Below are 55734 nucleotides of genomic sequence, written 5' to 3' on the forward strand. Positions count from 1 at the left end.
GGCTGGGGCTGGGGTGGTTGGGGCCTTGGTGTCGGGCTTGGCGTCGCGACCGGGATGGCAATCGAGGCCTCGCCTTATGGGTATGGCGGGTATGGATATGCGCCGGGTTATGCCCCTGGCTATTACGCCGAGCCTTCTTATTCGGACGTGCCGCCTTACACCTGGGGGTACTGATCAGAAAAAAGCCGCTGGAGAGAGTCTCCGGCGGCTTTTTCGTATTCTGCGGGTTTGAGTCCGGTCAGTCCCTGACGAAATCCTTCGCATGATAGCCCTGTGCGAAAAGATGCGCGCGCAGGCTGGCGAAGTTGATTTGGGTGGGAATGATGCGGCGGACATTCGGTTTGGCATGGAAGGCCAGACCGAGGCCCGCGTTGGCGAGCATGGGGATGTCGTTGGCGCCGTCGCCGGTTGTCAGGGCTGCGCGAAGCTGCACGCCGCGCTCTGAGGTCAGGCGTTCGAGATGATCGCGCTTGGCGTCGGGGCCGAGGATCGGGCCAGCGAGACGGCCAGTGATTTTGCCGTCCTCGATTTCCAGTTCATTGCCGTAGTTTTCGTCGAATCCGCAAAGCTCGGCCACGCGTTGGGTGAACCATGTGAAGCCGCCAGAGACGAGAGCCGTCCGGCCATTATGCTTGCGCATGGTCTGCACGAGTTCCCGGGCCCCTTCCGTCAGGGTGACGGATTTCCAGACCTGCTCGAGAACCGAAGCCGGTTTTCCGGCCAGAAGGGCCACGCGCTGTTCGAGCGCGGTTTCGAAATCCAGCTCGCCGTTCATGGAGGCGCGGGTGATGGCCGCGACATCTTCCCCGCAGCCCAGAAGGTCCGCCAGTTCGTCCAGGGTTTCGCCCGTGACAATGGTGCTGTCCATGTCCGCGACGAGGACAGCCCGGCGGCGACCGCGTGTTTTGAGAAGCAGCGCATCGACACGATAGGGCGCGAGCGTTGCGCGGATCGTGGCGATGTTGGCCGAACCGGGGCGCGGCGGCGGGCAGGGAATATCCACCGCTTCGCCCGGAGACAGGACGATCGGCGCGTTGCCCTTGACGAGCGCGCGGGCCATGTCGATGGCCTCGGGTTTGAGGGGGCCGGATTTCCGGTCAGCGATAAGGGTCAGGACGGCAGGAAGGGACATGAGATCTCGTAACGGTCCGGCACGTGTGGCAGGAGGGGAGAATGAACGCCCCGAAGACAACAAAAACTGCGATCATTGTGGCCGGACCGACGTGCTCCGGCAAGTCAGCACTGGCGCTCGATCTTGCGCGACGCTTTGACGGTACGGTTATCAACGCGGATTCCATGCAGGTTTACCGTGATCTGCGGATTCTGACGGCCCGGCCTGACGACGCGGATGAGGCGCTCGTGCCGCACCGGCTTTACGGGGTTCTGGATGCGGCTGTGCCGGGCAGTGTGGCCTGGTGGCGGTCAGAAGCCTTGCGGGAAATAAACGAGGCGTGGGCCGTGGGGCGCATGCCGATCCTGTGTGGTGGGACGGGGATGTATCTGCGGGCGCTGACGGATGGTCTGGTGGAGGTGCCGGACCCCGGAGACGCTGCGCGGACCGAAGCGCGGGGGCTGGCCGAAGAGATCGGGCCGGAGGCGCTGCATGCGCGTCTGATGCAGGTTGATCCTGAAACGGCGTCTGGTCTGCGTCCGAACGATACGCAGCGGATTTCGCGGGCCTGGGAGGTTTGGGCTGGGACGGGGCATGGGCTGGCCTGGTGGCGGTCGCAGCCGGGTCTGCCGCCGGCTTCCTGCCGGTTTGTGTCTGTGCAACTTGACCCTGAGCGGGAGGGGTTGCGCCGGGCGATCGATTTCAGATTCGGGCAGATGCTGGAGGCGGGGGCTCTGGAGGAAGTGTCCCGTCTGCTGGAGAGAGGGCTTGATCCGGTTCTACCTGCCATGCGTGCTCATGGCGTGCCTGAACTGGCCTCCGTTCTGCGGGAGGAGGAAATGCTTGAGGACGCGCGGAAATCCGCGGTCCTTGCGATTGGGCGCTATACGCGGCGGCAGGCGACGTGGTTTCGGCATCATGCGTTGGGAAAAGAGGGAGATGCGATGATTTTGTTGCGTAGATATACCAATTTCACGCAAGATTCAGAAAGTCAGTATGAAAAAATAGAGAACTTTATATCGGAACGAGTTGACGCCGCCGCGTTGTCGTCCTAAATCCCGCCGCTCATACCTTGGGAGGAAACGGTGACGGCTGCTGAAAGAGACGCAGGAACAGGCAACGAGGCGCTGAATGGCGCGGAAGTGCTTCTGCGCGTTCTCGATGAAGAGGGTGTGGAGGTCATATTCGGATATCCGGGTGGGGCTGTCCTTCCGATTTACGATGCTCTTTTCAAGCAGGACCGAATTCGACACATTCTTGTGCGTCACGAGCAGGCCGCCGTTCATGCGGCAGAAGCCTATGCGCGTTCGACGGGCAAGGTTGGCGTGGTTCTGGTGACGTCGGGTCCGGGGGCGACCAATGCCGTGACCGGGCTTGTGGACGCGCTGATGGATTCCATTCCGCTCGTCTGTCTGGCGGGACAGGTGCCGACGAAGCTGATCGGTAATGATGCGTTTCAGGAAGCCGACACAACGGGCATCACGCGCCCTGCGACCAAGCACAATTATCTCGTCCGGGAGCCCGGAACGCTGGCGCAGATCGTGCGTGAGGCGTTCGAGGTTGCGCGCTCGGGACGTCCGGGGCCGGTTCTGGTGGATCTGCCCAAGGACATCACAGTTGGCAAGGCGCCTCTGACGAAGCCTGCGCTGTCGCGGTTGCAGCGGCTGCGTCATCAGGGTGGGCCGGATGCGGAGGCGATTGCCCGCACCCTTGACGCCATGAAGACGGCGAAGCGCCCGCTCTTCTATACGGGCGGTGGCATCATCAATTCCGGGCCGGAAGCGTCGGATCTGCTGCGTCGTCTGGTGCGCAAAACCGGTTTCCCGGTGACGTCCACGCTGATGGGGCTGGGGGCGTTTCCGTCTCCCGATCCGCAGTTTCTGGGCATGCTGGGCATGCACGGTTCTGTCGAGGCGAACATGGCCACGCATGGCTGTGATTTGCTGATCGCTCTGGGATCGCGCTTCGATGACCGTGTGACAGGGCGTGTAGATGCGTTCTCGCCCAATTCGTTCAAGGTTCATGCCGATATCGACCCGAGCCAGATCGACAAGATCGTGCCGGTGGATGTGCGGATCGAAGGCGATGTGCGCGATACGCTTGAAGCGTTGCTCGAAGGCTGGGGAGAGACGCCTGCGCCGGATCTGTCGGTCTGGTGGAACCAGATTGCGTCCTGGCGGAGTGTGGACGGGTTCGGCTTTACGCAGGACATGACGCCGTCTGCCGTCATTCGTCCGCAGCATGCGGTTCGTCGTCTGTATGAACTGGCGAAGGAAACGGGTCGTGATACGTTCGTGTCCACCGAAGTCGGGCAGCACCAGATGTGGGCGGCCCAGCACTTCCAGTTCGACAAGCCGAACCGCTGGCTGACGTCGGGTGGTCTGGGGACGATGGGCTATGGTCTGCCAGCCGCCGTGGGCGCGCAGGTGGCGCATCCGGATGCGCTGGTGATTGATATCGCCGGTGAGGCGTCCACGCTCATGAACATCCAGGAACTGGGGACGATCGCGCAGTATCGCCTGCCGGTGAAGATCTTCATCCTGAACAACCACTACATGGGCATGGTCCGTCAGTGGCAGGAACTGCTTCATGGCTCGCGCTATTCGCAGTCCTACAGTGAAGCACTGCCGGATTTCGTGAAGCTGGCCGAAGCGTTCCATGCGACCGGGATGCGGGCGACGCATGTGGGCGAACTGGATGACGTGATTCGCCGGATGCTGGCGCATGATGGGCCGGTCGTGGCCGATATCTGCGTGGCCGAGGGCGAGAACTGCTATCCGATGATCCCATCGGGTGCGGCGCACAACCAGATGCTGCTGGGTCCGGATCAGGATTCCGAAGCGGCGGGACTGACCGAAGAAGGGAAGATGCTGGTCTGATGACGGAGACAATCCAGAATTCGGTCATTTCCGTCCTGATCGAGGACGAAAGTGGCGCGCTTGCCCGCGTGGTGGGCCTGTTTTCCGGTCGTGGCTACAATATCGAGAGCCTGACGGTGGCGCTGGTGGATGCGGAGCAGAAGCTCTCGCGCATCACGGTGCTGACGTCGGGCACGCCGATGGTGATCCAGCAGATCAAGGCACAGCTCAAGCGCCTGATTCCGGTGCATGATGTCTGCGACCTGACGGAAGAAGGCCCGTATGTGGGGCGTGAGCTTGCGCTGGTGAAGGTTGTCTCGTCCGGCGAGCGTCGGACGGAGGCCCTGCGTATTGCGGATTCGTTCCGTGCGCGCCCAGTGGATACGACGGCCACGAGTTTCGTGTTCGAACTGACGGGCTCGCCCGAGAAGATCGACGCTTTCATCGAGTTGATGCGCTCCCTTGGTCTGGCCGAGGTTTCGCGCACCGGGATTGCCGCCATCGGGCGCGGTCCTTCTGTCTTTCATCTTAACAAGGAGCCTGTCTGATGCGGGTATATTATGATCGCGATGCCGATCTGAATCTGATCAAGAGCAAGAAAGTCGCGATCATCGGCTATGGCAGCCAGGGTCACGCTCATGCCAACAACCTCAAGGACAGCGGCCTGACGGATATCGTCATCGGCCTGCGTCCGACGTCTTCTGCCGTTAAGAAGGCTGAAGAGGCTGGTTTCAAGGTCATGTCCCCGGAAGACGCAGCCGCGTGGGCCGATGTGGTCATGGTTCTGACGCCGGATGAAGGCCAGGGCGCCCTGTACAAGGACAGCCTTGAGAAGAACCTGAAGCAGGGTGCAGCCCTTGCCTTCGCGCATGGTCTGTCCATCCATTTCCGCATCATTGAAGCCCGTCCGGATCTGGACGTGTTCCTGATCGCGCCGAAGGGCCCGGGCCACACGGTTCGTTCCGAATATCAGCGTGGTGGTGGCGTTCCGTCCCTCGTGGCCGTGGCGCAGAACGCTTCGGGTAATGCGCTCGAAATCGCTCTGTCCTATGCCAGCGCCAATGGCGGCGGTCGTGCAGGCATCATCGAGACGACCTTCAAGGAAGAAGTTGAAACCGATCTGTTCGGCGAGCAGGCTGTTCTGTGCGGTGGTGTCGTTGACCTGATCCGCGCTGGTTTCGAGACGCTGGTTGAAGGCGGATATGCGCCGGAAATGGCCTATTTCGAGTGCCTGCACGAGATGAAGCTGATCGTGGATCTGATCTACGAAGGCGGCATTTCCAACATGAACTACTCCATCTCCAACACTGCGGAGTATGGTGAGTATGTGACGGGTCCGCGCATCATCACGGCGGAAACCAAGGCCGAGATGAAGCGCGTTCTGACGGACATTCAGGACGGCACGTTCGTTCGTAACTTCATCCTTGAGAACCAGTCCGGCGGCGTTGGCTTCAAGGCCATCCGCGCCCGTAATGACGCACACCAGATCGAGAAGACCGGTGAGAAGCTGCGTGCGATGATGCCGTGGATTGCCAAGGGCAAGCTGGTCGACAAGACCAAGAACTGATCAGGCGGGTCTGAGGGGCCGGATTCGGCCTCTCGGGACCGGGACGTATCAGCGTCTGTCGGGCGTCGGGATTTGGGGGGATTCGTTTCCCGCAGATCCGGCGCCCGAACTGTTTCCGGGGTTCGAGGATTTGTGAAATTTTTGGTCTCAGCCCTGTGTGCAGGAAAGGGAAAACCTCTTTCTCATGCAACAGGCACATGGGGCGAAAAAGATATGTGACATATTGGGGAATCGCCCCATAAAGTGCTTGCATCAGGGGGGAGGGGCCGGTAACTAGCGCGCTTCCTGGCCCAAGGGGGCATTTTTTGCCCAACAGGCTGTCTACTGGTTTGGGGGTACGTGATGAACGCACTTGCTCAACTGGGGATGGTATCGGAACTCCCGAGAGATATCCAGAACAGCGCCGCTCACTTCGTCGAGGATGAGCGCAAAGATTACTTCATTGAGCGTGATGGCGAGCGTTTTGCTGGCAATCACCTGCTGATCGATTTCTGGGACGCCCGGAATCTCGATGATCCGATGCGGATCGATGAAACGCTGTGTGAAGCTGCTGTTGCAGCTGGCGCGACGATTCTGCACAGCCATTTTCACCACTTCACGCCCAATGGCGGCGTGTCGGGCGTGATCGTGCTGGCGGAAAGCCATATTTCGATCCATACGTGGCCGGAACGGAATTATGCCGCTGTGGACGTGTTCATGTGCGGCGTGTGTGATCCGAACCTGTCGATTCCGGTGATGCAGCGCCTGTTTCAGGCTGGCCGGATCGAGGTCGACGCCGTACGGCGCGGCCGCGTGCAGGACAAGGCCGCAAAGGCGGTCTGAACTGATGAAAGGGCCGGGTGAAACCGGCCCTTTTTCAATATACTCCGACAAGGAAACGATGATCCATGGCTGAAACATGGCTCAACGAGACACTGTACCCGGACTGGGGACAGCGTTTTCTCGTTACGCGCGAACTCGCACGGGTAAAATCCGATTTTCAGGACGTGGTGGTGTTCGAAAGCTCCAGCCACGGTCGCGTGCTGGTTCTGGACGGCGTTATCCAGATCACCGAGCGTGACGAGTTCGTCTATCAGGAAATGCTGACGCATGTGCCGCTGCTGGCGCATCCCTGTGCGAAGCGTGTTCTGATCATCGGTGCGGGTGATGGTGGCGTTCTGCGTCGCGTGTTGCAGCATGAGACGGTCGAGAAGGCTGTCATGGTCGAGATCGACGGTGCGGTGATCGAGCTGTCTAAGCAGTATCTGCCGAACATTGCCGGAGATGCCTGGAACGATCCGCGCGCCGAGGTCATTGTCGGCGACGGCATCGACTATGTTCTGAAGGCGGCTGATGGGTCGTTTGACGTAATCATCGTCGACAGCACCGATCCGATCGGTGTGGGGGAAGTGCTGTTTACGGACGAATTCTATAGCAACTGCGCGCGCATTCTTTCGGACGAAGGTCTGATCGTGAACCAGTGCGGCGTTCCGTTCATGCAGGCTGATGAACTACATGAGACGAGCCTGCGTCGTGCGAAGTTCTTCCCGCATGTCGGTGCGTATGTGGCGGCTGTTCCGACCTATGTTGGTGGGTTCATGACGCTGGGTGTGGCCTCCAAGGGGCAGGCGCCGAACACGCAGACGGTTGAACAGATCCGGACCCGTGCGGACGCTGCGAAGATCGTGGGCACGACGCGCTACTGGACGCCCGAGATCCATGTCGGGGCATTCAACCTGCCGCCTTATATTGCCGAGCATCTTCCGAAGACCGGAAAATGATCTCGCGCCTGCCTCTTTGTTAAAGGGGCAGGCGGTTACAGTTGGCTCTTCAGGCTGCTGTTGATCCGTTCCAGAAGTGTTACGAGAATATCGCGTTCAAGGGGTGTAAACCCCGTGAGTGCTGTACTGGTTAAATGTTCCATTATGGGAACGATATTCCGACTTTTCCGTTGGCCATCAGGCGTCAGTGTGACCAGTGTGCTGCGGCGGTCTGTTGGGTCTGGTTCGCGCTGGATTAGGCCGTCCCGCTCCATCCGGGCGAGCAGTGTCGTCATGCCCGGCTGTTCGATATCCGCAAAATCCGCGAGGGCTTTTTGATTGAGCGCCTTCCCGTCCTGCAGGGCTTGCAGCACGGGAAGTTGACCGATCCGCAGCCCCGTCTTTTTGAGGTCGCGTTCCAGCAAGAGCGTGAAGAGTCTGGTGGTGCGTGTGGTCAGGGCGCTCAGGGGAGACGGGGCGGTCATGCGGATTCCGGGGATCATGTGGATGAAATACATAACGTGTTATGTATTTAGAAAATAAAAAACCCGGCGGCCCGTTCGGGCCTGACCGGGCTGGAAAATCAGGGCTTCATTTTGGCCAGAGGCGCGACGCAGCGGTGCTCGCGATAGAGCGTCCATTCGTCGCAGATCTGGTTGGGCGGGAAGGTGCAGGTGCCGGTTTCGCCGCCCGCAGTCCGCACGTCGCCATGTCGGCCGCCCTGCTGCGTGCAATAGACGCTGGCGGGGTTGGGGATGCCGATCAGGCGCGTGCGCGGATTATGCTGCGGATGGGACGCGCAGGCGGACACCGTGCCGCACAGGAGGGTGATGGCGAGGAGGCGTTTCGTGTTTGAAAGATGCATTGTTCAGGGAGCCCTTTTCTTCAGGAAGCGGACGCTGCGTTCCTTGATGTCCAGTTCTTTTACAGCGTTTGCGAAGACCTCGAAATGCGGGGTTTTGAGGTGTTCTTCGAAGGCTGCGCGGTCGGTATAGACTTCCACCAGGATGACGGTGTCGGCTTCCGTTTCGGGGGAGAGGACCGTGAAGCTGTGGCAACCGGATTCGTCGGCGACGGAGCGTTCGCTGTCATAGGCGCAGGCTTTGAGAAATTTATCATAGGTTGCCGGTGTGGTCTCGAATTCGGCAATGACCGTCAGTTCGCCAGCCATGGAGTTCTCCTTTGTGCATTTAAGGTCTCGGGACACAACGCAGGAGGGATCGTAACGATTGCGGAGTTTTTCGGAAACTGGCAGGATTGGAGCGACCGACACGGGAGAGACTGGCCGAGAGGCTGGCGCCGAAGGAGCAACCGCCCCGGAAACTCTCAGGCCAAAGGACCGAGGCGGTCAGGACATTCTGGAGAGAGGTGCGCTTGACGCATCCGCCGACGGGATAGCGATCTCAGGCGAAAGGACAGAAGGGGCGACGTTTTTCCGGCCGCGTTCTGCGGAGTGCCGGGGGCGTCTGCATCTTCACGTCTTTAGAGAGAATGGACCGGGCTTTTTCGTATGAGCGATTCCCTCCAGCGTACTCCCCTTTACGATCTGAATCTGGAACTTGGCGCGAAGATGGTGCCGTTCGCAGGCTTTGAGATGCCGATCCAGTTCCCTGCGGGGCTGATGGCGGAGCATCTCCATACGCGCGAGAAGGCTGGTCTGTTTGACGTGTCCCATATGGGGCAGATCCGTATTGCGGCAAAAAGCGGCGACGTGAAGGACGCTGCTGCGGCTCTGGAGACGCTGGTCCCTGCCGATTATGTCGGGCTTGCCGCCGGGCGTCAGCGTTATGGACTGCTGACCAATGACGAAGGTGGCATTATGGACGATCTGATGGTCGCGAATATGGGCCATGATCTGCTGGTGGTCGTGAATGCGGGTTGCAAGGTTCAGGACGCAGACCGGATCGAGAAGGTGCTGTCTGATCGGTGTGTTGTGACGCGCCAGTTTGATCGCGGTCTTATGGCGCTTCAGGGCCCGGCTGCGGAAGCGGCTCTCGCGCCGCTTTGCCCGGCCGTGAAGGACATGCGCTTCATGGATGTGATCGAGACCGGGCTTGCGGGTGTGTCTGTAACGGTGTCGCGGTCCGGCTATACGGGCGAGGACGGGTTCGAGATCGGCTGTGCGGGCGCGGATTCCGAGAAGGTCGCACGCGCGATCTTGGCGCAGCCGGATGTGTTGCCGATTGGTCTGGGTGCGCGGGATTCGCTGCGTCTGGAGGCTGGGTTGTGCCTGTATGGCAATGACATTGATGTCACGACCACGCCGGTTGAAGCCTCGCTGGGCTGGGCGATCCAGAAGGCGCGCCGTGAGGGCGGTTCCCGTGAGGGGGGCTATCCGGGGGCGGAAGTTGTGCTGAAGCAGACGCGCGATGGCGTGTCGCGTAAGCGCGTGGGGCTGCTGGCGGAAGGTCGGGCTCCGGTGCGGGCAGGGGCGAAGCTCTTTGCCGATGCCGAGGGGCAGAAGGAAATCGGGGTGGTTACGTCCGGGGCGTTTGGCCCGAGCGTGAAGGCTCCTGTTGCGATGGGCTATGTCGCGTCGGACTATGCGGCGCTGGACACACCCGTCTTTGCGGAACTGCGGGGCAAGTATGTGCCGCTGCATGTGCGGGCGATGCCGTTCGTGGCACCCGGCTTCAAGCGCTGAACTTACAGTAGACTTTCAGATCAGGAAAAAGCAGCAATGACGACCTATTACACGAAGTCCCATGAATGGATCCGCGTCGATGGCGATCAGGCCACTGTCGGCATCACGACGCATGCCTCTGAAGAGCTGGGCGAACTGGTGTTCGTTGAAGCCAAAGACGAAGGCACGGAAGTTGCTGCCGGTGATGCGGCGGCTGTCGTTGAGTCCGTGAAGGCGGCGTCCGACATCTATGCGCCGGTTGCGGGCACGCTGGCGGGCTTCAACGAAGCGCTGTCCGATGATCCGACGCTGGTGGGCCGCGATGCGGAAGGCGAGGGCTGGATCTTCCGCATGACGGTTTCCAACCCGGACGACCTCAAGGGCCTGCTGACGGCCGAGCAGTATAAGAGCCTCTGAGGGCTTGAGGGGTCTGCGCTGGCAGGCCCCGTTTTTCTTTCAGCCTGCCCCGAATTCCTGCCTCCGCTTTTCATGAAATGCCAGAGAACCTGCCTGTGACGACCTTGTGGCCTGCCCAGACCGAAGATTTCAGCTCCCGCCATATCGGCCCGCGTCCTTCCGAAATCGGGGAGATGCTGCGGGTTGTTGGCGCGTCCAGTCTCGATGACCTCATCGACCGGACCATTCCGGCCGCCATTCTCGATCGCGGGGATCACGGGATTGGTGCGGCCCTGACCGAGCAGGATGCGCTTGTGCGTCTGCGTCAGATTGCGTCGCGCAATCAGGTTCTGACCTCCATGATCGGGCAGGGTTATTACGATACGGTTCTGCCGCCGGTCATCCAGCGGAACATTCTCGAAAATCCGGCCTGGTACACGGCCTATACGCCGTATCAGCCTGAAATCAGCCAGGGCCGCCTTGAGGCGCTGCTGAACTTCCAGACGCTGGTGGCGGATCTGACGGGGCTGGATATCGCCAATGCGTCCCTGCTGGACGAGGGCACGGCCTGTGCGGAAGCCATGGCGCTGGCCCAGCGCGTGGGTAAGTCGAAAGCAACGGCGTTCTTCGTGGATGCCGACACGCATCCGCAAACGGTTGCCGTGATTCGCACGCGCGCCGAGCCGCTGGGCTGGGACGTTGTGGTCGGCGATCCGGAGACGGATTTGGATGCGTCCTCCGTGTTTGGTGCGCTGCTGTCCTATCCGGGCTCTTCGGGGCAGGTGCGGGATCTGCGCGGCGTGATTGCGGCGCTGCATGAGAAGGGTGCGATTGCGGCTCTGGCCTGTGATCCGCTGGCGCTCGTGGTTCTGGAAAGTCCGGGTGCGCTGGGTGCGGATATCGCGATCGGCTCGATGCAGCGTTATGGCGTGCCGATGGGGGCCGGTGGGCCGCATGCGGGGTTCATGGCGACGCGCGATGCGTTCAAGCGGCACATGCCGGGCCGTCTGGTTGGCGTGTCCCGCGACAGTGCGGGCAAGCCCGCCTATCGTCTGGCGCTTCAGACGCGCGAACAGCATATCCGCCGCGAGAAGGCCACATCCAACATCTGCACGGCGCAGGCGCTGCTGGCGATCATCGCATCCATGTATGCGGTGTATCATGGTCCGGAAGGGCTGAAGGCGATTGCGGCGCGCACGCACCGGATGGCGGTGATCCTGTCTGCCGGGCTGAAATCTCTGGGCGCAAATGTTGAGACGGACGTGTTCTTTGACACGATCACCGTTCAGGCGGGTGCTGCTGCGCCGCAGGTTCTGGCGCGGGCTGTGACGTCCGACATCAATCTGCGTGATGCGGGGAATGGCCGGATTGGCGTGTCCTGTGACGAGACCACGACGCCGGAAACGATCCGTGCGGTCTGGGCGGCGTTTGCGGGTGAGGGTGCGGATCTGGCGTCTGTCGAGCAGGCGCTCGATGTGACGGATGCGCTGCCGGAAACGCTGTCGCGATCTGCACCGCTGCTGACGCATCCGGTGTTCCATGCGCACCGCTCCGAGACGGATCTGCTGCGCTACATGCGCGCGCTGGCGGACAAGGATCTGGCGCTGGACCGGACGATGATCCCGCTGGGCTCGTGCACGATGAAGCTCAATGCGACGGCGGAGATGATCCCCATCACTTGGCCGGAATTTTCGCGGATTCATCCGTTCGCGCCCGCCGATCAGGTTCAGGGTTATGCCGAGCTGTTCACGTATCTGGAGCGCACGCTCTGTGCGATTTCGGGGTATGACGCCGTGTCGCTTCAGCCGAATTCCGGCGCGCAGGGGGAGTATGCCGGGCTTCTGGCGATCCGGGGTTATCACCGGGCGCGTGGGGATGAGAACCGCGACGTCTGCCTGATTCCGGCGTCCGCACATGGGACCAATCCGGCTTCGGCGCAGATGGTCGGAATGCGGGTTGTCGTGGTGGCCTGCGATGAGAATGGCAATGTTGATGTCGAGGATCTGAAGGCGAAGATCGCGCAGCATGACGGGCGCGTGGCGGCTATCATGATTACCTACCCGTCCACGCATGGCGTGTTCGAGGAGCGGATCGTCGAGATCTGCGAGCTTGTCCACGAAGCGGGCGGGCAGGTCTATCTGGATGGCGCGAACCTTAATGCGCAGGTCGGGCTGGCACGTCCGGGGCTTTATGGCGCGGATGTGTCGCACTTTAATCTGCACAAGACGTTCTGTATTCCGCATGGTGGTGGCGGTCCGGGCATGGGGCCGATCGGTGTGGGCAAGCATCTGGCACCCTATCTGCCGGGGCAGCATGGTATTGCGGTGTCCGCGGCACCTTACGGCTCCGCGTCTATTCTGCCGATCTCCGCTGCTTACATCATGATGATGGGCGACGAGGGACTGCGTCAGGCGACGACGATGGCGATTCTGAATGCGAACTACATCGCGTCGCGTCTGGAAGGGCATTATCCGGTTCTGTATCGCGGCACCAACGGCTTTACGGCGCATGAATGCATCGTGGATCTGCGGCCGCTGAAGGATACGGTCGGTGTGACGGTGGATGATATCGCCAAGCGTCTGATCGACCACGGGTTCCATGCGCCGACCGTCAGCTTCCCGGTGGCGGGAACGTTCATGATCGAGCCTACGGAATCCGAAGGGAAGGGTGAACTGGATCGCTTCTGCGATGCGATGATCGCCATTCGCGCGGAGATTGCCGAAGTCGAAGCCGGGCGTGTGGCGATGGAGGCCAGCCCGCTGCGGTTTGCGCCGCATACCACGGCGGATCTGGCGGGCGCGTGGGAGCGATCCTACAGCCGCGAGGCAGGCTGCTTCCCGGGTGGAGTGGACACGTCGAAATATTGGTCGCCAGTCGGGCGTCTGGATAATGCCTGGGGAGACCGGAATCTTGTCTGTTCCTGCCCGGATATTTCGACCTACGCTGAAGGCTGAACAGCTTCTTCAGTCTGGTATTCAGGAAAAGGCGTCTTCCTTTAGGAGGGCGCCTTTTTATTGTCCGGGCTCTTTTGTTGTGATACCCGGCACGGGTTCTTTCTCACAAAAGTGTGCGGTATGGTTTCACGTGAAACACTGCCCATCTGCGGAAAGGTCGCGGCCGGGCAGTTGCCATTGTTGATGAGGAATTTCCCATGAGTCAGACGGTTCACATCACGGCTGTTGTCACGGTCGCAGCGGACCATGCCGCGGCGGCAGAACATGCTTTTGCGGCCTGTATCGTGTCTTCGCGCAAGGAAGAAGCCTGCCGTCAGTATGTGGTCAGCAGGGATATCGAAAAGACTGGTCGGCTTGTGGTTTCCGAAGTCTGGACGTCGGAAGCCGGGTTCGAGGCGCATCTGGCGTCACCGCATTTCAAGGCTTTGGGTGAGGCACTTGGAAAACTGGATGCGCAGCTCGACATCATGAAAGTCCGGCCACTGGATGAGGCTGCGGACGCGGTCTGAAAAAGCGGTTTTCATTTCTGCGGGAATATGCCCCATTTCGGGGAGCGACTGCTTTGCGGAGCAGCCTTTGAAGACAGGAGAGTCTCTGATGGTTTCGATGGTGACGTTCAAGGTGGACGGGATGTCGTGCAATGGATGTTCGGGCAAGTTGCAGTCTGCCCTGTCCAATGTTCCGGGTGTGTCGTCGGCGGAAGTAACGCTCGATCCGGGGCAGGCTGCCATTCAGTACGATGAGCAGAAAGTGACGCCGGTGGCGTTGCAGCATGTTGTCGAAGATGTTGGTTTCGACGTTATCGCCTGAGAGGCGTCTGAACGGGCCTGCCGCCTATCGTTTGTAATGCGGCAGGCCGAGTCCTTTGATGAGGGCTACGGCGCGCAGGCTGAACCCAGCCACGACGGCAATTGCGGCCGCAAAGCTTGTATTGAGGCCCAGCGCCGTCAGGGAGACATAGCTTCCTGACGCCAGCGCGACGGCTGTGACGTAAAGTTCCGGCCGGATGATGATGGACGGCACGCCTGCCAGCACATCCCGGAAAATACCGCCCATGCAGGCGCTGACAATTCCCATGAGAGCCGCCGGAATCAATGGAATGCCATAGGCCAGTGCTTTGGCTGAACCAAAAACGCCATAGGCGGCGATTCCAAGTCCGTCGAACCATTCCACCGCGAGGGCTGGCCAGAAGCGGGCCGGGGTAAACCAGACGGCGATTGCTGAAAGCAGGCAAGCGGCAATGGGGACGGAAGCGTGCATCCAGAAAACGGGGGCACCGATCAGCAGGTCCCGCACCGTTCCGCCGCCAACGCCCGTGATGGCAGCAAAGAACATGAACGTCACGATGGTCAGGCGCGCGCGGGCGGCCTCAATGGCACCCGAAATCGCGAAGACGATCGTGCCTGCGATGTCGAGGACAGGCAGGGCGGACGAGGAAAAGGTTTCAAGGGCGGGAGGAATCATCGGGCTGTCTTGGAGGGGGAATACAGAAAAGCCCGGCGTGAAGGCCGGGCTTTCCGTTAAAGCGATGTTGTGACCCGGATCAGACCGAGTAGTACATCTCGAACTCTACCGGATGCGGCGTGTGTTCGAACTTGTAGACTTCCGGCCACTTGATGTCGATGTAGCTTTCGATCTGGTCCTTGGTGAAGACGCCGCCTTCGAGAAGGAATGCGTGGTCTTCCTGAAGGGCTTCGAGCGCTTCACGGAGCGAACCGCAGACCGTCGGGATCTGGGCCAGTTCTTCCTTCGGCAGTTCGTACAGATCCTTGTCCATGGCGTCGCCCGGGTGGATCTTGTTACGGATGCCGTCGAGGCCGGCCATCAGCATTGCGGCAAAGGCGAGATACGGGTTTGCCATCGGGTCCGGGAAGCGGACTTCGACGCGCTTGGCCTTCGGGTTGGTTGCGTGCGGGATACGACACGAAGCCGAACGGTTCGCGGCGGAGTAGGCCAGAAGCACGGGCGCTTCGAAGCCCGGGATCAGGCGCTTGTAGGAGTTGGTGGACGGGTTCGTAAAGGCGTTCAGGGCCTTCGCGTGCTTGATGATGCCACCGATGTAGAACAGCGCGTCTTCGGACAGGTCTGCATACTTGTCACCGGCGAAGGTCGGCTTGCCGTCCTTCCAGATGGATTGGTGAACATGCATGCCCGAGCCGTTATCGCCCGAGATCGGCTTCGGCATGAACGTGGCCGTCTTGCCGTAGGAATGAGCGACGTTGTGCACGCAGTACTTGTAGATCTGCATGAAGTCTGCGGACTTCACGAGCGTGTCGAACTTCGTGCCGAGTTCGTGCTGCGACTGTGCGACTTCGTGGTGATGCTTTTCGATCGGCAGGCCCATTTCGCCCATCGTCGAGAGCATTTCGGCGCGCAGGTCATGCTCGCTGTCCACAGGCGGGACCGGGAAGTAGCCACCCTTGACGACAGGGCGGTGACCCATGTTGCCTTCCGGATATGCCTTCAGGGATGCGCCGGGGCCTTCGATGCTGTCGAGCTGATACGTGCCGAAATTCGGGCCTGTGCCGAACTGTACGTTGTCGAAGATGAAGAACTCGGCTTCCGGACCGAAGAATGCCGTGTCACCGAAGCCAGCCGACTTAAGGTAGGCTTCTGCGAGCTTTGCGGTCGAGCGCGGATCCCGGTTGTAGAAATTGCCCGTCTTCGGATCAATGATGTCGCAGAACAGGATCAGCTGCGGCTTGGCGGAGAACGGGTCCATGACGGCCGTTTCCGGGTCCGGAAGCAGGACCATGTCGGACTCGTTGATGGCTTTCCAGCCCTGGATGGAAGAGCCGTCGAACATGAAGCCTTCGACGAAGGTGTCGTCTTCGATGGTCGAGACCGTCTGGGTCGTGTGGTGCCACTTGCCCTTGGGGTCCGTGAAGCGCAGATCGACGAATTCCGCCGCGTGCTCCTGGATCATCTCGAAGACGCGGGCTACGGCCAGCGGGTTCGGAGCGGGCGGCTTGCCGGACGTTGCCGGAGCGGCCTTGGGCGCTGCGGCCTTTGCGGGACGGCGCGCCGGAGCGGCCTTCGGTTTCACGGTAGAGGAAGTGGGGGCTTTCTTGGCCATCGATCTGTCGCCTTGCATCGTGTAAACGGCTGCAAAACGATTAAGCGACAAATGCCCGTCTGTCGAGTATGGGAAATTACGCCATTCTGCGGATTTGAGGTAGAATCTTGCGGAAGCGGATCAAAGCTTTCCACGTCTGGTCCGAAACTTGCATGCAAAGAGGGCAGCGAGACTCTTTTTGGGAAATATCCTCATGACCCGTGCTGCCGAATCTCTGGATGGCTGGAAAGACAGTGATCTGCTGTCTCTGCCGGTTGAACGTTATCTGCATGAATTTCGTGGTGGGCTGCTGAGCCTGCCCGAGAGCGAGCGCGATCTGATTGTTTCAGAAGTGCGGGCGCAGGTTGCAGCGCAGGCGCGGTTGGGCGATGGGGCCGTACAGGCGCTTTTGGAAAAGCTGGGAAAGCCGGACAGGCTCGCTGCACGCTTTACGATCCGGCATGAGCTGTCGGTCGGGGTGCAGCAGTCCAATCCGTTTGCTCTGCTTTGGGTTCTGCTGCGACTGGCTGCTGGAAGCCTTCTGGCGTTCACGGGTGGCCTTGTTGTCATTGTGTTCGGTCTGACGGGGCTTCTGCTCACGGCGATGCCTGTGTTGCGGTTTTTTGTTCCGCAGGACGTGTTCGTCAGGAATGACGGCCTGTTTACGATTACGGTTACGACAGGTGATGCACCGAAAAATGCCATCCCCCTTTTATGGGAAGCGGCCGTTGTTTCCTGTGGTGTCGGCATTGTTCTGATCGTGTTGGCGATGCTTCTGATGCGAGGGCTGGGGCAGATCCTGCTGCGCGATATGCGTCGGAAAACACGGATGCGGGATTGAAAGGCTTTTCAGTCCGGCGTTGGCCTGCAATGGTGAGGCGCTTTGTGTTTTTCGTGTGTTCTGGACCTCATCAATGAAAACTCCGAATCAGTATCTTGCGGGTCTTCCGACGACCATTTTCACGATCATGTCTCAGCTGGCCGTGAAACATGGGGCGATCAATCTCGGGCAGGGATTCCCGGATACGGAGGGGCCGCAGGATATTATCCAGGTGGCTGCGGAGGCGCTTCAGGATGGGCGCAACCAGTATGCGCCGCTGACGGGACTGCCGGAGTTGCGCGAGGCAGTAGCATCTTCGAACCGGCGCTTCTATGGGCTGGAGGTCGATCCGGCGACGGAAGTGGTTGTGACATCTGGGGCGACCGAAGCGCTGGCGGCTTGCCTCATGGCCGTGGTGGAGCCGGGAGATGAGGTGGTGGTGATCGAACCGCTTTATGACACCTATCTGCCAGCACTCAGGCTTTTGGGAGCTGTTCCGCGCTGTGTGCGGCTTCAGCCGCCGCACTGGTCGCTGCCGGAAGCGGAACTGCGGGCGGCGTTTGGGCCGAAGACCAAGGCGATCATGCTCAATTCGCCGATGAATCCTTCCGGGAAGGTTTTTGTCCGTGAGGAGCTTGAACTGATTGCGGATCTGGTGCGGGAGCATGATGCGTATGCGATCTGCGACGAGGTTTATGAGCACCTGACGTTTCACGTGAAACACATGCCTCTGATGACGCTGCCGGGAATGCGTGAGCGGTGCATGCGGATCGGAAGTGCGGGCAAGAGTTTTTCCCTGACGGGATGGAAAGTCGGCTATGTGACCGCACCGGCCTCCTTGGCATCGGTGGTGGCCAAGGCGCATCAGGTTCTGGTGTTCGCGACCGCGCCGAACCTTCAGCGGGCCGTGGCTTATGGATTGAACAAGGACGAGAGCTATTATCAGGCTCTGTCGGCTCAGATGGAAACGCAGCGGGATCTGTTGCGGAACGGTCTGCATCGTCTGGGCTTTGAGACGTTGCCCGCCGATGGGAGCTATTTCATCGTGGCGGATATCTCGCGTCATGCGGAGGGGCGGAGCGATGTGGACTTCGCGCGCTGGCTGGTTGAGCATGCAGGGGTCGCGACGATCCCGGTTTCAGCCTTCTATGACCCTGAGGGGGATGCTCCGCCGCAGAACCTGATCCGGTTCGCATTCTGCAAAAAGCCCGAGATCCTGTCTGAAGCCTTGAAACGGCTGGAAAAAGCCCTTTCTTAAAAGTTCAGTTCCGTCACCCGTTTTCTGTCTGGAGATTTTTCATGTCTGTTGCTGCTGATGCTCTGGGCGCTCTTGCGACGACCGATGCCCTGTTTTTCGGGCGGCCTGATTCAAAGCTGACCCGTGAGGACGCTAAGGCGCTCGTTGATCGGGGGCTTGAGGGTGTGGATGACGGTGAGCTTTTTCTGGAATACCGGGAAAACGAGAGCATCAGTCTGGATGACGGGACGATCCGTTCGGCCAGTTTCAACACGTCTTCAGGGTTTGGTTTGCGGGCTGTCTTGGGAACGGAGACGGCGTTTGCCCATGCTGACGATATCAGCCGCGAGGCTCTGGCGCGGGCTGTCAGTACAGTAGGGGCCGTTCGGCAGGGACGGAGTGGTGTTATGGCGCCGGGGCCGCAGGCGACGAACCAGCGGCTCTATGGAGACTCCCGTCCGCTTGAGGGAACGGATTTTGCGGCCCGGGCTGCGGTTCTGAGTGAAATTGATTCCTATGCGCGGGGGCTGGATTCCCGTGTAGTGCAGGTCAGTGCCGTGCTGAGTTCCGAATGGCAGGCGGTGCAGATCATGCGTCGGGCGGATGCCGGGGGCGATGTTGCGGATCTGCGGCCTCTGGTGCGAATGAACGTATCGGTTGTTGTGGAAAAGAATGGCCAGCGTGAGAGCGGAAGCTGTGGTCTGGGCGGGCGGTACGAACTGGACCGTCTGCTGGCTCCGGAAACGTGGCGGGATGCGGTCGACAAGGCGCTGAAGCAGGCCCTGATTACGCTGGAAGCGGCCCCTGCGCCCGCTGGGGAAATGGATGTGGTGCTTGGCCCGGGCTGGCCGGGCATTTTGCTGCATGAAGCTGTAGGCCATGGGTTGGAAGGGGATTTCAACCGCAAGGGGACGTCGTCCTTTTCAGGAATGGTTGGCAAGCGCGTGGCCTCTCCGGGCGTGACCGTGGTTGATGACGGAACGCTGCCTGAATGTCGGGGATCACTCAGTGTTGATGATGAGGGCACGCCGACGTCCCGGACGGTGTTGATCGAGGATGGGATTCTCACGGGTTATCTTCAGGATCGTCTGAATGGCCGTCTGATGGGGACGAAATCGACCGGAAACGGGCGTCGTCAGTCTTATGCCCACGCGCCGATGCCTCGCATGACCAATACGCTGATGCTGGAAGGGAGTGCCACGACGGACGAGATGATCCGTTCGATCAAGCGGGGGCTCTACGCCGTGAATTTTGGTGGCGGCCAGGTTGATATCACGTCGGGGAAATTCGTATTTGCGGCTTCGGAAGCCTATCTGGTGGAAGACGGGAAAATCATCCGTCCGGTCAAGGGGGCGACCCTGATTGGAAATGGGACGGATGCCATGAACCAGATTTCCATGATCGGGTCAGATGTGGCGCTTGATCCGGGGATCGGAACCTGCGGTAAGGCTGGTCAGGGCGTGCCAGTGGGCGTTGGTCAGCCGACCCTGAAAATTTCGGGTCTGACGGTAGGTGGTACGGGCTGACCCTCGGGAAATCTCGATCGGAACGGCGAAAGCAATCAGCGATGGGACATAATTACGCAAAGCCGTTAACGGCTGAGGCCCGCATGGAACGGGTTTTCTCCCGCCTTCCTGAGGACTGGACCGTCAAAATGGAGCGCCAGCGGGGAGAAAAATGGACGGTCCTGATGGAGCGTCCGGACGGGATGCTGCATCAGGAAACCGCTGACAGCCTTATTGAGGCGCTGGAAGAGGTGTGGCGCGCCCTGAGATAAAAGCTCTTAGAAGCTGCTCTGGGTTGCGAGCATGAAGAAGATCCGGTTTACGGCGGGATAGACCAGAAACTGGATCAACAGCAGGACCACCATGGGCGCAAAATCCACGCCACCTGTGTTGGGCAGGATACTGCGGATCGGCGCCATGACAGGCTCGACGATCTTGGCCAATGTGTTGAAAATGGAATAGAAAAAGCGGTTGCGGATATCGAGGATGCCGAAACCAAGCAGCATCGACAAAATGCAATACGCCAGAAGAATCCATACGAAAGCCTGGATCAGCATCAGGATAATGGTGTGCAGGGCAACCATGCAAAAACCTCGTCGAATGTCGGTTAGGGCAGCCGAAAGGCCGGTCGGAAAACGCTTGTAGCCATAGCAATAGCACAGAACAACATCCTGCGCTCAGGTCTGCTTGACAGCGTGAAGGAAGAGGAGAACTATCGTTCGACCGTGGGGCTGTAGCTCAGATGGGAGAGCGCCTCGTTCGCAATGAGGAGGTCAGGGGTTCGATTCCCCTCAGCTCCACCACGGTTTTCTCTCTTCTTTAAATAAAGCAGTGTGCAAAAATTGCTTTTTCCTGTCGCTGACCCGTTCGGAAATGCGTCTTCGATTTTCCATATAAAACAGGCCATATGCTGCACGATGTTTACGCAGCATATGGCCTGCCGGGTTTATTAATCAGGGAAAATCGTTGTTATTCAGCCGATTTGGCGGCGGCAGGCTTTTTGGTTCGGGTTTTAGTCTGAGTTTTTCTCGTCGCGGGCTTTTCCGTGGCAGGAGACACCTTTTTCGGTTCAACCGTGAATGTCGGGGCGTCCCAGAGAGGGCGAATTTTCTTTCTGGAAGACGCGAGAGGGGGATAACGCGTTTCATCCACGCCCGGGATTGTCAGATCATAAAAGACCTGTCGATCGAGGGTGAAATGCGGGTTGTAAAATGGGTCCGTACGGAGCGTTTTGCCCCATTTTTCAATCATGAACTGCGTTTCGTGGAAGAAACGGCGCTCTGTTGAAGGGCGATCGTCGCTGCCGCGGCTCAGGCTTTCATGATGCTCTGCACAGAAGTCAGGTGTCCAGATGACCTTGTAACCAGCGTCGCGAACCTTAAGGCACAGATCGATATCGTTGAACGCGACTTTGAGGTGCTCTTCATCAAAGCCTCCAACCAGTTCGAAGGCCGGACGACGGATCAGCATTCCGGCTGCGGTTACAGCCGAAATTTCCTGTGGGAAGTAGGCACGACCGGCATAACCGCCTTCGTTTCTAGGGATGCCGACATGGGCATGGCCGGCGACATCACCGATCCCGAGAAGGACTCCGGCGTGCTGGACGGTCTGATTAGGATAAACGAATTTACCGCCAACGATCGCGACCTGCGGATCTGCGAGAGCTTCGTTGACCAGAATTTCAAGCCAGTTTTCCTGTTCAACAAAGACGTCGTTGTTGAGGAATAGAAGAAAATCAGACGCTTCGTCTTTTGCTGCGAGATTATTGATGCGGGAATAGTTGAAGGGTTCTTTGACAGTCAGAATCTCGACATTGGGAATTTTATCGACTTTTTTTGCAAAAGCCTCTGCCTCTTTCGTGATCGACCAGTTGTTGATCAGAATGACCTTGTAATTCGGATATCGGGTATATTTCCGGATGGCATCCAGGCATCGCTCGGTGGTGGGAATTTCATCCTTGTAAGGGATGATGATCGTGACCGACGGAGACTGATTGAACTGCCAGTCCACTGTGTAGAGTGTCATTCCCATTTGGGAATCGACATTGGCAGGCAGATTACGACGTTCAAGGTGATCCTTCACGGCCTTGATGCCTGCATCAATGGCGTAACGCTTATTGCCAATGTCGGAGGCCGTCGAATTTGCGGTGATGCGCCAGTGATAGAGAGTTTCAGGAACGTGATGGATTTTTTCAGAAGGGATATGCTCGGAGGCGCGGAGCAGGAAATCGTGGTCCTGTGCGCCGTCATAGTCCTTGTTGAGGCCGCCGACTTTCTGCAGGGCAGAATGACGGATCATCACGAAATGGCAGACATAGTTGACGCCGAGAAGAAGCCGGTAGTTCCAGTCGGTCTTGAAGGCGGGTTCCCGGTAATAACCGCTGGCGTCAATTTTATCTTCGTCTGAATAGATCAGATCGGCGCGGCTTCTCGTCGCTTCCCGCAGCATGTATTCGACAGCGACATCTGCAAGCAGATCATCATGATCGAAGAATGCGACCCATTCACCCTGAGCAGCTTTGAGGCCCGCATTGGTCGCAATGCTGATGCCGCCATTCTTTTCTTGGAATATTGGCTTGATGCGAGGGTCAGCCTTGGCAAAATCTTCGATGACGGCGCGCAGCTCGGCATTTTTGCTACAGTCATCAACAAGGATGAGTTCCCAGTTCTGCCACGTCTGGGCACGGACACTTTCGATAGCTGCTGTGAAATCCGTAAGATCCGGATTCCAGACCGGGCAGACAATACTGACCAGTGGGTCTCCGGCGATAAGATCATTATCGCGGGTGCGATCGACATATTTTCGCAGAACCGGGAAGTAGGCCGTTGCCCAGGAATGATAATCGGCAATGGTAAATCCGGGTTGGGGAAGAATTTCCCGGACCTTGCGACGCAGACGGGTCAATTCCACATGTAGAGCGTCAATCTGATCAATCACGTCTATAATTAGAGATTCGTTTGCGTCCGTAACAAAACTGGTCAGGCAGGGGCTGTTGGTCACTTCCAGCATGTCGGGCAGGACGTAGAAACGGAATTCTTGCTCGTAGGGTTTGCGATACAGATCCGGCGGCGAAAACTGGAAACCGCAGTAGGGATCGCAGGACAGCGCTTTTCCGACGTCCCCACGATATCTGTTGGCTTCGATTTGGGCAATTTTCTGACCATTGCAGGTCACGAGAATTTGTTGGTTTCCCTTCCATCCTTCAATGTCGTTGCCGCAGACAACCCAGCCGCTCAAGGCGCCTTGTTTCAGACCATCGACAAAGGAACGTGTTTCTACCGGAAGCCTGCCAGAGAATGAGATATGCTCCAGCTTCTGATTTTGTGAGTAGAGTTCAATTTGTTTGAGGCGGTTTTTAAAGGTGATATTATGTTTTTCGCCATCCAGAAGGCTGGGAGGCATTGGTATCTGGAAGCCGGTATTTTTGGATGGAATGCCGGAAGCGTGAACATCGTCACGCAGATCTGTACAATGGAACTGAAGAAATTCCTGACCATCTGCCAACGCGTGAAGGAATACAGGCTGTGACGGATTTTCAGTATCTGTTGCCCATCCTCGGATGCCATGAACAGAAAATTCATCAATCTGGCAGATAATCATTAATTTTCCCCTGACAAGTTATTAATATTTTAATTCTGAAATAGTATTTCAATCCTAGAATAAAAACTGTCGCCTTCAAAGACTTAGTCCAGATGATTTTTTCTCATCAAATATCGGAGTGTAAGGCATGAAAAGCTCCAGTACCATGATACGCGAGACGTGCCATTAAGATCCCGTATTTTCTCCAGTGTCGTCTGAATTTTAGAATGTGCGGGTTTATCGAGGCGCAAAAAGCCCTAAATCAAGATGGTGCCCGTTTGAATAATTGACGCCTTGGAGGCGACCATATTCAACACTATCGAGGCCATATTTGGTTAAGGCGTTATTAAACGCGGCCTCATCGCGGCGATCAATCAACGCCAGACTACATTGTGGATGGTCGTGTAGATACTCTGCGGCGGCTGCTGGCCCGATAAGTTGGGTGTTGGGACCCGCAAGAAAGACAAGACTTGGTTCTGAATAAGATGAAGACACGAGGATGCTGTTCGTACAAGGGCGAACATTCTCGAAAAGGTCAGCGATTCTGGGGCTGAGACGGATAGTCTGCAGGTTAGGGATAACGCCCAGAAAGAGACCTGCATGAGCGATGACTGCGGCGCCCATGGCGCAGAAGGCGGCCTGTTTGCGCTCCTGTTTCAGCAGCATTATGACGGCGCCGAGCATCAATGGCAGGGCGCCACCCAGCGCGATAAAGGCTGAGGGAGAGACTGTATGTTCAAGTCTATAGAGCGCGACACTCCCAGCGAAGCAGAACGCGAGACCGACAATCGTCCACAAGACGCCGTAAGCACCAAGCAGGGTTTTGGTCCATCGCGGGGTTTTGGGGATGGGCCAGAGCATCAGACTGGCTGCGGTGAGAATGGCAATCGCCGGATAGGTTGGCAGGACGTAGTGGGGGAGTTTGGTCGCGATTAGTTCGAACACCAGCCAGTGGGGAAGAATCCAGCTCAACAGGAAGCGGACCTGTGGCAGTTTTCTGTTCTTCCAGACGGCCGGGATGGCGAGGGCCGCGAAAAGCGATCCGGGCCAGAAGGCCAGTCCGAAGACCAGAAGGTGAAAGCCGGGGGGAAGCCCATGGGCTTCCTGACCATGAGCCACCTTGCCGAGAAAGTTACGTCCGACCGCGCGGGCAAAGAAGTCTCCGCCGCTGATGACTTCAATAGCGACGCACCAGGGAACGACGACGGCAAGCATGATGAGCCAGCCCCAGCGGGGGCGAAGACGAGACCACCATGACCGGTCGCGCTCCATCAGCCACAGGGCCAGCGGGGTACCGAATCCCGGAATGAGGACGACGGGGCCCTTGAGCATGAGGCCCACACCGAGAGCGAGCCAGTAGGCAATGGCCACCCGGAGATGCGTTGGGCGATTTTTCTGCCGATCTGTAAAGGCGCATAAAAGCGCGGCCTGAATGCAGAGGATGTCGAGCAGCAGGACGGTGTCGATGGTCGCCATATGGCTTTCGGCGACGAACAGGGTAGAGACCATTAACAGGCCAGCGGCCATCAGGCCGGTGGGACCTCCGAAGAGGGTCGCGCCGATCCAGGCTGTTAACGGTATGATCGTCGCTGCGGCGAGCAGGCTTGGAATCCGGTACGGCCAGGTTTTGCGTAGAACGGAAGGACCGAAGATTTTTTCTGCTGCTGCTGTTGAGGCTGCTTCCAGCCAGTAGATTCCGGCCGGTTGCAGATAGCGTGGCTTGTCCTGAAAGCGGACGTCGATGAAGTTGTGCGAGAGGAGCATCTGTTCCGATGCTTCCATGTAGCGCGGTTCGTCCCGATCAAGCGGCGGAAGTGTCATGCGGCCTGGTAGGGCGAGCAGAAAGGCCAGCAGCCCCAGAAAAGCATAATGCCGGAGGTTTAGGGTCATGGGCACTCTCCGCGCCGTTCTGTCAGGCCGGACGTGCGGCAGGGAACCGCGGCAGCGGGACCCGGTGACGGTTTCAGTGTTCGGTCAGATGATCGGGCAGGTGCGTGCGGTTCTGGAGCCACATGACGCCCAGAAGATCACGGATTCCCACGAGAGCCCGGTTGAAATTGGTATATTTCGAGCTGCCATGTAGTCGGGCGCGATGCTGGACTTCGATGCAGATCAGAGGCGCGCCGTAATGTCCTAGCAGGGCAGGCAGAAAGCGGTGGACGGCTTCAAACTGTGGGATTTTTAGAAAGAGGTCGCGCGGGAAGAGCTTGAGCGGTGCGCCTGTATCGGGGCAGCCGTCGTTCAGGAGGCGACGGCGCAACCCGTTTGCGAAGCGCGTGGCGATCCGGCGGGACAGACGGTCATTGCGTTTGCGCCGGACGCCCACCACCAGAGGCGGTGCACCTTGCGTCGATGTTGCACGCTCCAGCATTGTCAGAATGGCGGAAGGGTCATCCTGCCCGTCGCCGTCAATGGTGGCGATCCACTGTCCGTTGGCAGCAGTAATGCCGGTCCGGAGGGCGGCTGATTTTCCGAGGCGCTTCGGATGGCTGATGATGCGCAGGCGGGGCAGCAGCGTTTGCCGGGCTTCCAGAAGCTTTTTGACGGTGGCGTCTGTGCTGCCGTCGTCAATGGCCAGAATTTCTATTGAAGAGTCGGCACCGAAGGTTTCGGCCAGTTCCTGACAGACGGGGAGGATGTTATCCGCCTCGTTCAGAACGGCCATGACGACGGAAAGCCTTGTGGGCTGTCCGTCGTCATGAAAGGAACCTTGCACCGTGGAGGTGGGCATCGGATCAGGCAGCGGAGCGCCGAAGGGCTTCCGGCAGGCTGTTGATGCTCTGGTCGAGCAGGCTGGAGGCGATGTCGGGGCTTTCCGTCAGACGGGTCGACACAACGTCGCGGGCTGCGGCGACTGCGATCTGGGCGGCGCGATCCTGAATTTCACGGATGGCCGAGCGTTCGGCTGCGTGAATCCGATCCTGCGCCATCTTCTCGTAGCGGGTTGCGGCGGCTTCAGCGTCTTTGCGGGCGCGTTCTGCCAGACCGGCGGCTTCGGCTTCGGAGCGTGCCAGCATGGCCTGTGTTTCGGCCAAGGTCTTTTCACGCTCGCGGGTGGCATCTTCCAGCATCTGCTCGGCTTCGCGACGCAGGCGGGCTGCTTCATCGAGGTCGTGGCGTACGCTTTCAGCGCGGGCGTCCAGATGGCCGGTGATGGCGACCCAGAGCTTGCGCCCGAAAATGACGAAGAACAGGACGAAGGCGAGGGCGGTCCAGAACCGGGGATCGTGGAACATCATCGTCTCCTTAGGCGCTGACGCGTTTGACGGCGCTGGCGACAGTCTGTTCGTCCTGCGTGCCGATCAGACGCGCAACCAGATCCTGTGTGGTGCTGGTGGCGATCTCGGACAGGCTGGACAGGGCCTGTTCACGGGACTGGGTGATTCTGGTCTCGGCGTTTGCGATCTCGGCTTCGAGACGCTTGGCCGTTTCCGCAGCGTGAGCATCCGCGCTGGCGCGGGCTTCGCTCTGGATCCGCTCCACGTGGGCGCGGGCCTGCTCGGCTGCTTCATGACGGGCGCTAAGGAGTTCCGCGCTGGCGCGGTCAGCCTCGGCTTTAGCCTTGCGGGCAACATCCAGATCGCTCTGGATGCGGGTCCGACGGTTGGTCAGGACCCGTTCGACACGCGGCAGTGCGAAGCGGCTCAGGCCGAGATAGAAGCCGCCGAAAATGACGGCTCCCCAGACGACCTGTCCGATCAGCAGCGGATCGTGAAAGTTCAGCTGTGGCATGCCCGCAGCCACGGCACGGCCCGGCACGGCCGCAAGCGGAGCGGCGAACAGGAAGAGGCGTGGCGTACGGTACATGTTCGACCTCAGGCGAACAGGATCAGGAACGCGATCAGCAGGGCGAACAGCGCGACGGCTTCCGTCAGCGCGAAGCCCAGCATGCCGATGCCGAAGACATGCGGACGCGAAGCCGGGTTGCGGGCAACCGAGCTGATCAGCGTGGAGAAGATGTTGCCGAGACCCATGCCGACACCGGCGAGGGCGAAAACGGCAATACCGGCACCGAGGTCACGGGCGGCCTGGGCGATGCTGATGCCGAATTCGTGAGCGGCTTGAACGTCCATTGTCAGGTTCCTTGTTGGGTCGATTAAAGGGTTAGTGCGAAGCTGGTGTGGCTCAGTGAGCGACGGCCTCACGCAGATAGATGCAGGTGAGGATGGCGAACACATAGGCCTGCAGCACACCCACCAGCAGTTCGAGGGCCGTCAGCGCGATGTTGATCGCGATCGGGGCGATGGCCAGAACATGGCCGAATGCGCCCAGACCGGCGAGCATGATCGTGAAGCCGGCAAACACTTCCAGAAGCACGTGACCCGCCACCATGTTGGCGAAAAGTCGGATCGACAGGCTGACCGGACGCGAAAGGAAAGAGATGAGCTCGATCGGCACCAGCAGCGGAGCAAGCCAGACAGGCGTTCCAGCGGGCAGGAAGTGCTTGAGGAAGCCGACACCCTGAAAACGGATGGAAGCAAGGATCGAGATGACGAACACCATGATGGCCAGACCGAAGGTCACGGCGATATGGCTGGTGTACGTGAAGGAGAAAGGCAGCAGACCGAGATAGTTGCCAGCCAGAATGAAGAAGAAGATCGCGAAGACGAACGGGAAGAACGTCGCGCCATTTTCGCCGATCGTGCTGACGGCAAGGTCATGCACGAAGTCGTAGCTGATTTCGGCGGCGGCCTGAAGGCGACCCGGCACAACGGCGGCAGGACGCATTCCGACATACAGGAAGACAAGAACGATGGCGACGGCGATCAGCATGAACAGTGGTGACTGCGAGAACCGCAGGGCTTCTCCCAGATGTCCGAGAACCGGATGGAGCTCGAACTGTCCGAGCGCGTCAATCGTCGATCCGGCTGCCACGCTGGCTTCTCCCGTCATCTTTCGGTCCGGACACCATGTCCGAATCCTTCAAAACCCGCCAGACATTCAACATGCCGGCACCACATCCCGCCAGGGCGAAGACGGACAGGAACAAAGCCCTGTACCCGAACCAGTGACCCAAGGCGTAGCCTATGGCTACACCGACCGCGAGCCCGGCCACAAGGTCGGTTCCCACGCGGATCGCCAGTCCAAGGGATGACATGGAACTTTCATCATTGCCCGTGTCGGTTACGGCGAATTCCCCTGAGCGGGGATCGAGCTTCTGACGGGCGCGCTTGAGGCGTTCGTCGAAGTTTCCGTCGTTACCGGCAGGGGCGTGTCCCATGAGATCTGATCCCTTACCCTGTACGCATCGTTTTCACCCGGTCATTCAACCGGATTCCTTCTCAGCGCAGGCGCTAGCTACCGGCGAGTCCGTTGACTGTCAATGTATTCTGCTCGCCGGAGCCTCTGAAACCCGTTTTCGTCTTAGCTGACCAGTTTCAGCCGTCGTCCCCGGTCCTTCCATTCCGGGCTTTCGCCGGAGCTGCGCCCGAAAGGGAGCATGGGGGCGGGATCTTCCGAACTGGGTTCGAGGCGCGGGGCGTCGGGCATGGGCTGACCCAGATAGGCGTCCGACAGTGTGCGGAAGGCATAATCCAGCATTGAGGTCGCATAGGCGGTGGAGGGATCGCCTTCCACGGTGCCTGCGGGGCCGAAGCGCGTATAAGCGAATCGCTCCACGAAGGATTCCAATGGGGCGCCATATTGCAGGCCGATGCTGACGGCATGACCCAGGCAGTCCATCAGGCCACGGGCCATGGGGCTTTCGCGGGGCGGGGTGATGCTGATTTCGCCGAGCGTCCCGTCTTCGAACTCGCTGGTGCGCATGAAAAGGCTGTGTCCTCCCACTGCGGCACGCTGGGTGAAGCCGGTCTGGCGCATCGGAAGCGGACGACGCACGCCGCGGGCCAGTCTGGCCTGAAGGTCGGCGAGATCAGGTTCGGGAACGGCGGGCAGGAAATCCACGGCGTTTTTGAGGGCCGCATGCATGGCGCCCTGTGCTTCGGGGCGAACGGGCGGCAGCGGGGTTTCGCCCGCCAGCGCCAGTGCCAGTGCGGATTCGGGCGTCAGGCCGCGGCAGGCTAGTCGGGCCAGCGTGGAGGCGCGCAGATGTCCGTCTTCGCGCAGAGGGGAGAAGGCCGGGGCGAGGCCGCAGGTCTCCACGCCCAGAAGGCCCTCGGTCGGACCGGGAGAAGAAAAGCCGGTTTCGATCGGGCAGAAGTGCCGACCATCTTCCGTGTTGTAGGCCGAAGCGGCGGCGGCGCGCAGGTCTGTCAGCGGGGATTCCGGGATGGCGGGCGGCGGCAGTTTCGTCCCGGCGCGGGCGACCGTGGTGGCGAGTGCGGATAGGGCGCGGGCCGCGTTCCGGGCGTCGTCGCTGTCATAGTCGAGGCCAAGCGCCGCCAGACAGGCGTCAAGATCCGTCAGGAGGACGAGGCCTGCGGCTTCATCTTCAGGCTTCGCGGGCAGATCGAACAAAGGCAGCTCGCCGGTGCGTTCAATCCGTGTCGCGGCATGAAGGCGGCGCAGGGCGTCGCAGGCCAGACGCAGGCAGGCAACGAAATGTTCCGTGGCGAATCCGGCATCCTGCACGAAGCTGGACAGGCGGATGGTGAAGCCTGGCGCTTCGTCCGGCTGGCACTGCCACAGCGCCGTATTGGGCGCCATCTGCTGCATTAGGAGAAGATAGGACAGACTGCGTCCCGGAGCGGGGGTGTTCGCCGGGGTGCCGGGCAGAGGCGGGCACGCGTCGATCGTGTCCACCCAGCGCGCGGCTTCCGCGGCAAGTCTGACCGGCCCGCCGTTCAGGGTGATGCGCGCAAGAGCCTGCGCGGCCTCGTCATCCCAGGCAGCGGGAAGGGTGACGGAGCGCATGGCGCTGTCGTCGGGGTCGGTCATGACCTGAAGCGTCCTCATGCGAACGCCGGTCCAGTGAAGGCGAGCTGTCATGACGTAAATCTACGCCCTGCGCCGGTTGGCCCGTAAGCCGGAAAAGGGCCTCCGGATGGGCGCTAATGGGTGGGAACATGGGGATATGGGGGATAACATTTTCCCCACGCCTGATCGGAACGATTTCTGCGGGGGGATTGGACGTGGGAAGCGGAGTCGGGTAGTGCAGGAAGGATGATTTTCACGAGGGTATTGTCATGACCGCTGTTACGGTCCGCCATGACCGGCTGGAGCTTCTGGCCGGGTTCGCAGTCCTTGTCTGCCTTGCAGGACTTCTGGTGGCGGCGATGGTCGGGCATCATCAGGGCAATGACGGAGGCTATCCGGTTCATGCCTCGTTCAGCCAGATTGACGGGCTGAATGTGGGGTCGGATGTGCGTCTGGCCGGAATTACCGTCGGGCATGTGACCGGCACGACGGTCGATCCGAAGACGTTTCAGGCGCAGGTGACGTTCACGCTGGCGCCCGATGTGAAGCTGCCCACGGATTCCGCTGCGATCGTGACGTCTGACAGTCTGTTGGGTGGCAAATATATTGCGCTGTCTCCGGGTGGGGCGGATTCGCTGGTAAAGCCCGGCGGTGTCATGACGGAAACCCAAGGCTCCATTAGTCTGGAGCAGCTTCTGAGCAAGTTCATTTTCTCCGTGACGGATTCTTTGCAGAAGAGCCAGAAAGCTGCTGCGTCCAAGCCGGCTGCGGGCAGTTTGTCGGACGAGCCCTGAGCCATGACGCAGGCGCATGAGGGTGCTTTTCTGTGGGTCGACCATGAGGGGAACCCCGTGTCCTGTGTGGAGAAGGTGCAGATCCTGCGCGAGAACGATGCGGAACTGCGTCAGGCCCTTCAGGATGCTTTTGAAGACGGGGTTCTGATGGGGGTTGCGCCACAGGCGATGTTGAAGACGTTTCAGGCCATGCTGTCAGATCTGAAGAATCCTTTGCAGGGGCGCTCCGGGGGAGAACCGTCATGATGAAGCGGTATGTGGGCGTCGCATTGCTGTGTGGTGCGGCTGAGGTTTTTCTGCCGATTGCGGCGCAGGCTGCGGTGGGTGTGGCACCCCCCGCCATGTATCCGGCTGCCACTTGGCAAGGCCAGTCCCAGGCGGTGCTGCGTGTGCTGGATCGGTTGGACGGTCATCTGGAGCTTCTGACGGTTCCGGTTGGCGGGAGTGCGACCTATCGCAGTCTTTCTGTCGGGGTTGAGGCTTGTGTAACCCGGCCGCAGACGCTGGCGACAGATACCGGTGTTCTGCTGCATCTAAAGGACAGCAGCGATCCTCAGCGGCCATCTTTTGACGGGTGGATGCTGGCGCAGGAACCTTCTGTCGCAACTTATGGCAGCCCTTTGTACGATGTGCGCGTTGTGTCGTGTGCGGGTGTGCCGACGGCACCGCAGGCGGGTCCTCTGCCTGTGGTGAAGGCTCCCGTGCTCGCCGGTACGGAGGTTCCGGTTGAAGAAGGCGGCGATGCTCCGGCATCCCCGCCCGCTTCCGCCTCAGGTGGTCCTGTACCGCTTGCTCCGGACAGTCATAATCCCATTCCGCTCGCACCGTCCTACGGTGCGGCACCGTCCCTTGCTCCGGCTGCACCCGCGCAGTCGCCGGGGCAGTCGTCAGGGCAGCCGTTACCGCCTCCTCAGGCCGATCCCGGTCTCGAATAAGGCTGGACGGGGCGGAATGACCCAGAAACAGGAAGAAATGACAGCTTCATGATTCAGGTTCCTTTTTCTCCGTCCCGGGCGGCTCTGCTGCTTGATTTCGACGGAACCCTTGTCGATATCGCTCCCACTCCTGAAGGCGTGCGTGTCCCGGAAGGGCTGACGGCCGATCTGCTGCGGCTGCGCAAGATGCTCGATGGTGCGCTGGCGATCATCACGGGGCGTCCCATCGCCCAGATTGATCATTTTCTTCCGGGGATTCCTTATGCTGTGGCAGGGGAACATGGTGTTGCGGTGCGCCCGGCGCCGGATCAGGATGTGCGCCAGCGTGCGCTGCCTCTGGTTCCGTCCGACTGGACCGAGAAAAGCGCGGAACTCGCTGCTCGGTATCCCGGGGCCAGCATTGAACACAAAAAAGCTGGAATGGTGCTGCATTATCGCCAAGCTCCCGAGGCGGAATCGGCGTTTCGGGATCTGACGTCGGTCTGGCCCGTGGAAAGCCACGGGTTTCATCTTCAGGACGCGCAGATGGCCATCGAGCTTCGGCCTCTGGGAATCGACAAGGGCAAGGCGCTTGAGGAACTGATGGCGGAGCCGCCTTTCAGGGGGCGCCTTCCACTGTTTGCCGGTGATGACGTGACGGACCGGGACGGGGTGAGAGCTGCGCGCCAGATGGGTGGTGCGGGCTGGCTCATTCCGGATGATTTTCCAGATGCGGCCACGTTTCGGCGCTGGCTGCACGAGCTTTCGGAGGGACGCGGATGGGGCGCCTGATCATTGTATCGAACCGCACACCCGCACCGGGGGAGCGGACGCAGCCTGCGGGCGGCCTGACGGTTGGCCTGTATGATGCGGTCCAGACGCGTGAGACTGTCTGGGTTGGATGGTCGGGTCATCAGCATGCGGATGCGGCCGATCGGCCTGTTCAGCGCGAGCAGGTTGGAAACGTCAATTATGTGACGTTTGACCTGACGCAGAAGCAGCATGACCGGTTCTATTTGAATTTTTCCAATGGTGTGCTCTGGCCCTTGTGCCATTACCGCACCAATCTGATCCGCTACACCCGTGAGGATTGCGGCGTCTATTATGAGGCGAACCGGGTTTTTGCGGATCGGTTGATCGCACTGCTGGAGCCGGGTGATACGATCTGGATCCATGACTATCATCTGTTCCCGCTGGGCCAGATGCTGCGTGACAGGGGCGTGACGGGGCGGATCGGATTTTTTCTGCATATTCCGTTCCCGCCCTGGAGCGTGGCGCGGCTTCTTCCCAAGCTCGACATGCTGCTGACCGGTCTGGCGGCCTGTGATCTGATTGGTGTTCAGACGGTCGAGGACGAGGCCAATCTCAGAGGGTGCTTCGAGGCCTATGGGCTGAAAGCTGCTGTGAAGGCTGTACCGATCGGGATTGATCCTGTGAGTTTCCGCCAGCAGGCGATTGAAAGCGCGGTCTCGGACGAGGTCGTGAAGATCGTCGATACGCTGGAAGGGACGCGGCTGATTATCGGGGTGGACCGGCTAGATTATTCCAAAGGTTTGCCGGAGCGGATGAAGGGATTCGAGGCTCTTCTGAAAAACTATCCCGAGCATCGCGGGCAGGTGACGTTCCTTCAGGTCACGCCGGTGTCGCGGGGTGGGGTGGAGAGTTACCGGCTGCTCAAGGAAGAACTGGACGGGCTGGTCGGGACGATCAATGGCGCTTATGGCACGCCGGACTGGGTGCCGATCCGCTATACGACCTGGCCGATCGGGCGCGATATTCTGGCGGGTCTGTACCGGATGGCGGATGTGGGGTTCGTCACGCCGTTGCGCGATGGCATGAATCTGGTGGCCAAGGAGTTCATTGCGGCTCAGGACGAGGAAGATCCCGGCGTTCTGGTGTTGTCGCGGTTTGCGGGAGCGGCTCCGGAAATGCCTGAGGCGCTGCTGATCAATCCGCTGGATGCCGAAGGCATGGCGGATGCGCTACATATTGGCCTGACCATGGACGTCAAGGCTCGTCATGCGGCATGGTCGGCGATGTATGAGGAAGTTTCCCGCAATACCGCAGGAAGCTGGTCCAAGCAGTTCCTTGATAGTCTGGAGGAAATCCGTTCGTGCCCATGAACAGACCACGCCGCCCCGTTTCCACGATTGCGTTGGGTGGCTTTTATGTTCTGGCCGGAGCGGTGGCGCTTGGGGTTGTCTGGTTTGCCGAACACTGGCTGAAGCTCGCGCCTTGCGAGCTTTGCTTGTGGGAGCGGCGTCCGTGGTGGGTGCTGATCGGGATTGGTGTTGTCACGGCGCTGCTTCCGCGGCGTTATGCGCGGTACACGGTGTTTGCTGGGCTTTTATGCCTGATGACCAGCATTGGTCTGGCCGTGCTGCATGCAGGTGTGGAACACAAGTTCTGGCCAAGTCCTGCGCCGGAATGCCGTGCCCCGTCTTTTCACGGAGGCAGTTTCAAGGACTGGATGGCGGCGATGCCCGCCCGGCCGAACAAGCCATGTGATTCGCCGGATTATCTGTTCGGGCTGCCCGTTTCCATGACGGAGCTGGGTGGTCTGTATGCTGTCGCGGTTTTTGTTATTGCCCTGATCGGGAGCGTCCGTATGGGACGCTCCCGACGCTGAGAGCTGTGCTCAGAGGCGTGTGCCGCGTCCGCGGCCGAAGATGAGGCTGATGACCAGCAGCACCAGGAAAATGAAGAAAAGGATCTTGCCGATATAGGCAAAGTCTGCCGAAATTCCGCCAAAGCCCAGCACCGCAGCAAACAGGGCCAGGATCAGGAAGGCAATGGTCCAGCGTAGCAGGTCCATGAGATGTCTCCTTTGTCAGTCGCGCCCTCCGACGGAGAAGCGGGGTTTGAAAAGGTGAACGGCGGCGGGATGAACGGGTTCATTTTCGCAACATCCGTTTTATGTGGGGCCGGGCGCGCGGTTCCTGTTTTCGTGAAGCCTGCCCGCCGGAGGATTGTCATGACCCTGTTCCGTTCTTTGTATCATCAGGGGTTTGCCCGGATCGCAGCCTGTACATTGCCGGTGACGCTTGCTGATCCGCTGAAGAATGCGGAGCGAACGCTGGGTGTTTTGGGGGACTGTGACCGGCAGGGTGTGGCGGCGGTGGTTTTCCCTGAACTGGGGCTGACGGGCTACACGCTGGACGATCTGCGGTTTCAGGACGTGGTTCTGGACGGAACGCTTGAGGCGCTTCGGCGTGTTGTCGCGGGATCGCGGGATTTGTTGTCAGTTGCGGTGGTGGGGGTGCCGCTGGTGCGGGACGGTCTGCTCTATAATTGTGCGGCGGTTGTGCATCGGGGGCGGGTTCTGGGTGTGGTGCCAAAATCGCATCTGCCGCGCTATCGTGAGTTTTATGAGCCCCGGCACTTCACGTCCGGGCTTCGGACTACGGGGAGCATTCGCTTGTTTGGGGGGGATGTGCCGTTTGGCGCGGATCTGCTGTTTCAGGCGGAAGATGTTCGTGGGCTGACGCTCGGCGTGGAAATCTGTGAAGATCTGTGGGTGGCGTCTCCGCCGAGTGGAAAGCGGGCGGAAGCGGGCGCGACGGTCATTCTCAATCCGTCCGCCTCTCCCGTGACGATCGGACGGACGGATGACCGGTCTTTGCTGTGTCAGGCGCAATCCATGCGGACGCTGACGGCCTATGCTTATGCGGCGGCAGGCGAGGGAGAATCCACGACGGATCTGGCGTGGGACGGTCAGGTTTCACTTCATGAGGGCGGGCGGCTTCTGGCGCAGTCGGACCGTTTTCCGCAGGGCGAGCGGCTGGTTGTGGCGGATGTGGATCTGGATCTGTTGCGGCAGGAGCGGATGCGGACGGGGCAGTTCGGACAGGCGGGGCAGGAGTTCCGGACTGTCGGGTTCACGCTCCAGCCTCCGATGACGGATCTGGGGCTCAAACGGGAGGTTGTGCGGTTTCCGTTTGTGCCATCCGATGCGCGCACGTTGGCGCGGGACTGTTACGAGGGCTGGACCATTCAGGTCAGTGCGTTGCGGCGGCGATTGCAGGCCAGTGGCGCGCAGCGGGCTGTGATTGGGGTGTCAGGCGGACTGGACAGTACGCTCGCGCTTCTGGTGGCGGTGCGGGCGGCGGATGAGCTTGGCTGGCCGCGGACGCATGTTCTGGCCTACACGATGCCCGGATTTGCGACGGGAAGTGAAAGCCGCTCTCTGGCTCATGCGCTCATGAAGGCGCTGGGCGTAGAGGTGAACGAACTGGATATCCGGCCCACGGCGCAGACCATGCTGGCGGGGATCGGCCATCCCTTCGCGGAAGGGCAGCCCGTGCATGACATCACGTTCGAGAACGTGCAGGCGGGGTTGCGGACCGATTTCCTGTTCCGGATCGCCAATTACCGCAATGGAATTGTGATCGGGACCGGCGATCTGTCGGAGCTGGCGCTGGGTTGGTGTACCTATGGTGTGGGGGACCAGATGTCCCATTACAATGTCAATGCCGGGATGCCGAAGACGCTGATCCAGCATGTCATCCGCTGGCTGGCGCGTGAGGGAAAACTGGGCGAAGGGGTTGGGCCTGTTCTGGAGCGGATTGTCAGCGCAGAGATCACGCCCGAGCTGGTTCCCGATACCGGGCAGGGCGTGCAGAGTACGGAGCAGACGATCGGGCCGTATCCGCTTCAGGATTTCACGCTCTTTTACATCCTGCGTTATGGGTTCCGCCCGTCACGGATCGCGTTTCTGGCTGAGATTGCCTGGGGGGACGCTTCCCGGGGAGACTGGCCCGCGCATTATCCGGAAGATCGGAAAATTTCGTACGATCTGGCCGAAATCCGGCACTGGCTGGAAATTTTTCTGCGACGGTTTTTTGGGACGAGCCAGTTCAAGCGGTCGGCCATGCCCAACGGGCCGAAACTGGTAGCAGGCGGGTCTCTCTCGCCACGGGGAGACTGGCGCGCGCCCTCTGATGGGACTGCGACGGCCTGGCTTGAGGAGTTATGGGATAATCTCCCTGAAACGAACACAGCTCTGTGAACTTTTGGGAGGAATGATTGTTAGGGGGTTTTGTCTTTTGGCATTCGTGCCAATATGTCTCAAACACGTCACCTTACAGGAATATGACCCATCATGGCTTATGCTACGATCAACCCTTATACCGGTGAGACGCTCAAGACTTTTCCAGATGCCACGGATCAGGAAGTCCAGACCGCGCTGACCGAAGCCTATGATGCGTTCAAAAGCTGGCGTCACACCTCCTTCGCCGAGCGTGCGAAGATTATGACTGCAGCTGCCAATATCCTTCGTCGTGATATCGACAAGTATTCCCGTCTTCTGACGCTGGAAATGGGCAAGATTTACGCCGAGGCCAAGGCCGAGACGATCCTGTCGGCTGAAATCTTCGAATATTATGCCAAGCATGCCGAAGAGCTTCTCAAGTCCGAGAAGCTGCCGGTTGCGGACCCGAACTCGGGCGACGCCGTGCTGATCCATCAGCCGCAGGGCATTGTTTTCGCAATCGAGCCGTGGAACTTCCCGTTCTACCAGATCGCCCGCATCATTGCGCCGCAGCTTTCTGCTGGTAACACGGTCATTCTCAAGCACGCTTCCAACGTGCCGCAGTGCGCGGCTGCGTTCGATGATCTGATGAAGGAAGCCGGGCTGCCGAAGGGCGGGTTCCGCAACCTGTATGCCGCTCGTCATCACACCGAGACAATCCTCAAGGATCCGCGCGTCTGTGGCGTGGCTCTGACGGGGTCCGAAGGCGCAGGCGCTATTGTTGCCGGGATTGCAGCACAGGCCCTGAAGAAGTCCACGATGGAGCTGGGCGGTTCCGATGCTTTCGTCGTTCTGGACGATGCGGATCTGGAAAAGACCGCGAAATGGGCCGCTTTCGGTCGTCACTGGAATGCCGGACAGGTCTGTGTGTCCGCCAAGCGTCTGATCGTGGCGGATGCCGTCTATGATCGTTTCCTTGAGCTGTACAAGGCGGAAGTTCTCAAGCTGAAGGCTGGCGATCCGATGGATGCGTCCACCACGCTGGCACCGCTGTCGTCGCAGAAGGCTGCGGACGATCTGAAGGCTCAGGTTGAGGAAGCCAAGAAGCATGGTGCGGTTGTCGAAGCCATCGGCCCGTCCGTTCCGGAGAAGGGTGCGTTCTTCCAGCCGCTGCTGATGACCAATCTGCATGAGAACAATGAAGCTCGTCTGTGGGAGTTCTTTGGTCCGGTCACGCAGCTCTACCGTGCCAAGGACGATGCGGACGCCATTCGCATTGCCAATGACTCGCCGTTTGGTCTGGGTGGTTCGGTCTTCACGAAGGACACTGCGCGCGGCGTGAAGGTTGCCGAGCAGATCTATACGGGCATGGTCTATATCAACCACCCGACGATGGTGAAGGCAGATCTGCCGTTCGGTGGCGTGGCCCGTTCGGGTTATGGCCGCGAGCTGATCGGTCTGGGCATCAAGGAATTCGTCAATCACAAGCTGATCGACGTTGTGGATATCGACGCACCGTTCTGATTGGGGCGTGTCGGGCTTCTTTCGAGGAGCCCGGTTCGATCTTTCAGGTTATGAAAAACCCGCTTCCGGAGCTGTCCAGGAGCGGGTTTTTTTGTATCCGGTCTGGAATAGCCTCAGTTTTTCCGGGGTTTTGCCTGTTCGGCGCTGAGGCGGATCCACGGATGGCGTGCCTGAACGAAGGCTACGACGCGGGCTTTGTGAGCGTCTTTTTCAGTCGAGGCATTTGTCATGGATGTCTCATGCTGGCGATAATCAGCTAGAATCTGCGGGACATGATGGCCGGGCAGGCCGCGTTCCGCCATGGAGCACCACAGATCGAAATCCTCCCATCCCATTGCTTCACGTGAAACATAGTAGCCGCCGACAGCAGCCCAGGCCCATTTCGTGACCATGGCCATCGCGTCGATGCGATTTCCGGAAACGAGGGAGAGCGGGTTGAAGGGTAGGTCTCCCAGAAGTTCGGGGGTGCCTGGCTGGTGGTGGGTGTCAGCAGTCATGTCCATTAGGACTGGGCCGTTTTCGTTGAAACAGGCGATGAGCGGATAGGCATAGGCCGTGCCGTTATTCATGGAATCCAGAAGTGTTTCACAGGCTTCGGGGCGCAGGATGTTGTCGGCATCGAGTTGCATGACATGGACCGTTTCGGCTGCATCCATGCCGATATTGCGTGCGCCGCCCAGTCCGGCGTTTGTGAGGGATTGGCGCAGGATCAGGCGATTGAAGCGTTCGCGGTGTCTTTCCATCCATGTTGTGGCCAGAGCGAGCGAAGCGTCGGAAGATCCGTCGTCCACGACAATCAGATCCAGCACGGGCAGCGTCTGGGCCGCGACGGACTCCAGTGCGTCCAGAAGATGTGCCTCGTAATTATAGGAGGTGATGACGACCGTGACCGGCGCTTCCCCAAAAGCGTCGTGATGGAAAATGGTCTGGCTGGCGGGGATGACGGGCAGGTCTGGCGGGGCAAGGCGATCTCTGGCCAGATGTGTCTCGGCAGAGCGGGCCGCTGCGTCGTCTCCGTTCAGGGAGGTGAGTGCGAGTTTCATTCGCTGGGCCTGAGCCTGCGGACCGAAGGGCCAGAGAATGGAATGATAGGCATCCCGCGCTATCCGGATGCGTCGTTCGGGGTTATCGATCAGAGCAATCAGGGCGTCGTGCCATTCGGCCGGGGTGTCGGCCAGGAAACCGGTTTCTCCGTGATGGATGACGCGCCGGAATGGGCCTGTAGGGGACGCGACCGTTGCTGCACTGGACAGGGCGGCTTCGAAGAACTTGATCTCGCTCTTGGCTTCGCAGAAGACATTCCCTGTTTCCAGCGGTGCGATGGAGATGTCGAACCGCGCAAATTCGTCCTGCAGTTCCGCGAGTGGCACCATGTCGCGCCACTCGATCTGATCCTGCACGGGGATCAGGCTGGGAAATTCTTCCACGAGCAGAATGGGGCGATGCGTTTGGGGTTCGCGAAACAGTACAAGCCGGGCCTGTGGGCGTTGATGCAGGATATCTGCGATGGTCGCACAAATGGGTGCGAAATCCCGCTGATGTGTCCGCGAGCCTGCGGCATAGCCGATGCGGACCAGTCCGTCTCCGGCATTGACGCGGCCCGGCTCTCCACGCATGCGCAGTGCCATCCGGGCCCGTTTCAGCGAGGCCATATCGTAAATATTGGGCAGCAGGTGAACGACGGGGCGCAGGCTGTGCATGGCAAAGACGAGCTCCGCCGTCGTGGTTGACCCCTGATCGCAGCGCAGGAAAGTGCGACGCATGTCCGAGAAGCAGCGCTCGATCTGTTCTTCCGTGGCGCCGATGGAACGGATGCCATCAATCAGATCGACGCGTGCGTAATGCGGCACGAAGACGATATCGTCTGCGTCAAAGATAGTGACGACATTTTCAGATCTCGCGAGATCGAAAATCGTACTGACATGACCGCTATATTCAACGCGCCAGAACACCATAACGTCCGCCCAGTGGATGTCGTCATAGCCAACTGAAGCACAGGGCAGGACTCTGGCGTCGAAGCCTGCATCCCGGGCGGCGGCTGCATTTCGGTCGCAGCGGTAGAGAACGCCGGGAGTATTTGGCTCGCCGGCAATGAACAGAATGCGGGAGACAGAAAAAGACGCGGGGGGAGAGACGATGACGTCTTCATCGGCTGTGGAATCCTGACTCGGAGTCTCGATGGGTGCAGGCCGTGGAAGAAGAGAGCGTTTCAGGCGACGGCAGATCCGAAGCCAGAAAGGAGGGACCGGGACGGGGGAAGGTTCAATGGAAGGAGCGGGGAGGTGGGGGGTGCTCTTTTCCTCCGAGTGGGTGTCTGAAAGGGCCACGGCCTTTTTGTTGGATAGCATCCGGAGTGAAACACGCAGGTCCTGAATGATGTGTGTTTTCTCCAGAGAATCCTGCTGCACGCTGTGTATTTTAGCGCGCAGGAGACGCGTCTTACGATTGTTACGAAGAAGCTGCTGGATGGCGTGACGGTAATCCCTGCTTTCCGAAGTGTCAGAAAGAAGAAAGCCCAGAAAGGGGGAGTCGCCTGTGTGAGTGAGGACGTTTTCTGGAGTAAACGCAAAGAATCCTTCGGAGTGTTGGCCTCCGAAATGCAGGATAGGAACTGAAGAAGATCTCCCTGCTGTTTCTCCTGTAACCTGAAGCAGGACGGGGGGGGAGAGGGCATCATTCTGAAGTGCGTGAGACACGATCCGGATATCGCTGGCCGGAAGCGATGTTTCCAGAAACGAACGAAGACTCCGGTGCGTCTGACTAAAGAGGTATGGCGAGTAGTCGATCCGGGCAGTTGAGATACCCTTTTCCTCGGTTAGAATGATCATCAACCAGGCGATCAAGTGAATGTGATCAATCAGATCCTGTCGATTGGAAGAGAATGGATCGTCAGTCTTTTCTGATGTCAGCAGAAGCGCCAGACGCGCCAGAAAATGGTCGGTCGTTGAAGGGGGTGGAGAAGACGGTTTGGAAAAATTCACGAGCAGGCCTGTGAGGATCGGTTTTTCTGCGGAAGGTGGTATGTCTTGAAAATAGAGACATGCCATTTTTCTAAGGATTGAAGCGTGTGTCTTAATATTTATTTCTCATGAAATTAACATTGACGGAACTTTTTCGATATAAAAGGATTTGATTGAAGAGTTGGGCGATCCACTCTTTTCCGTGTTCATATAATGAAAACGGAGAACTCTTTGTCGGCGCTGCCTTTCGAATCTGTAAATGTCGGATCATGAATCCTTGTATCGTGCGCAAAGTTGATTGCTTTTGACAATCCGGCTCTGGTATGTGCAAGACTCGTCGCTCGATCATTTGGGTGGTCCGAGGGCCGCCGGTGCGAGGCAACCTTTTTTAGGAGTGCACAGTAATGGGTACCATTACTACAGTCGTTGGCGCCTCCGGCCAGACCTTCGCGGTCACGGTCAATGGCGGGCAGACCCAGCTGCTGGCGCAGCAGTACCAGACTGCTCTTTCCACCCTCCACACCAGTGGCGGGCTTGATTCTTATGACCTGGTCGCCGGTAGTAACTCTGCTACGGGGACCAATCCGGGCCATGGCCTGATCAGCCAGGGCGGTAATTACTCCGTCTCTGGTGGCACCACCCAGTATATCTCCATTGGCAGTTATTCCGAGTCCGGTCAGGACACGCTGAATTCTGCCGTGAGTCTGGATGTGTCCGGTAGCACGGCCAGCAATATCAGTGTTCTTGCTGGCGATTATGCCGGTGTCACGTTCAAGGCTGGTAACCAGAACGGTACGTTCGTTGGCGGTGTTGGAAACAACACGTTCGATGGCGGAAGCTCTTCGGGTAACTGGACCGTTGCAACGGGTGACGGTAACGACACCATTACGGGCACCAGCGGCAATAACACCATCAGTGCTGGTTTGGGCAACAACAAAATCGTTCTGGGCAACGGGACGAATGTCGTTCGTTCCGAAGGTCAGGACACCATTGACGGCGTGACCGGTACGGATACGGTTACGCTGCTCGGCGGTAGCTCTGTAGTGACGCTGGGTGCCAACGCAACGGTTTACGACACGACGTCGCACAACACCGTTTCGGGTGGCAACAACAGCTTCATCACGGGTGGCAGCTCCAGCACCTACTTCTCGACCGGCGCTATCAGCACCGTTTCGGGTGGTCTGAACGACACGATTTCGGCTTCTGCTGACATCTGGCAGATCCGTGGTACGTCCAATTCCATCACGGCTTCGGGCTCGCTCACGTTCCTGAACGGCACGGGTGCAACGACCGTTTCTGCCGGTGCGTCCACACTGTTTGGTGCTTCGGGCCTCGACCTGCTGCTGGTTGGCGGTTCTGCAAGCTCGACCAACCTGTTTGTTGGTGGTGACGGCAACGAGACCGTGTCGGCCGCGTCTTCCAATGGCACGCTGCACGCCTTCGCTGGCAAGGGTAACGAGACCATCATCGGTGGTTCTGCTTCCGACACACTGGTTGGTGGTTCGGGCGCGGCGACCCTCACGGGTGGTTCGGGTGCTGCAAACCTGTTCGCCCTGAACAAGGGTGCTGCCGGTGGTGATTACACGATCACCGACTTTGGTAGCGCTGCCGGCAACCTGATGGCTCTGTACCAGTATGGCCTTCAGAACAACAACGGTCTGGCGAACGTCCTGTCGAATGCTACGGTTGCTGGTGGTAACTCCACGATCGCACTGTCCGACAACTCCAAGATCACGTTCGTGGGCATCAGTGATCTGAAAGCTTCGGACTTCACCCTGAGCTGATTACGGTCTCTGTCATCTGACAGAGCTGTAACGTTCGGGAAGGCCGGGTCCGCGAGGGTCCGGCCTTTCGTGTTTCTGCCCTTTTTGAAAGCCTGACGGAATGCGCGATGACGCGCGCGACTCACTGACTGAAAGCTATCGAAGTGCGGCCCGTCTGAACGGGTTGAGAGCAGAAGAGCTGCAGAGAGAAAATCAACAACTTCTTCGACAGATTTCTTTGATTCAGGCCTCCCTGTCTTGGCGTGTGACGCTTCCTCTGCGTGCTGTTCGCGCACTGATGTTGGGAAAATCGCTGTCTGGTAGGCCTGTGCGGGATTTACCGGGACGGTTTGTGCGTCTGTGGGGGCGGGATGGGTTGGCCGGCATTCAGAAAGCTGTCACTCATCGCTTGCGGCGTTTGCAGCGGGTCCATGCCAAAGCGCAGAATGGTCTTCCTGAAGTGGGGGATGAGGCGGAATATCTGCATCCCTATAAAGCTGCTTCCGGGCACCAGTCAGATAGATTGCAGCCTAAAGTCTTGATTATCGCAGAGCTTAGTCTGCGACAGTGTGCCAAATACCGCGTTTGGCAGAAGCGGGATTTTCTGACGGCGCTGGGCTGGTCGGTTCAGGTTGTTGACTGGCGCGATATTGCTGAGGCCATGTCTGCGCTGCAGCTTTGCACGCAGGTTATTTTTTATCGGGTTCCCGGATTTGAAGATGTTCTGAAACTTGTTCAGGAGGCCCACCGGCTGGAACTGTCGCCGCGATGGGAAGTCGATGATCTGATTTTCGATGAAGAGGAATATCGCCAGAACGGGAATATCGAAACGCTGCCCGCAGCAGAACGCGATCTTCTGATGTCCGGGGTGGTGTTGTTTCGCCGGTGTATGCTGGCCTGTGGCCGGGGTATTGCCTCGACCGAAGCGCTGGCTGGGGCCATGCGTAAGGCGGGTCTGTCGGACGTAGTGGTTCTGGAGAATGCTCTGGATGTGGAAACGCTGAAAGTTGCGTCGGCACTGCCGCGGCATTCGGGTTCAGAGCGTTTGTGGGTCTCCTATGGATCTGGAACCAACACCCACGATGCGGATTTCAGGCAGGCAGAGTCAGGTCTGTTGGCTGCGATGACTGAGGAGCCTCGGCTTTGCCTGAGGGTGATCGGTCAGTTGCAGCTTTCCCCGGCATTTGAGCGGTTTGGGGACCGGGTCGAACGTCTGACCGAACTCTCCTACGTTGATTATCTCAAAGCTCTGTCGCAGACGGATATTGCGATTGCGCCGTTGGAACCGACGCTGTTCAATGACTGCAAGAGCAACATCAAGTTTCTTGAAGCCGCGATTGTCCAGGTGGCCGCGATCTGTTCTCCACGGGCAGCCTTCCTGACTGTGGTGCGGGATGGACAGAATGGATGTTTGGCGGCGGATGCCGCAGCATGGCGGGATGCCTTTCTCAGACTGGCGCGGGACGACGATTACCGACGGTGTCTGGCGGAGGCCGCGTATGAAGACGTGATGGCCCGTTATGCGCCCGAGGCGATGGTGCAGACACAGGCCCGGCTTCTGTTCGGTGTTCCGGTCATTCGGGAAGCGCAGGACCTCAGGGTTCTTATGGCGAATGTCTATTTCGCTCCCCGGTCTTTCGGGGGGGCCACGATTGTGGCGGAGGAGATGGGGCGTCGGCTGGTGCGTAAAGGGGTGAAGGTCAGTGTTCTGACGTCTCGCCCCAGCGTTGCGGATCTTCCTGATGGCGATATTCGCTACGATGTGGATGGCATGACGGTTTTTGCCTCGGTTCTGCCGGATGATCAGGGTGGACTGGGGCAACTGGATAATCCGGCCATGGCGGCGAGGTTCTCGGAAATTCTGGAAGCCTGTCAACCTGATGTGGTTCATGTTCATGCCGCTCAGGGACTTGGGACCGGGCTTTTGCGGGTGTGTCAGGAAAAAGGGGTTCCTTATATTCTGACGCTGCATGATGCCTGGTGGTTGTGTGAGCGCCAGTTCATGGTGCGCGCTGACGGGCATTACTGTTTCCAGACGACCATTGACCCCGCTGTCTGTCAGGCCTGTGTGCCGGGTGCGCGGCATCTTGCGGATCGGGCAGTGGTGATGCGACAGGCCCTGAATGGGGCGGCTCTGCTGATCAGTCCATCGCAGGCGCATCGTGAGCTGTATCTGGCGAACGGGATTGCGCCCGAACGGATTGTGGTTAATCGGAACGGGTTTTGCTGGCCTGAGCGTCCACGCAGGAAGCGGACTGCCGGGGCGCCGCTGCGGTTTGGGTTTGTCGGGGGGACGGAGGCCGTCAAGGGCTATGGTCTGCTGAAAGAGGCAATGCAGTCCCTGTCCCGGAGCGACTGGGAGCTTGTGTTGGTTGATAACAAGCTCAATCTGGGGTTCCAGTCGATTTTTCCTGAAGACTGGTCTGTGCGGGGTCGGCTGCGTGTTGTCCCGGCTTATACGCAATCAGGGTTGGATGATTTTTACGATCAGATCGACGTGCTGTTGTTTCCGTCTCAATGGAAGGAAAGTTACGGCCTGACGGTGCGTGAGGCGTTGGCACGGGATGTCTGGGTCGTGACGACCTCTCCGGGTGGGCAGTCCGAAGATGTGGCGGATGGGGTGAACGGAACCTGCCTGCCGCTGGATGGCAAAGCCAAGACGCTGGCCGAAGCTGTCTCGGCGTTGTTGGATGCGCCTGAACGCTTTGCAGATTACGCCAATCCTTTTCGGGAGCGGCTTGCGACCTATGATATGCAGGCAGACGAGCTTTATGGCTTTTTGAAACAGGCGTCCGGTCGAACGATCTAACGTCCGAGGAGCAGAGCGGTGAGGGCGTGGCGTCGGTCTTCGCTGGCGAGTGCCTGAACCGCGCGGGCTCGCAGGCTCGCCCGAGCAGAGTGGTTGCGGGGCGGTGTTGCGGCCAGATAGGCCGCGATCCAGTCCGGATTAAAAAACGTTGGATCGGGGATTTCCGCGCGCCACAGGTGGATGGAGGCGATGCCGCTCGGATTGTCGCGCAGAAGCTCTGTTTTGATGAACGGGGCATTGCCCGATTGCAGGACGGTTCGCCAGTCCGCATGCATGGGATTAATTGCTAAAAGGCGGGCCAGACCCCGCGTGCTGCTCCAGGAGGCTCCTGTGGAGAGACCGGCGGCCTTGATGGCTAGTCCGAGGCCGAGTTCTCCGTGCAGGACGATTTCGTCCTTGGTCATGTCGTTGAACGGCTGGTTAAAAATGCGCTGGATCGCCGGATGATGCAGGGCGTCGTGCGTCATGCACAGGAACCATGACTGGAGATGGGACACGACTGCCTCTGAGCGGACCATACCCCAGACCTGAAACTTCTTTTCTCCCATCCGGTTCATGATGGGACGCAGAGGGAGGAGAGGGCCGAAGACGCTGTCGTTGGTGAAAAGAATTTCTGTTGCGTTGTCCGCATATCCCTTCGAGAGCAGGAACTGCCACGCTCCGAAGTCCAGTCCGGTATTGGGGCGGGGATGGACAGCCGCGGGGATTGGAGCGGCGGGGTTTGCAAGATCGTCCCGCAGAAGCTGGGCGGTGGCGTCCGAGAGGCCTGAGGCTGCGATATGAATTGTGAAACCGCAGGAGGCGATCTGGTTGAGGAGATGCCGTGTGTGTGGCGCTAGCCTGCTGTCAGGATTGTAATAGGCAAACAGGCAGACACGCATTGGTATTGACCCGCTGGAGAAAGAAAGAAACGTTAAATTTATGATATTATGGTTGTTTATGAGCTGGATCTATATGAAATATTATGACACCTCGGAAAGGTGGGCCATTCGCCCGTTAGTTCGCTTGAGCAGAATTTCTGTACCGGAAAGACCCGATCTGTACTGAGTAAATCCGGAGTTTCATTCATGAGCAAAGCTTTTCTTGCCGCAGTTCTTCAGGATTCCATGAATTGCACCGGTGTGGTTGCCCAGAGGGCCGTCAATGACATGATTGAGGCGATTATCGAGGAATTACGGGAAGAAGGGGGATTTACGCTGCCGTCTTTCGGAACATTCACGGTTTGCGAAACCAGAGCACGGCAGGCCGTTAACCCGAGAACGGGAGAGGCTGTGGCGGTTTCTGCGGGGCGGACCGTGCGGTTCAAGGCCAGTCCGGGGCTGAAGCAGTCTGTCTGAAAGAGAGTGGCTGGGGTGGGAGGATTCGAACCTCCGCATGGCGGAATCAAAATCCGCTGCCTTACCGCTTGGCTACACCCCAATCGATGCGCTTCTTTGGAAGCGCATGCTTTTGGCCTTCTAGTCCGAACCGGTTGCCTTCGTAAAGTCCGAAGTCAGGATTCCAGTTCAAGATCGTGATCGGGCAGGCCGGTTGTGTTCAGGGCCTCGTCCATTTTGCGTCGTGCTGAGGGTTTGAGAATGCCGTAACGCTCTGCACGATCCAGCGCGCTATCAAGGGCGGCCATGGTGGCGGCCAGATCCGGGCTCTCGTCTTTTTCCCAGGCCCGCATGGCATGGGCCCAGACAGCGGCCAGAGCATTGATACGCAGGACACCACCAAAGCCCGTACAGTCGATCCCGGCAGCCTCTGCCAGCCATTTCATGGAATCAAGAGTGGTGCCGGCCAGAAAGGCAGCCAGAGCAGGGTCGTAGGGCACGGCCTGAAAAACAGCACGGACGCCTTCGCGATATTCCTGAAAGATATCGAAGCGGCGCATGATCAGGTCGAAGAGATATTCGCGCAGCGTGCCACCGTTGCCGTCGTCACGCAGGGCGCTGGCATCGGCCAGACGTCCGAGCTGGAGCAGCAGAAGGGCCTTGACGGGGTAGCGTTTACGGACCGTCTCGACCGGAAGGTCGGCGTCCCGGGCGGCATCCACGAGTGAAAAGCGGTGCCAGCCTTCGCTTGCAGCCAAGGACAGGGCGGACTGGAGAAGGGCGGTGTCGAAGGCTTCCTGCGCCAGATCCGGCGGACCACTCAGCGCCATGTCATCGGATTCAAAGGGGTCCTGCCGTCCGTCCATTCGGGTCTCCTGTCGAAAGCTTCTGGTTTATTGGTGGGAGCGTTGCGGTCTGCCGACAAGCTCTCTCCCATAAAGAAACCGTCAGCCAGCGAGTTCGTCGGCCCGTTTTGTAGCAGCGTCAATAGCTTTTGGAACTGTTTCGGGCCAGGCATCGGGTTTCATGAGGACGGCCAGAGCCGCGGCGGTGGTGCCGTTGGGGCTGGTGACGGCCTTGCGGAGGTCTTCGGCGCTTTCGGGCAGATCGTCGAGCATGCGTCCTGCGCCATAGATTGTTCCACGAGCCAGACGTCGGGCGACATTTGGTGCCAGACCATGCTGTTGCCCTGCTTTTTCCAGAAGCTCGGCCAGCAGGAACACATAGGCGGGGCCGGAGCCGGAAATGGCTGTGACGACCGACAGATCGTCTTCATTCTCGACCGGGACGACATCTCCGACCGCAAAAAGCAGGTCGTGACAGATGGATTTCTGCTCGGGGGTGGCGGCGGCCGAAGCATAGAGACCGCTGATCCCGGCACCAACCGAGGAAGGTGTATTGGGCATAGCCCGCAGGACCGGAATGTCCGCGCCTGCAAGTCGCGCAGAGTCCGAAAGTGTCTCGCAGGTGCGTCCGGCCATGACTGAGAGAATGGCGGCACCGCTCAGGCGGGGCCCCAGAGCCTTTCCAAGGGCATCGATCACGATTTCGGCAACGCTTGGTTTGACGGCGAGGACGATGATGTCGGGTTGAAAATCGGCAGGGATTTCGGCGGCTGTCCGGACGATGGTGACCGTATCGTCCGAGCCGCTTCGGTGTCGGTCGAGGACGACGAGGCGTGGCGGTGTGGGGGAGGCGAGCCACCCGTCGAGCAGCGCGCCTCCCATCTTGCCGCACCCTGCAAGGAGGATTGAAGGGACGGAGGATGGCACGGTCAGGCGTCTCCCACACAGTCAAGCATGGCGGCGTCTATGGCCTCCTGCGGTGATTTTCCGCCCCAGAGCGCGAACTGGAAGGCGGGATAGAATCGCTCACATTCGGACATCGCGATTTCCACGAGGTCTTCCATGCTTTCGCCTGGCAGCGTCTGCACGCCGCGCAGCAGCAGCGTATGTCGGTAGGACGGGGTGCCCGTGTCGGGATCGACGGCGAAATGGCCGATCCAGAGGCGGTTATTGGCAAGGGAAACGAGTTCGTGGACGGCCGGACGGCGCTTTGCGGGGGAGCGCAGGTCCATGATGCAGTTCAGATGCAGGGCCGACAGTTCATCAGACCATGTGAAATACAGGGAATAGTCGCACCACTGTCCGGGGGCCTGGGCGGCCATTTCGGACGGGCCGAGGCGTTCGAACTCCCATTCATAGAGGCCCATGACCTGTTCCATCAGGTCGAGCGGATGGGATTCTGTTTCCGTGGTGAGTGAGGTGCTCAGGGCAGGCATGGCGGGTCTCCCAAGGCCGTGGAGCCTGGCACCGGCCTGGCGCCGGTGCGGCGCTCCAGATGTCTGCGGCCGGAAGCGAAAAATCCGCTCCCGACATCAATACGTTATGGAGCCTTTGCCTTGGGTGCAAGCATTACGTGTTACAATAACTACACGGTCTGGGGTGACTGTTGCAGATTAGCCCTGCGGGCCGCCTTTTTCTTCGGTTGCGAGCTCTTCGACAGCGGCGAGACGCGATTCGATTGCGGCTAGACGCTGCTCGGCTGCGTCCTGTGCCATGCGCGCACGGGTTGCCATTTCCTGTACCGCGTCAAATTCGTCACGGCGGACGAGGTCCAGGCTGTTGAGGATTTCGTCCACCCGTGTGCGGACGATGGCATGAAGCTCCTCACGGGCGCCGGTCACGGCGGAAAATGCGTTACCGGCAAGGCCAGCGAGGTCGTCGAAAAAGCGGGGTCTGTCAGCCATGATGAAGTTCCTGCTGTTCTGCGGCGTGTCGTGTCGGGCGCGTCGCTTGGATCGTTATCGGGGGCAGACTATACAGGAAGGATGATTATCGTCACCGGCGGGGCCGGATTCATTGGTTCGTGTCTTCATGCCGCCCTGCGTCGCCGGGGCTTGCGGACGGTTGTGGTTGACTGGCTCAGGGACGGGGTGAAGTGGCGTAATCTGGCGTCCCATGCGCCGGATCGCATCATCACGCCTGATGAGCTGGAAGATTTCCTTGCGTCCGAACCGGATGTCGAAGCCGTGTTTCACATGGGGGCGATCAGCGCCACGACGGCGCGAGACGGAGGTCTCGTCTGGTCGAGCAATGTGGCCCTGTCGCAGACATTGTGGCGCTGGTGCGCGGCGCGGGGCGTGCGGATGATCTATGCGTCTTCTGCCGCGACGTATGGGGCGGCGGACCGACCGGAGATGTTTCGTGACGGGCTGGAGGGCATTGATGATCTGAGGCCGTTGAACCTGTATGGCTGGTCCAAGCAGGCGTTCGATCTGTGGGTGAAGCGGGAAGTTGAAGCCGGAGCGCCTGTGCCGCCGCAATGGGCAGGACTTAAGTTCTTCAACGTCTACGGGCCGAACGAATACCACAAAGGGTCAATGATCTCTGTCGTGAAGGTCAAATACGACGAGGTGGTGCAGGATTGTGCGGCAAAGCTGTTCCGCTCTGATGTGCCGGGACTGGCTGACGGGCAGCAGCAGCGGGACTTCATCTGGGTCGGGGACGTTGTGAACGTCATGCTGTGGCTGTTCGATCAGCCTCAGGTCAGCGGGCTGTTCAACTGTGGAACCGGCGTGGCGCGGAGTTATCTCGATCTGGCACATGCGGTCTGTGGTGCTGCCAAGCGGGCGCGGGATGTCGAGTTCGTAGACATGCCCGAGAAACTGCGCGGGCAGTACCAGTCTTTTACCTGTGCGGATATGAGCCGACTGCGCGCTGCGGGTTATGATGCGCCGTTTACGTCTCTTGAAGATGGAATCGGGCAGTATGTGCGCGACTATCTTTCCCGTTCCCACCCCAATCTCTGAGAGCCGATTCCGTGAGCCATCCCCTGATCTTTCCTGATTTTGATCCGGTTGCTTTTCATGTCGGCCCTCTTGCGGTGCGCTGGTATGCGCTCGCCTACATGGTGTCGTTCATCATTGCGCTGCCGATTGCGAAGCGGCTGAACCGTCTGTCGCCGGAAGTGGCGACGAAAGAGCAGGTCGATGACTTCCTGTTCTACGCCATTCTAGGTGTGCTTCTGGGCGGGCGGCTGGGTTATGTCCTGTTCTATCGGCCGATGGATTATTTTTCGCACCCGCTGGAAATCTTCAAGACGTGGGATGGCGGGATGTCGTTTCATGGTGGGGCGCTGGGCGTTATTCTGGCGCTGGCGTATTTCAGCTGGAAGAACCGTCTGAGCTTTCTGGCTTTTGCAGACCGAATCGTGCCGGTGGTGCCGATCGGGCTCGGGCTTGGGCGCTGTGCGAATTTCGTGAACGGGGAGCTGTGGGGGCGTCCGGCATCTCCGGATCTGCCTTGGGCGATGATTTTCCCGACGGGTGGGCCAATTCCGCGTCATCCTTCCGAATTGTATGAAGCGCTGACCGAGGGTGTGCTGCTGCTATGCATCATGCTGTTCGCGGCCAGCCGTCCGGCGGCGCGTGAGCGGTTCGGGTTCCTGTCGGGGCTGTTCCTGTTCGGCTATGCCTGTGCGCGAAGCTTCTGCGAGTTCTTCCGTCAGCCGGATGCGAATATCGGGTTCCTGTCCGGGGGCACGACGATGGGGCAGTTGCTGTGCATTCCGATGGCGCTCGCGGGGATGGGGCTCATGGTTTACGCGATGCGGCGCCCGGCGCAGGTTTCGGCACATGTCTGAATCCGTGCTGACGGGGTCTGTTTTCAAGGTGCCGCACGGGTTCTTCACGCGGCTCGGAGGTATCTCTCCGGCGCCTTATGACAGTCTGAATTGTTCGCTGTCTTCGCAGGACGATCCGGCGAATGTGGCGGAGAACCGGGCCCGGGTGGCGCGGGCGATCGGGGTGGAGCCGGATCATCTGCTGGGGCTGAAGCAGACGCATAGTGACATTACTGTGCCTGTGACGACCGAAACGCCCCTCTGGGTAGCGGGAACCGGGCAGGCCGGGGATGCGCTAGTGACGGATCGTCCCGAGATCGGCATCGGTGTGATTACGGCGGATTGCGGGCCGGTAATGCTGTCTTCTGAGGATGGACGGATCGTGGGGGCGGCCCATGCGGGTTGGCGTGGCGCTGCGGGCGGGATTCTCGAATCCGTGGTGGCGCAAATGGTGGCGCTGGGGGCAGTGGGGATTCGGGCTGTTGTCGGGCCGTGCATTGCACCGGCGAGTTATGAAGTCGGGCCGGATATGCGCGATGCTGTTCTGGCTTATGGGGCGGAGGGGGAAATCTTTTTCCGTTCAGCGCCTCGCGCCGGGCATTTCCTGTTTGATCTGCCGGGCTATTGCGGGTTTCGTCTGGAACAGGCCGGGGTCCGGACCGTACAGATTTTGGGCGTCGATACGCTGACAGACCAGCGTTTCTTCAGCCATCGCCGCCGGACCCTCGCGGGCGGTGGACATATCGGACATCAGATTTCGGCGATCCGCCCGCTGGCCTCCCCACTGGGCTGAGGGCGGCGTAGGCCGGATTTCTCCAGCAGCCAGCGATCGGCGGGGCGTGAGAGGAAACGGTCCACGAGGGTGCCGAGGTAGAAGGACAGGCAGAGGGTCGGGAGGAACCAGACCCAGCCGAGCGTCCAGTTTTCGCCAGTGGCCTTGAACAGGTGAACCATCGGCATGACCACGAACATGTGGCTGAGATAGATTTCGTAGCTCAGTCTGCCCCACTGACGCGGCCATGCCAGAAACCGGCTTGCGGTCGCCTTGCCCCACCCGTTGTAGAAGGCCAGCAGCAAGGCCGCGCAGGATATTGTGAAGAATAGCGGGGCGCCGTAAGCTAAGGTCTGCCAGAGAACATGGCTGTTCAGCAGATAGAGTCCGACGCCGAATGTTCCGACCCAGCCCAGCCAGGGCGTGAGACGCGCGAATGTGGAGGGAGACATCCGGTGTGCGAGCAGGGCTGTGTAGACGCCCATGGCGATTGCGGAAATTCCCGGCCCATAGGCTTCGTCCTGCCAGATGTCCGAAGCGTCTCGGATCTGCCATTCCGCAAAAGGCAGGGACAGGGAGAGCAGCGCGAAAAGGCAGCCGAGCAGTCTGGGGGCGACCAGTTTCGGGACGCGCCCGCTGAGAAGACAGAGGATCGGGAAGGCGAGGTAGAACAGTTCCTCGACCGACAGCGACCACAATACGTCCCAGTTGGCCGGGAGGTAGTTCGTTCGGGCTTCGTAGAGGTTCAGATGCATGAAAAGGGCGGCGAAAATGGCGCCGGGCAGGGTCTGGCCCTCATGGTGAAAGAGGAAATCAGGTGTTCCCGAGAGGTTAAGCGCGGCGAGAACTCCTAAAAGGACCAGCAGGCATGGCAGGATTCGGCAGGCGCGGCGTCCGGAAAAGGCGAGGATGTTGATGCCGTCCAGACTGCCCCAGCGCCGCATTGTGTGATCGGTGATCAGGAAGCCTGAAATGACGAAGAAGATTTTCACGCCTTTGGCGCCATCCCACGTCAGGGCTTTCAGTAGAAAGGCTGGGAAAACTGCGGCAAGGCCGGTGTGCATCAGGGGAATGCGCAAAGCGAGATGATGGATGACGACGAGGATGATGGAGAGGCCTCTGAGGAGGTCTATCCCCGGATTGCGCTGCGCACCTGTCGTGACTGTCTGCACTTTGAGATCCCATTCTGCGAAAGCAGAACGTTTCTGTAATGGAAATCAGGCATGATTCCGTTCGGATTGCGACAGATGTGCAAAAAGAGGCTGAAGATACCCTCTGCCTCTCTATTTTGTCTCAGAGAGGGAAAATTTCTGAACCCGTCCGGAAGACGCGCCGTTAAGGAGGCAACTCTGTTCCATGACGACACAGGAGTGTTTCCATGCCAGCCGATCCCCGCACCTGCTATCCGCGCCCACCTTTCAAAGGTCAGACGCAGGCTTTCCCCGGTCTTTCGGAGAAGATGGTTCCGAAGCCTGATTATGGGGAAAAAACCTATAAGGGGTCCGGCAAGCTGACGGGACTTGCGGCTCTGATTACGGGGGGCGACTCCGGTATCGGCCGGGCTGCGGCGCTGGCTTTTGCCCGGGAAGGGGCGGATGTCGCAATTTCGTATCTGGAGACGGAAACCGACGACGCTCGGGATATTAAGGCCCAGATTGAAGCTGAAGGCCGGACCTGTCTTCTGCTGCCGGGTGATATCCGTGAGGCAGCACATTGCCGGGAGATGATCCACAAAACCGTCGAGGCTTTCGGAAAGCTCGACATTCTCGTGAATAATGCGGCTTTCCAGAAAGCCCGTGCTAAGCTGGAAGAGATTTCAGATGAAGAGTGGAAACGCCATTTCTCCACAAATACGGATGCTCTGTTCCATCTGACAAAAGCTGCATTGCCGCATCTTCAGGCGGGCGCATCCATCATCAATACGTCTTCGGTCAATCTCAAGACGGCGCCAGAGCTGCTGGTACCGTATTCCATGACGAAGGCGGCAATCGCGAATTTCACGTCCAGCATGGCGCAGCAGCTTGCTGGACGAGGCATCCGGGTCAATGCGGTGATGCCGGGTCCGATCTGGACGCCGTTTATTGTAACGGGCATGCCGGAAGACGAACAGGAACACCTCGGTTCCGATGTGCCTTTGGGTCGTCCCGGGCAGCCCGCTGAACTGGCGGGCGCATATGTCTACTTCGCCGATCCGCTGAACAGCTACACCACGGGCGCGCTTTTGGCAGTAAACGGTGGTGTGCCGATGATCTGAGATTGACGCCTGAGTTCAGCTCTTTGCAAACGCCTGCTCGTCGTCGAGCGGGCGTTTTTCTGTTTTGGGGCCGAAGAGGAGCGTGACGGTGGCACCGGACAGGAGGATCAGGGTGGTCAGGCCGAAGACGCCGGGAAAGCCGGCGATCGGGTAGAGCCAGCCGATCAGGACGGGTGAGGCGATGGCGCCGAGGCGTGCGATGGCAGAAGCGAGGCCCATGCCCCGGGCCCGCAGAGCGGTCGGGAAGAGTTCGGGTGTGTAGGCGTAAATGCCGCCGAAGGTGCCGTTCATGAAAAAGGACAGTAGGATGCCGAAGATCAGGACCTCGGTGGGGGTCTGGCTGGCCGCCATACCGATGGCGCTAAGTGCTCCGGCGACCATGAACAGCGCCACGGTTCCGCGTCGTCCTAGGCGGTCGGTGAGCAGGGCGGCGCAGGCATAGCCGGGAAGCTGGGCGAAATAGATCGAGATGGCGTAACCGAAGCTGCGGGTGATGGTCATGCCGCGTTCGATCATCAGGGTCGGGATCCAAGTGAAGAAAGCGTAGAAGCTGAAAGTGATGGCGAGCCACATGGCCCAACTCATGAAGGTAGAGCGCCGCAGGTTCGGGGCGAACAGATCCCGGACCGGGCGCAGGGAAGGGGTGCCACGGTCGGTCGTGGTGGTCAGGCCGACCGCAAGGCCTGCACTTTCCTCAATGTCGCCGACGATGCGGCAGGCTTCTGCCGTTTGGCCGCGCTCGTCGAGCCAGCGGGGGGATTCAGGTAGAGCGCGGC

Annotated in this window: 56 protein-coding genes, 2 tRNA genes and 1 riboswitch (1 of these 59 only partly in view); of the genes, 32 read left to right on the forward strand and 26 right to left on the reverse strand. The window is 59.5% G+C overall.

What is annotated here, in order from left to right; all coding sequences use genetic code 11:
* Window positions 1–238 precede the first annotated feature (238 nt).
* Entirely contained in the window at window positions 239–1132 is an 894-nt protein-coding gene (serB, locus tag JK208_RS14255) for a phosphoserine phosphatase SerB (protein WP_211576522.1), read from the reverse strand.
* 41 nt (window positions 1133–1173) lie between these two features.
* Here serB and miaA point away from each other — a divergent pair, with 41 nt between their 5' ends.
* The 6 genes from miaA to speE all read left to right on the forward strand — a co-directional run bounded on the left by miaA (window position 1174) and on the right by speE (window position 7296).
* Window positions 1174–2166, forward strand: a complete 993-nt coding sequence (gene miaA / locus JK208_RS14260; RefSeq protein WP_211576523.1) for a tRNA (adenosine(37)-N6)-dimethylallyltransferase MiaA — start codon at window positions 1174–1176, stop codon at window positions 2164–2166.
* A gap of 30 nt (window positions 2167–2196) precedes the next feature.
* Complete coding sequence (ilvB, locus tag JK208_RS14265; RefSeq protein ID WP_211576524.1) at window positions 2197–3990, forward strand: biosynthetic-type acetolactate synthase large subunit; 1794 nt, start codon at window positions 2197–2199, stop codon at window positions 3988–3990.
* Window positions 3990–4517: an acetolactate synthase small subunit gene (gene ilvN / locus JK208_RS14270; protein ID WP_099285904.1), complete on the forward strand. Its 528-nt coding sequence runs from the start codon at window positions 3990–3992 to the stop codon at window positions 4515–4517. Before ilvB ends, ilvN begins: the two co-directional genes overlap by 1 nt.
* Window positions 4517–5536 (forward strand): ketol-acid reductoisomerase, encoded by a 1020-nt coding sequence (gene ilvC / locus JK208_RS14275; RefSeq protein ID WP_099285903.1) that lies wholly within the window; start codon window positions 4517–4519, stop codon window positions 5534–5536. Before ilvN ends, ilvC begins: the two co-directional genes overlap by 1 nt.
* Before the next feature lie 342 nt (window positions 5537–5878).
* Entirely contained in the window at window positions 5879–6358 is a 480-nt protein-coding gene (gene speD / locus JK208_RS14280) for an adenosylmethionine decarboxylase (protein ID WP_086647928.1), read from the forward strand.
* A gap of 65 nt (window positions 6359–6423) precedes the next feature.
* On the forward strand, window positions 6424–7296 hold the full coding sequence (gene speE, locus JK208_RS14285; RefSeq protein WP_194262977.1) for a polyamine aminopropyltransferase: 873 nt from the start codon (window positions 6424–6426) through the stop codon (window positions 7294–7296).
* Between the two features lie 35 nt (window positions 7297–7331).
* On the opposite strand, the gene JK208_RS14290 is transcribed toward speE, so the two are convergent.
* The 3 genes from JK208_RS14290 to JK208_RS14300 form a co-directional block, all read right to left on the reverse strand.
* Entirely contained in the window at window positions 7332–7760 is a 429-nt protein-coding gene (locus tag JK208_RS14290) for a MarR family winged helix-turn-helix transcriptional regulator (protein WP_249202168.1), read from the reverse strand.
* 98 nt (window positions 7761–7858) lie between these two features.
* Window positions 7859–8140, reverse strand: a complete 282-nt coding sequence (locus tag JK208_RS14295) for a DUF333 domain-containing protein (protein WP_194262975.1) — start codon at window positions 8138–8140, stop codon at window positions 7859–7861.
* Window positions 8141–8143: 3 nt separating this feature from the next.
* Window positions 8144–8446: a putative quinol monooxygenase gene (locus JK208_RS14300; RefSeq protein WP_211576526.1), complete on the reverse strand. Its 303-nt coding sequence runs from the start codon at window positions 8444–8446 to the stop codon at window positions 8144–8146.
* 91 nt (window positions 8447–8537) lie between these two features.
* Window positions 8538–8627: riboswitch (glycine riboswitch) on the forward strand.
* Window positions 8628–8785: 158 nt separating this feature from the next.
* Here JK208_RS14300 and gcvT point away from each other — a divergent pair.
* The 5 genes from gcvT (at window position 8786) to JK208_RS14325 (ending at window position 14058) form a co-directional block, all read left to right on the forward strand.
* Complete coding sequence (gene gcvT, locus JK208_RS14305) at window positions 8786–9919, forward strand: glycine cleavage system aminomethyltransferase GcvT (RefSeq protein ID WP_211576527.1); 1134 nt, start codon at window positions 8786–8788, stop codon at window positions 9917–9919.
* A gap of 36 nt (window positions 9920–9955) precedes the next feature.
* Window positions 9956–10315: a glycine cleavage system protein GcvH gene (gcvH, locus tag JK208_RS14310; protein ID WP_194267400.1), complete on the forward strand. Its 360-nt coding sequence runs from the start codon at window positions 9956–9958 to the stop codon at window positions 10313–10315.
* A gap of 77 nt (window positions 10316–10392) precedes the next feature.
* Window positions 10393–13248 (forward strand): aminomethyl-transferring glycine dehydrogenase, encoded by a 2856-nt coding sequence (gcvP, locus tag JK208_RS14315; RefSeq protein ID WP_211576528.1) that lies wholly within the window; start codon window positions 10393–10395, stop codon window positions 13246–13248.
* Window positions 13249–13445: 197 nt separating this feature from the next.
* Window positions 13446–13757: a putative quinol monooxygenase gene (locus JK208_RS14320; protein ID WP_099285894.1), complete on the forward strand. Its 312-nt coding sequence runs from the start codon at window positions 13446–13448 to the stop codon at window positions 13755–13757.
* Window positions 13758–13845: 88 nt separating this feature from the next.
* On the forward strand, window positions 13846–14058 hold the full coding sequence (locus JK208_RS14325) for a heavy-metal-associated domain-containing protein (RefSeq protein WP_077803642.1): 213 nt from the start codon (window positions 13846–13848) through the stop codon (window positions 14056–14058).
* Between the two features lie 24 nt (window positions 14059–14082).
* On the opposite strand, the gene JK208_RS14330 is transcribed toward JK208_RS14325, so the two are convergent.
* Window positions 14083–14712, reverse strand: coding sequence for a trimeric intracellular cation channel family protein (locus JK208_RS14330; RefSeq protein WP_211576529.1), 630 nt, complete (start codon window positions 14710–14712; stop codon window positions 14083–14085).
* 79 nt (window positions 14713–14791) lie between these two features.
* The gene (gene glnA, locus JK208_RS14335) at window positions 14792–16174 is read right to left on the reverse strand and encodes a type I glutamate--ammonia ligase (RefSeq protein WP_194267487.1); all 1383 of its coding nucleotides are present in this window, start codon (window positions 16172–16174) and stop codon (window positions 14792–14794) included.
* A gap of 343 nt (window positions 16175–16517) precedes the next feature.
* Here glnA and JK208_RS14340 point away from each other — a divergent pair, with 343 nt between their 5' ends.
* From JK208_RS14340 to JK208_RS14355, 4 genes are all read left to right on the forward strand, one after another.
* Window positions 16518–17144, forward strand: coding sequence for an HAAS signaling domain-containing protein (locus tag JK208_RS14340; protein WP_211576530.1), 627 nt, complete (start codon window positions 16518–16520; stop codon window positions 17142–17144).
* A 73-nt stretch (window positions 17145–17217) separates the two neighbouring features.
* Window positions 17218–18381, forward strand: a complete 1164-nt coding sequence (locus JK208_RS14345) for an aminotransferase (protein ID WP_211576531.1) — start codon at window positions 17218–17220, stop codon at window positions 18379–18381.
* A gap of 41 nt (window positions 18382–18422) precedes the next feature.
* A complete protein-coding gene (gene tldD / locus JK208_RS14350) occupies window positions 18423–19886 on the forward strand; it encodes a metalloprotease TldD (protein ID WP_211576532.1) in 1464 nt (487 codons plus the stop codon).
* Window positions 19887–19927: 41 nt separating this feature from the next.
* The gene (locus JK208_RS14355) at window positions 19928–20137 is read left to right on the forward strand and encodes a hypothetical protein (RefSeq protein ID WP_211576533.1); all 210 of its coding nucleotides are present in this window, start codon (window positions 19928–19930) and stop codon (window positions 20135–20137) included.
* A gap of 6 nt (window positions 20138–20143) precedes the next feature.
* Here JK208_RS14355 and JK208_RS14360 read toward each other — a convergent pair whose 3' ends face one another.
* Window positions 20144–20449, reverse strand: a complete 306-nt coding sequence (locus JK208_RS14360) for a YggT family protein (protein WP_194262964.1) — start codon at window positions 20447–20449, stop codon at window positions 20144–20146.
* A 143-nt stretch (window positions 20450–20592) separates the two neighbouring features.
* Here JK208_RS14360 and JK208_RS14365 point away from each other — a divergent pair.
* Window positions 20593–20668, forward strand: a tRNA-Ala gene (locus JK208_RS14365).
* A 166-nt stretch (window positions 20669–20834) separates the two neighbouring features.
* Here JK208_RS14365 and JK208_RS14370 read toward each other — a convergent pair.
* Entirely contained in the window at window positions 20835–23102 is a 2268-nt protein-coding gene (locus JK208_RS14370; protein ID WP_249202169.1) for a glycosyltransferase family 2 protein, read from the reverse strand.
* A 132-nt stretch (window positions 23103–23234) separates the two neighbouring features.
* Between JK208_RS14370 and JK208_RS15980 the strand changes: the two genes are divergently transcribed.
* Window positions 23235–23393: a hypothetical protein gene (locus JK208_RS15980; protein WP_228125578.1), complete on the forward strand. Its 159-nt coding sequence runs from the start codon at window positions 23235–23237 to the stop codon at window positions 23391–23393.
* Window positions 23394–23681: 288 nt separating this feature from the next.
* Here the strand turns inward: JK208_RS15980 and JK208_RS14375 are convergent, their stop codons facing one another.
* The 8 genes from JK208_RS14375 to JK208_RS14410 all read right to left on the reverse strand — a co-directional run bounded on the left by JK208_RS14375 (window position 23682) and on the right by JK208_RS14410 (window position 30332).
* Window positions 23682–25334: a glycosyltransferase family 39 protein gene (locus JK208_RS14375; protein WP_211576534.1), complete on the reverse strand. Its 1653-nt coding sequence runs from the start codon at window positions 25332–25334 to the stop codon at window positions 23682–23684.
* A gap of 73 nt (window positions 25335–25407) precedes the next feature.
* Window positions 25408–26175 (reverse strand): glycosyltransferase family 2 protein, encoded by a 768-nt coding sequence (locus tag JK208_RS14380; RefSeq protein WP_211576535.1) that lies wholly within the window; start codon window positions 26173–26175, stop codon window positions 25408–25410.
* Window positions 26176–26179: 4 nt separating this feature from the next.
* Window positions 26180–26680 carry an ATP synthase F0 subunit B gene (locus JK208_RS14385; protein WP_211576536.1) on the reverse strand — a complete coding sequence of 167 codons (501 nt, stop codon included), beginning with the start codon at window positions 26678–26680 and terminating at the stop codon, window positions 26180–26182.
* Between the two features lie 10 nt (window positions 26681–26690).
* The gene (locus JK208_RS14390; protein ID WP_194262961.1) at window positions 26691–27251 is read right to left on the reverse strand and encodes a hypothetical protein; all 561 of its coding nucleotides are present in this window, start codon (window positions 27249–27251) and stop codon (window positions 26691–26693) included.
* A gap of 8 nt (window positions 27252–27259) precedes the next feature.
* Window positions 27260–27487 (reverse strand): ATP synthase subunit C family protein, encoded by a 228-nt coding sequence (locus JK208_RS14395; RefSeq protein ID WP_024717170.1) that lies wholly within the window; start codon window positions 27485–27487, stop codon window positions 27260–27262.
* An 82-nt stretch (window positions 27488–27569) separates the two neighbouring features.
* Window positions 27570–28319, reverse strand: a complete 750-nt coding sequence (locus JK208_RS14400) for a F0F1 ATP synthase subunit A (protein ID WP_141353213.1) — start codon at window positions 28317–28319, stop codon at window positions 27570–27572.
* Entirely contained in the window at window positions 28297–28665 is a 369-nt protein-coding gene (locus JK208_RS14405; RefSeq protein ID WP_194267410.1) for an AtpZ/AtpI family protein, read from the reverse strand. The genes JK208_RS14400 and JK208_RS14405 overlap by 23 nt, the downstream gene beginning before the upstream one ends.
* A 143-nt stretch (window positions 28666–28808) precedes the next feature.
* Window positions 28809–30332, reverse strand: a complete 1524-nt coding sequence (locus JK208_RS14410; protein ID WP_211576537.1) for a vitamin B12-dependent ribonucleotide reductase — start codon at window positions 30330–30332, stop codon at window positions 28809–28811.
* 197 nt (window positions 30333–30529) lie between these two features.
* Here JK208_RS14410 and mlaD point away from each other — a divergent pair, with 197 nt between their 5' ends.
* Genes mlaD through JK208_RS14440 form a run of 6 tightly spaced genes read left to right on the forward strand, consistent with a single transcriptional unit; the run spans window position 30530 to window position 34597 of the window.
* The gene (mlaD, locus tag JK208_RS14415) at window positions 30530–31054 is read left to right on the forward strand and encodes an outer membrane lipid asymmetry maintenance protein MlaD (protein WP_062030554.1); all 525 of its coding nucleotides are present in this window, start codon (window positions 30530–30532) and stop codon (window positions 31052–31054) included.
* A 3-nt stretch (window positions 31055–31057) separates the two neighbouring features.
* Window positions 31058–31300, forward strand: a complete 243-nt coding sequence (locus JK208_RS14420; protein ID WP_211576538.1) for a hypothetical protein — start codon at window positions 31058–31060, stop codon at window positions 31298–31300.
* Window positions 31297–31989: a DUF2155 domain-containing protein gene (locus tag JK208_RS14425; protein ID WP_211576539.1), complete on the forward strand. Its 693-nt coding sequence runs from the start codon at window positions 31297–31299 to the stop codon at window positions 31987–31989. Before JK208_RS14420 ends, JK208_RS14425 begins: the two co-directional genes overlap by 4 nt.
* Window positions 31990–32037: 48 nt before the next feature.
* Window positions 32038–32760, forward strand: coding sequence for a trehalose-phosphatase (otsB, locus tag JK208_RS14430; RefSeq protein ID WP_211576540.1), 723 nt, complete (start codon window positions 32038–32040; stop codon window positions 32758–32760).
* Window positions 32748–34091 carry a trehalose-6-phosphate synthase gene (locus JK208_RS14435; protein WP_211576541.1) on the forward strand — a complete coding sequence of 448 codons (1344 nt, stop codon included), beginning with the start codon at window positions 32748–32750 and terminating at the stop codon, window positions 34089–34091. Before otsB ends, JK208_RS14435 begins: the two co-directional genes overlap by 13 nt.
* Window positions 34088–34597 carry a disulfide bond formation protein B gene (locus tag JK208_RS14440; RefSeq protein WP_211576542.1) on the forward strand — a complete coding sequence of 170 codons (510 nt, stop codon included), beginning with the start codon at window positions 34088–34090 and terminating at the stop codon, window positions 34595–34597. The genes JK208_RS14435 and JK208_RS14440 overlap by 4 nt, the downstream gene beginning before the upstream one ends.
* 9 nt (window positions 34598–34606) lie before the next feature.
* Here the strand turns inward: JK208_RS14440 and JK208_RS14445 are convergent, their stop codons facing one another.
* The gene (locus JK208_RS14445; protein ID WP_198945444.1) at window positions 34607–34777 is read right to left on the reverse strand and encodes a DUF1328 domain-containing protein; all 171 of its coding nucleotides are present in this window, start codon (window positions 34775–34777) and stop codon (window positions 34607–34609) included.
* A gap of 165 nt (window positions 34778–34942) precedes the next feature.
* Here JK208_RS14445 and JK208_RS14450 point away from each other — a divergent pair, with 165 nt between their 5' ends.
* Both JK208_RS14450 and JK208_RS14455 read left to right on the forward strand, forming a co-directional pair.
* Window positions 34943–36976 (forward strand): NAD(+) synthase, encoded by a 2034-nt coding sequence (locus JK208_RS14450; protein ID WP_211576562.1) that lies wholly within the window; start codon window positions 34943–34945, stop codon window positions 36974–36976.
* A 93-nt stretch (window positions 36977–37069) separates the two neighbouring features.
* Window positions 37070–38461, forward strand: coding sequence for an NAD-dependent succinate-semialdehyde dehydrogenase (locus JK208_RS14455; protein ID WP_062107043.1), 1392 nt, complete (start codon window positions 37070–37072; stop codon window positions 38459–38461).
* 113 nt (window positions 38462–38574) lie between these two features.
* Here JK208_RS14455 and JK208_RS14460 read toward each other — a convergent pair whose 3' ends face one another.
* Entirely contained in the window at window positions 38575–41442 is a 2868-nt protein-coding gene (locus JK208_RS14460; protein WP_349292006.1) for a glycosyltransferase, read from the reverse strand.
* Between the two features lie 383 nt (window positions 41443–41825).
* On the opposite strand from JK208_RS14460, the gene JK208_RS14465 reads away from it, so the two are divergent.
* Both JK208_RS14465 and JK208_RS14470 read left to right on the forward strand, forming a co-directional pair.
* Window positions 41826–43205: a calcium-binding protein gene (locus JK208_RS14465; protein ID WP_211576544.1), complete on the forward strand. Its 1380-nt coding sequence runs from the start codon at window positions 41826–41828 to the stop codon at window positions 43203–43205.
* Between the two features lie 100 nt (window positions 43206–43305).
* Window positions 43306–45993, forward strand: coding sequence for a glycosyltransferase (locus tag JK208_RS14470; RefSeq protein WP_211576545.1), 2688 nt, complete (start codon window positions 43306–43308; stop codon window positions 45991–45993).
* Here the strand turns inward: JK208_RS14470 and JK208_RS14475 are convergent.
* Window positions 45990–46880 carry a rhamnan synthesis F family protein gene (locus JK208_RS14475; RefSeq protein ID WP_211576563.1) on the reverse strand — a complete coding sequence of 297 codons (891 nt, stop codon included), beginning with the start codon at window positions 46878–46880 and terminating at the stop codon, window positions 45990–45992. The two genes, JK208_RS14470 and JK208_RS14475, sit on opposite strands and share 4 nt — an antisense overlap.
* A gap of 180 nt (window positions 46881–47060) precedes the next feature.
* Between JK208_RS14475 and JK208_RS14480 the strand changes: the two genes are divergently transcribed.
* Window positions 47061–47330, forward strand: coding sequence for an HU family DNA-binding protein (locus tag JK208_RS14480; RefSeq protein WP_194262948.1), 270 nt, complete (start codon window positions 47061–47063; stop codon window positions 47328–47330).
* A gap of 7 nt (window positions 47331–47337) precedes the next feature.
* Here JK208_RS14480 and JK208_RS14485 read toward each other — a convergent pair.
* The 5 genes from JK208_RS14485 to JK208_RS14505 all read right to left on the reverse strand — a co-directional run bounded on the left by JK208_RS14485 (window position 47338) and on the right by JK208_RS14505 (window position 50058).
* Window positions 47338–47412 (reverse strand) — tRNA-Gln (locus JK208_RS14485).
* A 73-nt stretch (window positions 47413–47485) separates the two neighbouring features.
* Entirely contained in the window at window positions 47486–48175 is a 690-nt protein-coding gene (locus tag JK208_RS14490; RefSeq protein ID WP_211576546.1) for a TetR family transcriptional regulator, read from the reverse strand.
* 81 nt (window positions 48176–48256) lie between these two features.
* Window positions 48257–49087, reverse strand: a complete 831-nt coding sequence (gene proC / locus JK208_RS14495) for a pyrroline-5-carboxylate reductase (protein WP_283092436.1) — start codon at window positions 49085–49087, stop codon at window positions 48257–48259.
* A complete protein-coding gene (locus tag JK208_RS14500; RefSeq protein WP_211576548.1) occupies window positions 49084–49590 on the reverse strand; it encodes a YbjN domain-containing protein in 507 nt (168 codons plus the stop codon). Before JK208_RS14500 ends, proC begins: the two co-directional genes overlap by 4 nt.
* A gap of 177 nt (window positions 49591–49767) precedes the next feature.
* Window positions 49768–50058 (reverse strand): accessory factor UbiK family protein, encoded by a 291-nt coding sequence (locus tag JK208_RS14505; RefSeq protein ID WP_099287288.1) that lies wholly within the window; start codon window positions 50056–50058, stop codon window positions 49768–49770.
* 81 nt (window positions 50059–50139) lie between these two features.
* On the opposite strand from JK208_RS14505, the gene rfaD reads away from it, so the two are divergent.
* The 3 genes from rfaD to pgeF are packed head-to-tail and all read left to right on the forward strand — an operon-like array spanning window position 50140 to window position 52725.
* Complete coding sequence (gene rfaD, locus JK208_RS14510) at window positions 50140–51120, forward strand: ADP-glyceromanno-heptose 6-epimerase (RefSeq protein WP_211576549.1); 981 nt, start codon at window positions 50140–50142, stop codon at window positions 51118–51120.
* Window positions 51121–51146: 26 nt separating this feature from the next.
* Complete coding sequence (gene lgt / locus JK208_RS14515) at window positions 51147–51953, forward strand: prolipoprotein diacylglyceryl transferase (RefSeq protein WP_408872117.1); 807 nt, start codon at window positions 51147–51149, stop codon at window positions 51951–51953.
* Window positions 51946–52725, forward strand: a complete 780-nt coding sequence (gene pgeF / locus JK208_RS14520) for a peptidoglycan editing factor PgeF (protein WP_211576551.1) — start codon at window positions 51946–51948, stop codon at window positions 52723–52725. Before lgt ends, pgeF begins: the two co-directional genes overlap by 8 nt.
* Here pgeF and JK208_RS14525 read toward each other — a convergent pair.
* Window positions 52683–53876: an acyltransferase gene (locus JK208_RS14525; RefSeq protein WP_211576552.1), complete on the reverse strand. Its 1194-nt coding sequence runs from the start codon at window positions 53874–53876 to the stop codon at window positions 52683–52685. The genes pgeF and JK208_RS14525 overlap by 43 nt on opposite strands.
* A 206-nt stretch (window positions 53877–54082) precedes the next feature.
* Between JK208_RS14525 and JK208_RS14530 the strand changes: the two genes are divergently transcribed.
* Window positions 54083–54958 (forward strand): SDR family oxidoreductase, encoded by an 876-nt coding sequence (locus JK208_RS14530; RefSeq protein WP_206034863.1) that lies wholly within the window; start codon window positions 54083–54085, stop codon window positions 54956–54958.
* Between the two features lie 15 nt (window positions 54959–54973).
* On the opposite strand, the gene JK208_RS14535 is transcribed toward JK208_RS14530, so the two are convergent.
* Window positions 54974–55734, reverse strand: partial view of an MFS transporter gene (locus JK208_RS14535; protein ID WP_211576553.1) — the 3' portion only. It continues 571 nt past the right edge of the window; only the last 761 of its 1332 coding nucleotides appear in the window; its start codon lies off the right edge, out of view — the gene reads right to left on this strand; its stop codon occupies window positions 54974–54976.

Origin of the sequence: Gluconobacter sp. Dm-74 (assembly GCF_018256135.1) — a bacterium.
GTDB classification, from domain to species: Bacteria; Pseudomonadota; Alphaproteobacteria; order Acetobacterales; family Acetobacteraceae; genus Gluconobacter; species Gluconobacter cadivus.

What these genes read in the sequence shown, in the direction of transcription:
- JK208_RS14405 (WP_194267410.1), bottom strand. Translation starts at nt 28,665, where the DNA reads ATGGGACACGCCCCTGCCGGTAACGACGGAAACTTCGACGAACGCCTC.
- JK208_RS14380 (WP_211576535.1), bottom strand. Translation starts at nt 26,175, where the DNA reads ATGCCCACCTCCACGGTGCAAGGTTCCTTTCATGACGACGGACAGCCC.
- JK208_RS14360 (WP_194262964.1), bottom strand. Translation starts at nt 20,449, where the DNA reads ATGGTTGCCCTGCACACCATTATCCTGATGCTGATCCAGGCTTTCGTA.
- gcvT (WP_211576527.1), top strand. Translation starts at nt 8,786, where the DNA reads ATGAGCGATTCCCTCCAGCGTACTCCCCTTTACGATCTGAATCTGGAA.
- JK208_RS14425 (WP_211576539.1), top strand. Translation starts at nt 31,297, where the DNA reads ATGATGAAGCGGTATGTGGGCGTCGCATTGCTGTGTGGTGCGGCTGAG.
- glnA (WP_194267487.1), bottom strand. Translation starts at nt 16,174, where the DNA reads ATGATCCAGGAGCACGCGGCGGAATTCGTCGATCTGCGCTTCACGGAC.
- mlaD (WP_062030554.1), top strand. Translation starts at nt 30,530, where the DNA reads ATGACCGCTGTTACGGTCCGCCATGACCGGCTGGAGCTTCTGGCCGGG.
- JK208_RS14295 (WP_194262975.1), bottom strand. Translation starts at nt 8,140, where the DNA reads ATGCATCTTTCAAACACGAAACGCCTCCTCGCCATCACCCTCCTGTGC.
- speE (WP_194262977.1), top strand. Translation starts at nt 6,424, where the DNA reads ATGGCTGAAACATGGCTCAACGAGACACTGTACCCGGACTGGGGACAG.
- JK208_RS14480 (WP_194262948.1), top strand. Translation starts at nt 47,061, where the DNA reads ATGAGCAAAGCTTTTCTTGCCGCAGTTCTTCAGGATTCCATGAATTGC.
- ilvC (WP_099285903.1), top strand. Translation starts at nt 4,517, where the DNA reads ATGCGGGTATATTATGATCGCGATGCCGATCTGAATCTGATCAAGAGC.
- pgeF (WP_211576551.1), top strand. Translation starts at nt 51,946, where the DNA reads ATGTCTGAATCCGTGCTGACGGGGTCTGTTTTCAAGGTGCCGCACGGG.
- JK208_RS14500 (WP_211576548.1), bottom strand. Translation starts at nt 49,590, where the DNA reads ATGCCTGCCCTGAGCACCTCACTCACCACGGAAACAGAATCCCATCCG.
- JK208_RS14450 (WP_211576562.1), top strand. Translation starts at nt 34,943, where the DNA reads ATGACCCTGTTCCGTTCTTTGTATCATCAGGGGTTTGCCCGGATCGCA.
- ilvN (WP_099285904.1), top strand. Translation starts at nt 3,990, where the DNA reads ATGACGGAGACAATCCAGAATTCGGTCATTTCCGTCCTGATCGAGGAC.
- JK208_RS14505 (WP_099287288.1), bottom strand. Translation starts at nt 50,058, where the DNA reads ATGGCTGACAGACCCCGCTTTTTCGACGACCTCGCTGGCCTTGCCGGT.
- miaA (WP_211576523.1), top strand. Translation starts at nt 1,174, where the DNA reads ATGAACGCCCCGAAGACAACAAAAACTGCGATCATTGTGGCCGGACCG.
- JK208_RS14530 (WP_206034863.1), top strand. Translation starts at nt 54,083, where the DNA reads ATGCCAGCCGATCCCCGCACCTGCTATCCGCGCCCACCTTTCAAAGGT.
- otsB (WP_211576540.1), top strand. Translation starts at nt 32,038, where the DNA reads ATGATTCAGGTTCCTTTTTCTCCGTCCCGGGCGGCTCTGCTGCTTGAT.
- JK208_RS15980 (WP_228125578.1), top strand. Translation starts at nt 23,235, where the DNA reads ATGTTTTTCGCCATCCAGAAGGCTGGGAGGCATTGGTATCTGGAAGCC.
- JK208_RS14340 (WP_211576530.1), top strand. Translation starts at nt 16,518, where the DNA reads ATGACCCGTGCTGCCGAATCTCTGGATGGCTGGAAAGACAGTGATCTG.
- serB (WP_211576522.1), bottom strand. Translation starts at nt 1,132, where the DNA reads ATGTCCCTTCCTGCCGTCCTGACCCTTATCGCTGACCGGAAATCCGGC.
- JK208_RS14435 (WP_211576541.1), top strand. Translation starts at nt 32,748, where the DNA reads ATGGGGCGCCTGATCATTGTATCGAACCGCACACCCGCACCGGGGGAG.
- JK208_RS14470 (WP_211576545.1), top strand. Translation starts at nt 43,306, where the DNA reads ATGCGCGATGACGCGCGCGACTCACTGACTGAAAGCTATCGAAGTGCG.
- JK208_RS14390 (WP_194262961.1), bottom strand. Translation starts at nt 27,251, where the DNA reads ATGTACCGTACGCCACGCCTCTTCCTGTTCGCCGCTCCGCTTGCGGCC.
- JK208_RS14345 (WP_211576531.1), top strand. Translation starts at nt 17,218, where the DNA reads ATGAAAACTCCGAATCAGTATCTTGCGGGTCTTCCGACGACCATTTTC.
- tldD (WP_211576532.1), top strand. Translation starts at nt 18,423, where the DNA reads ATGTCTGTTGCTGCTGATGCTCTGGGCGCTCTTGCGACGACCGATGCC.
- JK208_RS14410 (WP_211576537.1), bottom strand. Translation starts at nt 30,332, where the DNA reads ATGACAGCTCGCCTTCACTGGACCGGCGTTCGCATGAGGACGCTTCAG.
- JK208_RS14420 (WP_211576538.1), top strand. Translation starts at nt 31,058, where the DNA reads ATGACGCAGGCGCATGAGGGTGCTTTTCTGTGGGTCGACCATGAGGGG.
- JK208_RS14320 (WP_099285894.1), top strand. Translation starts at nt 13,446, where the DNA reads ATGAGTCAGACGGTTCACATCACGGCTGTTGTCACGGTCGCAGCGGAC.
- JK208_RS14465 (WP_211576544.1), top strand. Translation starts at nt 41,826, where the DNA reads ATGGGTACCATTACTACAGTCGTTGGCGCCTCCGGCCAGACCTTCGCG.
- gcvP (WP_211576528.1), top strand. Translation starts at nt 10,393, where the DNA reads ATGCCAGAGAACCTGCCTGTGACGACCTTGTGGCCTGCCCAGACCGAA.
- JK208_RS14440 (WP_211576542.1), top strand. Translation starts at nt 34,088, where the DNA reads ATGAACAGACCACGCCGCCCCGTTTCCACGATTGCGTTGGGTGGCTTT.
- JK208_RS14455 (WP_062107043.1), top strand. Translation starts at nt 37,070, where the DNA reads ATGGCTTATGCTACGATCAACCCTTATACCGGTGAGACGCTCAAGACT.
- speD (WP_086647928.1), top strand. Translation starts at nt 5,879, where the DNA reads ATGAACGCACTTGCTCAACTGGGGATGGTATCGGAACTCCCGAGAGAT.
- gcvH (WP_194267400.1), top strand. Translation starts at nt 9,956, where the DNA reads ATGACGACCTATTACACGAAGTCCCATGAATGGATCCGCGTCGATGGC.
- JK208_RS14375 (WP_211576534.1), bottom strand. Translation starts at nt 25,334, where the DNA reads ATGACCCTAAACCTCCGGCATTATGCTTTTCTGGGGCTGCTGGCCTTT.
- JK208_RS14490 (WP_211576546.1), bottom strand. Translation starts at nt 48,175, where the DNA reads ATGGACGGACGGCAGGACCCCTTTGAATCCGATGACATGGCGCTGAGT.
- JK208_RS14325 (WP_077803642.1), top strand. Translation starts at nt 13,846, where the DNA reads ATGGTTTCGATGGTGACGTTCAAGGTGGACGGGATGTCGTGCAATGGA.
- JK208_RS14330 (WP_211576529.1), bottom strand. Translation starts at nt 14,712, where the DNA reads ATGATTCCTCCCGCCCTTGAAACCTTTTCCTCGTCCGCCCTGCCTGTC.
- JK208_RS14355 (WP_211576533.1), top strand. Translation starts at nt 19,928, where the DNA reads ATGGGACATAATTACGCAAAGCCGTTAACGGCTGAGGCCCGCATGGAA.
- rfaD (WP_211576549.1), top strand. Translation starts at nt 50,140, where the DNA reads ATGATTATCGTCACCGGCGGGGCCGGATTCATTGGTTCGTGTCTTCAT.
- JK208_RS14385 (WP_211576536.1), bottom strand. Translation starts at nt 26,680, where the DNA reads ATGTTCCACGATCCCCGGTTCTGGACCGCCCTCGCCTTCGTCCTGTTC.
- JK208_RS14290 (WP_249202168.1), bottom strand. Translation starts at nt 7,760, where the DNA reads ATGACCGCCCCGTCTCCCCTGAGCGCCCTGACCACACGCACCACCAGA.
- JK208_RS14300 (WP_211576526.1), bottom strand. Translation starts at nt 8,446, where the DNA reads ATGGCTGGCGAACTGACGGTCATTGCCGAATTCGAGACCACACCGGCA.